We start from the raw sequence: 57,671 nt of genomic DNA, 5'->3' as shown, positions 1-57,671 counted from the left end.
GCGGGCCGCCGCCACCTCCGACGACAACTGATGGGGCGCCGACCATGACCACACTCCTCGCCCGGCCTGCCACCGCGGCCGCCGCCCGGCCACCCGCGCAGTGCCCGGCCGCCCGCCGCGCACGGCTCGTCCGGCTCAGCTTCTGGGTCCCCGCCGTGCTCTACCTGGCCGTCTTCTTCGGCTACCCGATCGCCGCCAACGTCGTCATGTCCTTCCAGGACTACACGGTCACGTCCTTCTACCGGGGCGGGGCGCCCTTCAACGGTGTCGCGAACTATGCGCACGTCCTCGGCGACGACCTGTTCTCCGGCACGCTGTGGAACACGGTCGTCTTCACCGTCGCCTCGCTCGTCTTCCAGTTCGCCATCGGCCTGGGCCTGGCGCTGTTCTTCCGCCGGAACTTCCCGCTGAGCGGTGTCCTGCGCGCCCTGCTCCTGCTGCCGTGGCTGCTGCCGCTGCTGGTTTCCGGCACCGTCTTCCGCTGGCTGCTCGACCAGGACTACGGCGTCGTCAACCAGGTCCTGATGAATCTGCACCTGATCTCCGACCCGGTGCCCTGGCTGGTCAGCCCCGACTACGCGATGACGGCCGTCGTCCTCGCCAACGTCTGGATCGGCATCCCCTTCAACATGGTGATCCTGTACGGCGGACTACAGTCCATCCCGCCCCAGCTGTACGAGGCCGCGTCCCTCGACGGCGCCGGTGCCTGGCACAAGTTCCGGCACGTCACCTGGCCGCTGCTGCGCCCCACCACCTCGGTGGTGCTGATGCTGGGCCTCATCTACACCATCAAGGCGTTCGACGTCGTCATGGTGCTCACCCAGGGCGGGCCCGCGGGCGCCACGCAGCTGCTGTCGACGTGGTCGTACCAACTGTCGTTCACCGAGCTGCACTTCGGTCAGGGCGCCGCCGTCGGCAACGTCCTCATCGTCATCGCCACCCTCTGCGCCCTCGTGTACCTGCGGGCCGTGCGCGCCGAGCAGTCCGAGAACGAGAGGTAGACGACCACCATGTCCGCTCCCGCCCCTTCCTCGGGCGCCCCCACCGTGCGCAAGTGGGCCACCACCGTGCTCGCGCTGGTCATCGTCGCGGTCTTCCTCTTCCCGCTGTACTGGATGCTCAACGCCTCGCTCCAGCCCGCGCAGGCACTGCTGTCCATCCCGCCGAAGTGGATCCCGACCGACCCCACCCTCGACGGCTACCGCGCCGCCTTCGACACCCAGGGCCGGCACCTGCTGATCAGCCTGTTCGTCGCCTGCGGCGTCGTCGTGCTGACGCTGCTCCTGGCGACGCCCCTGGCCTGGGCGCTCGCCAGGTTCCGCCTGCGGTACGCCGCCACGCTGATGTTCGTGCTCCTGATCGTGCAGATGCTGCCGGGCATCGTGAAGGCCAACTCGCTGTTCACCCTGTACAGCCACCTCGGGCTCCTGAACAACACCATCGGCCTCATGCTCGCCCAATCCACCCTCGCCGTCCCGTTCGCCGCGGTACTGCTCCGCTCCCAACTGCGCGACGTCCCGGCCGAGATCATCGAGGCGGCCGCGCTCGACGGCGCCGGAACGTGGCGCACCTTCCTGCGCATCGTCGTCCCGCTGTCCCGCAACGGGCTCATCACCGCGGGCCTGTTCGCGTTCCTGTTCTCCTGGGCCGACTTCCTCTTCGCCATCAGCCTCACCTCCCGCGACGCCGTCACGCCCGTCACCGTCGGCATCTACCGCTTCATCGGCGCCAACGCCACCGACTGGAACGCCCTGATGGCCTCCGCCGTCCTCGCGTCGGTACCCGCCGCGATCCTCCTGATCGTCGCCCAGCGCTATATCGCCGTCGGCATCACGGGCGGCTCGGTCAAGGACTGAGCCTTACCTCCCGTCTCCCCCTTTCCACCCCGTACTGGAGCAATGAACGTGACCACCTTCCGGGAACACGACGGCGGCCTCGAATGGCGCGGCGAGCACGAAGTGCTGCGCATCGAACCCTGGGGAACCGACTCCCTGCGCGTCCGCGCGGCCCTCGGCCGGCTGCGCGACGACATCCCCGGCGCCCTCCTCGACCGCGACGACACCATCGGGCCGGCCGCCACGATCACGGTCCCGGACCTCACTGGCCTCCGGGTCTTCAAGAACGGCCTAGGCTCGCCCACCGACCCGGTGCCCCCGGCCCGCATCACCCAGGGCAACGTCACCGCCGAACTCACCCTCGACGGCCTGATCCGCTTCGTGCGCACCGCCGACGGCACCGAACTCCTCGCCGAACGCCCGGCCCACTTCTGGTGGCCCGGCAGCCGGGTGCACACCCCGGTGGGCCATGGCTACCAGCGTCTGGAGCAGAACTTCCAGGCGTACGAAGGCGAACGCCTCTACGGGCTCGGCCAGCGCCAGCACGGCCTCCTTGACCAGAAGGGCACGGTGACCGACCTCGTCCAGCGCAACACCGAGATCACCATCCCGTTCGCGCTCTCCAACCGCGGCTACGGCCTGCTGTGGAACAGCCCCGCCGTCGGCCGCGTCGAACTCGCCGTCACCGGCACCCGCTGGGTCGCCGACAGCGCCCGCCAGATCGACTACTGGATCACCGCGGGCGACCGCCCCGCCGACATCCTGCGCTCCTACGCCGACGCCACCGGACACGCCCCCGAACTCCCGTCCTGGGCCAGCGGGTTCTGGCAGTGCAAGCTGCGCTACCGCACCCAGGAGGAACTCCTCACCGTCGCCCGCGAACACCGGCGGCGCGGCCTGCCGCTCTCCGTGATCGTCGCGGACTTCTTCCACTGGACCCGGCTCGGCGACTGGCGCTTCGACCCCGCCGAGTGGCCCGACCCGGCCGCCATGGTCGAGGAGCTGGACGAGATGGGCGTCAAGCTGATGGTCTCCGTCTGGCCCTCCGTCAACCGCTCCTCCGAGCACTACGACGCACTCGAGCGCGGCGGCATGCTCGCCGCCAACGAGTACGGCACCGCGGCCCACGCCACCTGGGTCGACAAGGGCGCCGACCACCGCGTGATGGTGTCCTTCTACGACCCGACCAACCCCGACACCCGCGCCTTCGTCTGGGACAAGGTCCGCGAGAACTACCAGTCCCTCGGCATCAACCTGTGGTGGCTGGACGCCTGCGAACCCGAGATGAAGCCCGGCCACCCGGCCAACCTGCGCCTGCATGCGGGCCACGGCGCCGAGGTCGCCAACCTGTACCCGCGAGAGAACGCCCGCATCTTCCACGAGGGCATGGCGGCCTCCGGCAACACCGACGGCATGTCATTCTCCCGCTCCGCGTGGGCGGGCAGCCAGCGCTACGGCACCGCCGTCTGGTCCGGCGACATCGGCACCGACTTCACCGCGCTGCGGCAGCAGATCGCCGCCGGCCTCAACATCGGCATCTCCGGCATCCCCTGGTGGACCACCGACATCGGCGGCTTCCATGGCGGCGACCCCGACGACCCGGCCTTCCGCGAGGTGCTGATCCGCTGGTTCCAGTTCGGGGCGCTCTGCCCGATCTTCCGCCTCCACGGCTTCCGCCTGCCCTGGCTGCCGCTGGGCGGCGAGATGACCGGCGGCCCCAACGAGGTCTGGTCGTACGGCGATCAGGCCTACCGTATCCTCGGCGACTACCTCGCCCTACGCGAACGCATCCGCCCCTACATCGACGAGCAGATGCGCACCGCGTCGCGCGAGGGCCTGCCGCCGATGCGAGCTCTGTTCCTGGAGTTCCCTGACGACGACGCCTGCTGGACGGTGGCCGACTCGTACCTGCTCGGGCCCGACCTGCTGGTCGCCCCGGTCACCACCGCGGGCGCAACGACGCGCGAGGTGTACCTCCCGGCGGGCGCGCGCTGGACGTGCGCCTGGACCGGCGCCGACTTCGAGGGCGGGGCCCGGGTGACGGTGGACGCGCCGCTGGAGCGGATACCGCTGTTCCTGCGGGAGGGGACGCGGCTACCGGTCTCGGCCTGAACATCCCCGGCCCGCGCCCGCGGTGACCGTCAGCCCGTAGGGCTTCAAATTGGCTTCACCAACTGTGACCTGGCATTTCGTCCGATAGCCAGCTGGCTCGGTGGTATGCGTTGATGAGGTCCGCGACGGCTTTTCGGCGCTCGGTCCGGGCTGCGGGCAGGGGGATGATGTTCGGGCCGTCGTTGGGCGCGAGTTGGTCTCGGCCTCGGTGGGGTCGGTGGCTGTTGAAGTGGTCGACGTAGTTGTGGAGGATCTTCTCCGCGTGGCCGCGGCATAACAGCAGGGTCCGGTCGGTGCACTCCTCCCGCGCTGAGCATATGAATCGTCACCGCTCCGCATCTCGGGCCGGCCGCCCAAGGCGACGGGAGCCGGCCTGCATGCGTTCACGGGGCCGCGGTGACCTCGTCGGCTTCCGTCGAGTGCTCCGCGCGGGACGAGGTGACCACCTCCGAGACTCGGGTACCCCGGTCCATGAGGCCTCCCGTGAAGGCGAGGCCCAGGCCGGCCAGGGCGAGAGCCGCCCCGACCAGATTGGGCGAGGCCCAGCCCCAGCCCGCCGAGATGGCCAGGCCGCCGAGCCAGGCACCGCCCGCGTTGGCAAGGTTGAATGCGGAGTGGTTGGAGGCGGCCGCCATCGTCGGAGCGTTCTGCGCCTTGGCCATGAGCAACATCTGGACGGGCGTGGTGATGAGAGAACCCATGGCACCGATGAAGGCGATCGTCACCAGCGCGGGCACGGTGCTGTTGACGGTGAAATAGAACGTCACCAGCGCCGCGGCCAGCAGAGCGAGCCCCGCGTACAGCGTCGGCCTCAGAGCACGGTCCGTGAGCGGGCCTGCGATCACCGTGCCGAGCGTCATGCCGACGCCGTAGAGCGCGAGGACCAGCGTGGTGGAAGAGTCGGAGATGCCCGTCACGTTCGTGAGCATGGGCACCAGGTAGCTGTAGACGGCGAAGAACCCGCCGAACCCGACGACCGCCGTGGCCAGGCCGATCGCGACCTGCCTGTTGCCCATCGCCCGCAGCTCGTGCCGGATACCGGATTGCCGGCCACGTGGCTGGTGGGGAACGAAGAGGGCCAGGGAGGCGAGGGCGATGATGCCGATGACGGCGACTGCCCAGTAGGCGGACCGCCAGCCCAGGTGCTGCCCGAGGGCCGTACTCGCCGGCACTCCGACGATGTTCGCAATCGTGAGCCCGAGGAACATCTTCGACACGGCGCGTGCGGCCCGTTCGGGGGCGACCAGCCGGGAAGCGACGACGGCGCCCACACCGAACAGCGCTCCGTGCGGCAGACCTGCCAGAAAGCGCGCGGCGAAGAGCAGTCCGAAGCTGGGAGCGAGCGCGGACGCGATGTTGCCGACCACGAACAGTCCGGACAGGAGCAGCAGCAGCCGCTTGTGGGGAACGCGCGCGCCGATGCCCGTCAGCACGGGGGCGCCGACGACGACACCGAGCGCGTAGGCCGAGACGAGGTTGCCGGCATGCGGCACGGATACGTCGATGCCGGCAGCGATCTGGGGCAGCAGCCCCATCGTGGCGAATTCGGTCGTGCCGATGCCGAACGCGACAACAGCAAGGGCCAGCAGAGCCAGCGGCATGGTGCAGGAGACCTTTCGAAGACAGTGGTCTATGAGCGGACGGGTGTGGATGGGACCGGGAAGGTCTCCGGTCAGGTGGTCTGTCGCGCTGAGCGCCCTGGCCCGGCGCCACCTTGGAGCAGGGATGGACAGGGGTAAGCCCACAAGGCTCAGCAGTGCGGGGGACCCGCGCATTCCAAGATCGACCGGAACGTGTCGGTGACCTCCGTCACCCGTTGTCGCCCGTCCTGTTGTGTACTGCTGCCGCCCGTCACCCACCCTTTGGTCTGCACACGCACTCCCTCCCGCGAGGGAGTGCGTGTGCAGGGAGCTGTCGTTCGGGGTCGGGCCGGCGGTGGCACTCGCCGTTGCTCGGGACGGTCCGCTCGGGCCGACGCCGGATGTCACTCCGGCGTGCACCCGCGCAGGGTGGATGCGATGACGGCGTCCAGTCCGTGCTCGGAGAGGTGCGGGGGCGACGGGGCACTGCTCCTGATCCCTGGCCCCCCTCGTAGGCAGCCGCGTCTCAAGATCCCTTGAGACGCGGCTTTTACATGCCAACCGCAAGGTGCACGGTTGGTGCGCTTCTCCGTAGGCAGGTCGGCGAGTAACTGGGGCGGCTCGCAGCCGCCTGTCTAGGTGGCGCTTGCTGCGGCCCGGGCCGGGCGGTCCCCGTACCGTGTTGTGCGCGGGTGGCGCCGAGGACGACGAGTTCGCCGTGCACTCGGCGATCCCCCCGAGGGATTTTCGCGGACCAGGCGCAGGACGAGAAGGCGGATGGAGCGCACGGTGCGGGGGCGCCCCACCTTCTTCGGCTGGCAGGTCTGGGCGTGTCGCCGGTGCATCAGGTTGCGGTGCCAACGCAGCACGGTGTCCGGTTGGACGAACAGCGGCAGCTGGTGGGGGCTGGCCGGGGGAGTGGGGTCAGCAGCGCGGCGAGGAAGGTCCGCTCCTCGAGCCGAAACGTCGGTTTGTCGGTGCCGAGATGGCGTTCCAGGACGGTGATCTGGTGGCGTAGCGCTAGGATCTCGATGTCTTTGTCACGGTCGCTCATGGGCAGCAGGCGCAGCGCGGCGACGGCGTGGGTGACGGCCGGGTAGGCGAAGCGGATCACCGTGGGCAGGGAGCGCTGCAAGAAGTGGATCAGCGACTCCGTCTCCTGGGGGCTGTTCTGAGTTCGGATCGCCGATTGCCAGGTTCGACCGCGTGTCAACATTGCGCGGCGAGGTGATCCGAATGCCGATCGGCAAGGGGATTCGCACGTTGGCTCGCCGCCTCGCGCATGATCGCCTGCCGCTCCCTCCCTGCCTCACCCGAAGCGGTCAACCGGAGTGGGAGGCGGGGGAAAATTCGAAGATGCCGTAGGAGAACGGAGCGGCCTGCAACGTAATCCCGCCGGCGACGCTGACGCCGTGTGTCACCAGTGCTCGCGTTCGACCCAACTCTCCGTCAGGGAGGGTGAATTGTGTGTCGGCGGCGCTCGGATTCACGACGACCAGGTGGGTTTCGCCGCAGGTATGGACGAGCGGGTAGTCGGCATTGAGCACGGTCACTGTCGCGCCGGTGCCAAGGGCCGGGTACTCGGCGCGCAGCGCGATCAGGGCCCGTACGTGCTGGAGCAGTGAGGTGGGGTCGTCTCGTTGGGCCGCCACCGTGGGGCGCTCGGGGTCCGGGTCGATCGGCAGGTACAGGTCGTCGGCGTGGGCGGTGGAGAAGCCTGCGTTCGCCGTACTGTCCCACTGCATCGGTGTACGTGAGCCCTGCCGGGCCTCGCTGCCCAGTTGGCTGCCCTCCTTCGTGGGCAGGCCCGGCAGGTAGCGCATGCCGATTTCGTCGCCGTAGTAGATGACGGGCAGAGCCGGCCATGTCAGCTGGAAGGCGAAGGCCGGCGCGACCATATCGCGCGTGCGGGTACCGCACACGAGCCGGGAGAAGTCATGGTTCGCGGTGGGTAGGGCCACGTAGCCGCTCCCGGCGATGGCAGCGTCGGCCTCCTGCCAGGCGTGCAGGAACTCCTGCATTGAGCCCTCGCCCTCGGGGGCGAAGTAGCACGGTTGGGTGCCCCAAGCGTCGCTGTGACTGCCCATGGAGAGGTGGGTACAGACCTGCCGACGCGAGCTCCTCGACCACACCTTGGTCAGGGACAGCGCCATCTCCTGCATGCCTTGCGAGAGTTGGAGCAGTTCTACAACAGCCACCGGCCCCATCAGGCCATAAGCCAAGCGGCACCCCTGCGCGCCGTCCTCGACTCTCGAACCCGGACAGACCGCCCACCTCGACATGTGTCGACACGACCGCCTCGGCGGGGTCATCCACGAGTATCGGCATGCCGCCTGAACTGCACGGACGCGGTTTCCGGCAGCCGCACCGTCGGTCAGCCGTGGCGCCCGTGCCACGGCAGCCGCCGCCGGTGTACGCCTGGTGGCATCACCGTGTACCGATGGGGCCGGGAAGCGGCACAGACCAGCCCCTTGATCGATGCCAGCGTCGACGGCATGCTCCTACCGGAGATGGGGCGGGCCCTTCACAAGCCGGGCGCTGCGGACTGCCCGGTGAAGTATCCGGTCACCGTAGCCATGGCGGCGGTACTCTCGCCCGTCAGCCGGATCCGCAGTTCTCGCACGGCAACCGGATCGAAGGCGTGAATACGGCGGACACCGACTGTCTGGCCTACGGCGATCAACTGCCCGTCGGCGACGACCTCGTGGCGCGTGATGTGTTGTCCGGCGGTGAGATCTTCGCGCAGCTCCAGATGGTCGATGCGTACCGGCTCGGCGAAGGACACCTGGATGCCGCCGTCGATGGTGGTGAGTGTGGCAGGAATGGGTTCGGCGAATCGGCGGGCCGTCGAATCGGTGAAATCGAGCAGCCGGGTGCGGTCGGCGTCGTCGATTCTGCCGCGCCGGTCCGGTGGCACATTGAGCAGCAGACCCGCGCCGAGGCCGACCGAGCGGTACCAGATGCCCAGCAGGTGATCGGCGCTTTTGAGGGTATGGAGATCGTCGGGCTGCCAGAACCAGTTGGCGCGGATCGGGACATCGCATTCGGGTGGCAGATAGCGAGCGGAGTCGAGGGCAGCCTGCCCGTCGTCGTACACGCTGATCCCGGTGGACTCGGTCACGTACCAGCAGGGGTCCTCGGCCAGACCGTCCTCGTTGCCCACCCAACGGATCGTCGGGCGCCCCATGTTGAAGACCATGGCGTCGGGCTGGTGCTTGTCGATGACGGCCATGACGGCGTCCCAGTCGTACGTGCGGCCCTCGGAACCGGCACCGTCGAACCACAGCTCGTACAGCGGGCCGTAGCGCGTGCACAGCTCGGTGAGCTGGCGAAGATAGAAGGCGTCGTACGCCGCTGGATCGTCGTAGCAGTCGGCGTTGCGGTCCCAGGGGGAGAGGTAGAGGCCCAGGCCGAGCCCCGCGGTGCGGCAGGCCCGGGACAGCTCGGCGACGACATCCCCCTTGCCGTCCTGCCAGGGGGAGGAGGCGACTGAGTAGTCGGTGGTGGAAGTCGGCCAGAGGCAGAAGCCGTCGTGGTGCTTGGCGGTGAGGACGACGTATTTGGCGCCGGCAGCGACCGCTGTCTCCGCCCATTGGTCGGCATCCAGCTCGGTCGGGTCGAACGTGGCCGGGTCGAGGGAGCCGTCGCTCCACTCCTCGCCGTTGAAGGTGTTGATGCCGAAGTGCAGGAAGAGGCCGAACCCGTCCTGTTGCCAGGCGAGTTGCCATGGAGTCGGGATTGCGGTCATGGGTGCATTTCCTCGAGTCGTAGTTCGATCACCGGCAGCAGTACGTCGGGCGCCGAGTGGGCAGGTGGAAGCGCGCCCGGGTGAACCAGTCGGTCCCTGGGGGAGGTCATGAATGCGATCTCTCGGATGGCACAGACAGGAGTCAGGCCGAGCGGGCCAGGACCGCACGGTGGACGGCGTGCTGGAAGGGCAGTCCGCGGGCGTAGCGCTCCAGCTCATCGATGGCGGCGTCGGCGAGACGGGCCAGTTCGTTGCCGAGGGACCCGGCGATGTGCGGGGTGAGCAGCACGTTCGGCAGGTCGTACAGCGGTGAGTCGGGCGGCAGGACGGTGGGGTCCGTGACGTCGAGTACGGCATGCAGCCGGCCGGAGACGAGCTCGGCGGCAAGCGCCTCGGTGTCGACGAGGGAGCCGCGAGCGGTGTTGATCAGGGTGGCGCCGTCACGCATTGCGGCGAGATGCGTCGCGTTCAGCAGGTGCTGGGTTTCAGGGATCTCGGGCGCATGGATGCTCACCACATCGCTGCGGCGTACCAGGTCATCCAGTGTCGTCTGTTCCACGTTCAGGTCTGCGGCGTCCTGCGGATCCAGGTACGGGTCGTAGACCAGCGCCTCGAAGTCGTACGAGCGCAGAAGCTCGATGACGTGCCGGCCGGTGCGCGAGGCCCCCACGATGCCGATGGTCCTGCGGTAGTTGCCGACCTCCGGGTAGAGGCGAAGGGGGTCGAGCTGGGCGCGGGCAGCCCGGTAGGTCTGAGCCGCCGAAAGGACACGTTTGTTGGCGAAGACGATCGCGGCGACCGTGTACTCGGCGACGGGTCGCGCATTGGCCTCGGCCGCACTTGTCACCTTCAGGCCGCGCTCCCACGCGGCCTCCGTCATCAGCCCCTTGACCGAGCCGGCTGTGTGCACGACGGCACGCAGGCCAGGCATCTGTGCGAGCGCTTCCTCGGTGAGCTGAGGGCAGCCCCAGCCGGTGAGCAGCACCTCTACGTCGCGGAGTGCGGCTGTTGCCGCGGGGCCGGGAGCGGTGAATTCGGTGATGAGCGGTGCGGGGAGCAGGTGTGCGGTGGACTGCAGGCGGAGCAGTGCGTCGTCGCCCAGCACGGCGGTCATGGCGTCTTGGCTCATGGCGAGGACGGTGCGGGGACGGTGGGTCACTTGAGTGCTCCTGCGGTGAGTCCGGAGCGCCAGAAGCGCTGCAGGCCGATGAAGGCGAGGATGAGTGGCAGAACGGCGACCAGGGAGCCGGTGATGGCGAGCCGGTAGATCTCCGGATTCTGGGCGACCATGTTGTTCCAGCCGTAGATTCCGAGTCCGACCGGGTAGAGGTTCTGGTCGTTGAGCATGACCAGCGGGCCGAAGAAGTTGTTCCAGCTGGCGGTGAACGAGAACAGGAAGAGGGTCATGAAGCCGGGCATCAGGATGGGCAGGGCGATGGATCCGAAGATCCTCACCTCGCTCGCTCCGTCGACGCGCGCGGACTCCAGGATCTCGCCCGGGACATAGCCCTCGGAGAAGACCCGGGCCAGATACACGCCGAAGGGGCTGGCCAGGGAGGGGAGGAGGACCGCCCAGTAGGTGTTGACGAGGCCGGCCTCGGAGGCGAGGAGATACTGAGGCAGGGTGATGACGATGCCGGGAACGAGCGTGCCTGCCAGGACGACACCGAAGAGCTTCTGCTTGCCACGGAACTCGTACTTGTCGAAGCAGTATCCGGCGGCGACGCAGACCAGCGATGAGGCAAGCGCGCCGACGACCGAGTAGATCAGGGTGTTCAGCAGCCAGCGTACGAAGATCCCGCCGTCGTAGGTGAAGACGGCATGCAGGTTGTCGAAGAGGTGGAACTCCCCGAAGCTGAACCCGGATGTTCCGAAGAGGTCGGCGTGGTTCTTGGTGGCTGCGATGAACAGCCAGGTCAGCGGCATCACTGCGTACAGAACCGTCAGGAGGAGCACGGCGTTCACCACGAGAGTGGAAGCGAACCTGCCGGCCGTGGGCCGACGGCCCCGCCCGGTGCTCTTCTTCGGCGGTGTGCTGCGCTCCGGCTCGTTCACCGGATCGTCGCTCGAGGCGACTGTGGGAAGCGTAGGAGTGGTCATGCTGCCTTCCACCGGTTTCCGATCGTGGTGACGATGTAGGAGAGGACGCCCGCTACAAGGGCGAGCACGAGTGAACCCGCGGCGGCGAGGCCGTAGTCGTGCTTCTCGAAGGCAGCCTTGAAGATGTACATGATCGGTGACCAGTTGGAGCCCATGGAGTCTGCTCGTGCGGACAGGAGCTTCGGCTCGTTGAAGATCTGAACGACCCCGATGCAGGTGAACAGCAGAGTGAGGATCACCGCGGAACGAATCATCGGCAGCTTGATCTGGACGGCGGTACGAAATCCGCCCGCACCGTCCACGGTGGCCGCTTCGATGACCTCTCGGGGAACGGCCTGCAGGGCGGCGAAGAAGATGATCGCGTTGTAGCCGATCCACTGCCAGGCGGCCATGTTGACCATCGAGGAGATGGCGTGGCCGGAGGAGAAAAAGTCCCAACTGCCGCCCACGGCCTGGATCCAGTCGAGCACCGGGCTCAGACCGGGCGTGTACAGATAGAGCCAGATGATCCCGGCGATCATTCCCGGAACCGCGTGCGGCAGGAAGACCACGAGCTGCACGAAGCGTTTGGCGCGGGCCACCGTCGAGTCCACGAGCAGGGCCAGGGCCAGTGCGCTGCCGATCATCACCGGGATGTAGAAGGCGCAGTAGGCAGCCACATGCACGAAGGAGCTGACGAAGCCGGGCTCGCTCAGCGCCTTCGTGAAGTTGCCGAAGCTGGCGAAGGTGCGCTCGGTCACGCCACCGAAGCCGAGGCCGGAGGAGCGCTCCTGAAAGAGGCTCATCCAGACGGCGTAACAGATGGGGGCCACCGTCACGGCAGCGAAGATCGCGAAGAAGGGGGTGAGGAACAAGGCCACCGCACTGCGCTGGCCGGGCCTGAGCGTGGCCCTGCGTGCGGACCGGGTGAGTGGTGCTGCCACCGGGGACTCCTTGGTGGGGGCGTGAGAGGCGTCGGGAGGGAGCCGCCGGGCGCGTTGGACAGCGCGCCCGGCGGCGGGAGGGACCCGGGGATCAGAGCCCCGGTCCGCACCGGCTCACTTGGCGAGGTTGAGACCGCGCTCCTTGATGGCCTTCTGGGCCGCTTCCTGGCCCGCGTCGAGGGCGTCGACGAGGGTGCCCTTCCCCGCTGCGTCCTGGATGGCGGTGTTGGCGCCGACCTGGACCGGGCCCCATGTCCAGCCCGGAACGATGGTGTCGACCTGCGCGCCGGCGATCTTGTATACGTCGTCGCCGCCGAAGTACCTCTTGTCGTCGAAGAGGCTCGCGGCCACGTCACGCATCTCCACGTCGGCGGGCAGGGCGCTGCTCGGCGCGTCCAGGCTGCTCAGGCGGGCCTTCACGGCGTCGGCGTCGGTGGCGACCCACCGCGCGAACACTGCCGCTTCCTTGACGTGCTTGCTTCCCTTGGGAACGGCGTAGGTGGTGCCGCCGTACATGCCGGAGGCCGCGGTGCCCCAGTTCGGCAGCGGGGCGATGCCCCACTTGCCGCTCTGCTTGGGGAAGGCCACCGTGTGACCGCCCGCGCTCCACGAGGCTCCGATGAAGCTGGCGATCTTGCCGTCGGTCTTGTACTTGTTGAAGTCGTCGCCGGCGAAGCTCGTCTTCAGGACGAGATCGTCCTTGACCAGCCCCTGCCAGTAGTCGGCCACCTTCTTCGAGGCAGCGTCATTGATGCCGACCTTCCACGCGTCTCCCTCGACGCTGTACCACTTGGCTCCCGCCTGCCACGAGAGGGCGGCGAGGAGCATCGGGTCATCGGAACCCCAGCCGCCGATGCGTACGTTCTTGTCGGCCTTCTTGATCTTCTCGCCGGCCTTCTTGTACTCGCCCCAGGTCTTGGGGACCTCTACGCCGGCCTTCTTGAAGAGATCCTTGCGGTAGTAGAGCAGCTGAGGGCTTGCGTCGAACGGCACCGCCCACGTCTTGCCGCCCAGGGTCACCAGGTCCTGGATGGCCTGGGGGAACTTCGCCTTGACAGTGGCGCCGGCCTCGCCGCTCAGGTCCTCCAGCAGGCCCTGAGAGGCGAATTCGGGAAGCTGCGCGTACTCGATGCCCGCGAGGTCGGGGGCATTGCCCGCCTTGATCGCGTTGGTGATCTTTGCGTAACCGTCCGGGCCGCCAGTGATCTGCGAGAACTTGACCTGGATGTCCTTGTGGGTCTTGTTGAACTCGTCGGCCGTCTGCTGGGCACCGGCGGTCCAGCCCCAGTAGGTGAGCGTGACCGGCTTGGCGGGCGAGCCTGCCTTCGATCCGACGTCCTGTCCACCGCAGGCAGTGGCGGTCATCGCCAGCGAGACGGTGACGGCTGCAAGGGCGAGGCGAGATGTGCGGGATATGAGCTTCAAGGCTCTGCTCCTCATGGACGGGCCGACGATGCGGCGGCTGCTCGCACATCATTCGACCCAGCCAATACGGAGTCAATAGAAAAACAAGAAGTTCGAAAGGAAAGCCAAGTTTCGGGTTAGGAAACGTTGGATGAGGAGCGCACCCGAAGCTCAGGGAGGATGGCGATCCGGCGCCTGGGCCGACCCGGCTCGGTGAGTCTCAGAACCATCAACTCGACTGCAGAGAAGCCGACTTCGTGCTTCGAAGGAGCCACTGCGCTCAGCGGCAGATCGGCGAGTTCGGCCACCTCGTCGTCGTACGAGACGAGCGCGACGTCGCCCGGAACCGAGAGCGAGGCGGCTCGCAGTCGCTGCAGCAGGACCAGTGCATCGTTTTCCGGATGAACCAGCGCGGCGTCGATCCGGCCGGACCGGACACCTTCGAGGAACTCCTCCATGGGCCGCTCGTAGTCCGGATCGCCGGGGCCGTCCGTGCCGAGATCGATGTAGGTGGTGTCGTCGGGACCGGCGAGGCCGGCCGCGCGCATGCCGGCGAAGTAGCCCTCCTTCACCCAGGGCGAAGTGGGAGTTCCGCCGCGCATGAACAGGGCGATCCGCTGACACCCGCCGTCGAGGAAGTGCTGTACGGCCAGCCTGGCCCCGTAGGCGTGGTCCGTGCCCACGTGCTCGGTGGCGGCTGCGTCCTGCGCGGGGCGGCGCTCGATCAGCACCACGGGAACGTCCAAATCCTCGTACCACTGCCGCCCTTGGCCGCCACCGGTGTCGGAAGGCGCCAGCAGCAGCCCGGCAGCTCCGTCCTCGATCAGCCGGGCCGCCTGAGACTTCTCCACTTCGGGGTCGTACCCGGAGACAGCCAGCGCGAGCCGCACTCCCCTCGCCTCCGCCGCTTCGCGGGCGCCCTTGATCACCTCGGGGTAGTAGTAAGCGGAGGACGGCACGATCATGCCCAGAGTCCGCACTGTTGTCGGGCTCGGCTTCGTGCGTGCAGCGGCACCCTCGGGAGCGGTCTCCGCCCAGTCCTCGGGCAGCATCGCGCCGCCGTGAACCCTGGCCACGAGGCCACGCTCGGCGAGGACTTCGACGTCCTTGCGAACCGTCACCGGGGAGACCCCCAGCTCCGCCGCGAAGTCCGTGACCCGCATCGACCCTTCCTCGCGCACCCGGCGCAGGATCGCCTGATGCCTCTCCTCCGCATGCACGATGCGGCTCCCCTCTGCTCGTGTCCCGGTCGGAGCCACACTAGCTCTGACCTCTAACTTTAACGTTTAGTTTCGAGCGAAGAAAATGCAAGAGCACTTCGTGCGGGGCTGTTGTCGCCAGGGCTGAACCTGTGGGTTCATGCCGCTGCCCTCATCTCGCGCGAGGGGAGACCAGGTTCAGGACCGGTCCCTGTCGTGCCGCACATGGTTCCGGTCCCCAGCGGCGACGGCGCCGTCGCCGTCCGGGAAGGTCACCGGCGACGATCACCTTCGAACGAAGCAAATGCAAAATATTCGCGCACAAAGCATTGTCCTCCTGTGGTGCAGGGGTATTACATACCCCTGCACTCGCAGGCCCTCAGCGGTCTGCCCGGCGTTGCCCGTCATCCGGAGGTCTCTTCCCATGCCATCCACCTGGTCCCGCCGCCGCCTCCTGCAGGCATCCGCCGCTTCCGCCCTCGCACTGAGCATCATGGGAACCACCACCGGGCAGGTCTTCGCAGCCGACGACGAGTACGCCGCTCTGCGCGGCACATGGCGCGACCTGATCCTCGGCACGGGCTTCGCTCCCACGGTGGAGCCCTACCGGACTCTGCTCGCCAACATCGGTACGTCCGCGCGGAGTTACCTGTCCACCATGGCTCCGGTCGGCGGTTCCCTGTGGCCCGACCGGAGCTACGCCGATCCCGATCCGGACACCGACGCGGAGTCCTACACCTTCTCGGCGAACATGAACGACAGCTACTCCCGGCTGAACACCATGGCCCAGGCGTATGTGCAGCCCGGCACGGGGCTGACCGGCGACACCGCGCTCAGGGACGCCGTCCTCACCGGCCTCGACCACCTGTACGCCGAGGTCTTCAACGAGAACGCCACGCAGTACGGCAACTGGTGGAACTTCCAGATCGGTGCCCCTCAGTCGCTGATGGACACCAGTGTGCTGCTGTACGACGCCCTCTCCGAGACGCAGATCGCCAACTACTGCAAGGCCGTTGACAAGTTCGTCCCCGACTCGGTCTTCGCCTCGTACAGCGGCACAAGCACCGGCGCCAACCGCGTCGATCTGTGCCGCGGCGTCATCCTGCGCGGCATCGTCGGCAAGAACCCGGACAAGATCGCCCTTGCCTCCAAGGCGCTGGCTCCGGTGTTCCCGTACGTCACCTCCGGCGACGGCTTCTACACCGACGGTTCATTCATCCAGCACACCACCATCCCCTACATCGGCGGCTACGGTTCGGTGCTCCACGACGGTGTAGGACGCCTGCTGGCGCTGCTGCGTGGATCGAGCTGGGAGCTGAAGGACCCCAATACACAGCTCTTCCTCGACACCGTCGAGAAGGCCGTTGCACCGTTCGTCTACAACGGCCTGATGATGGACAACGTCTCCGCGCGTGGCATCAGCCGCAGCGGGAGCAACGACCACCTGCGCGCCCACGGCATGATGGCGAGCATCCTGCTGGTCGGCCAGGGTGCCAGTGCCGAGGAGAACGCCCGCTGGCGGGCCATGGTCAAGGGCTGGATGCAGCGCGACTACTACAGCACGGCCCTGAAGGACCCCGGCCTCAGCCTGATCAGGGCATCGTTGCTGCAGTCACTGCAGGACGACACCACGGTCAAGGCCGCCCCCGAGCCGGTCGAGCACCGGCTCTTCCACAACATGGACCGCGCCACCCATCGCCGCCGCGACTGGGCCGCCTCGATCTCCATGGCCTCCAAGCGGATCTCACACTATGAGTTCGGCAACGGCGAGCACGCCCGCGGCTACCACACCGGCGCCGGGTGGCTGTCCTGGTGGGGCAGCGACTTCGGTCTCGAGCAGTACTCCGACGCCTACTGGCCCACCGTCGACCCCTACCGTCTGCCCGGCATCACCGCATCCCGCAAGCCTCTCGCCGACGGCGAGGGCGGCAACTGGGGTGGCCCGAGGCCCGATTCGGCCTGGGTCGGCGGCACTACCGACGGCGAGTACGGTGCCACGGGCCAGCACCTCAAGGGCCTGTCCAGCACCATGAACGCCAAGAAGTCCTGGTTCTGGCTCGAGGACTCCATCGTCTGCCTCGGCGCCGGCATCACCTCCACCGACGGCTACGCCGTCGAGACCACCGTCGACAACCGCCACCTCGGCACCACCGGCACCCCCGCCCTGACGGTCGACGGCAAGTCCCAGCCCACCACTCAGGGGTGGACCGCCACTTTCACGCGAGCCGAGTGGGCGCACGTAGCCGGACAGGCCGGCTACGTCTTTCCCGTCAGAGCCAAGATCAGCGCGGTCCGCGAGGAACGCACCGGCGCCTGGAAGGACATCAACACCGGCGGGCCCGCCGACCGGATCACCCGCCGCTATCTCACCCTGTTCACCGACCACGGCACCGACCCCACCGACGGCGACTACGCCTACATCCTCATGCCGGGCGCCAGCGCCAAGGCCACCGCCCAACGCGCCTGTGACAAGGGCTGGCTGAAGATCCTGTCCAACACCGGCGACCACCAGGGCATCCGGGTCCCGAAGCTCGGCTTCACCGCGGTCAACTTCTGGGTGCCCGGAACCGTCGACAAGCTCACCACGAGCGCCCCCGCCTCCGTCCTGATCCGGGAAAACCGCAACGGCACGGCGACGATCGTCGTCTCCGACCCGGCACGTCAGGCCATCTCACTGGACATCACCTGGAACCGGCGCGTCTCCAAGGTGCTCACCAAGCCGTCCACACTCACCGGTGCCACCACCGGCTCCTCGCTGAAGCTCACCTTCGGTGACCTGACCGGCGCCGCCGGCGCCCCCCAGAAGATCACCGTCCGCCTGGCCTGACCCCCCTTGAACGGCGGGCCCGTCGTCGGCGGCGGGCCCGCTTCTCCCTCCCCCCCCCGCACTGTAGGAGGATGCATGCCCCGCACGATGCTTAATGTCATGAGCACGATCATCACTCCCCTACTCCGTAGAACCGCACTCGTCGCGACGGCCATGGCGCTGGCCCTCACCCCGTTCCTCGTCACCCCCGCCTCGGCCGCCGGCTTCACCGTCTACACCAACGAGCGCGGGACCAACCCGCCCGGTCTGCAGCAGTTCGGCGCGGTGAAGTCGACGGTGGTCTACGACTTCTTCAAGTTCACCTGCGACAGCGCCGGCTGCTACTCCAACGGCGGTGCGCTTCCGTCCCAGGCCACCTACCAGGCCAAGGTCCAGGAGTACATGGGCACGGGACAGTTCGGCGGTGCAGCGGGCTCACCGGTCGTGCTCGATTTCGAGAACATCGTGGTCACCGCACTGTCCGGCCAGGCGGCCACGAACGCGTTCAACCTCTGGAAGAACCAGCTGATCCCCTGGACCAAGAGCGCCGCCTCCGGCCACCCGGTCGGCATGTACGGGTACGACTGGTCGACCACCAACAACAGCCTGACTCAACAGCTCCACCAGAACGGGCTGTTCGACTTCTTCGCGCCCCGCATGTACTGGGACAGCGGTGAGACCGAGTCCAGCTGGTCCACCCAGCTCGACCAGGCCATCGCCAACGACCACGGGCTCGCCGCGGGCCAGCCGATCTACCCGTACATCCAGCCCGGCTCGCTCGCTGATGGCTATCTGTCCGGCAGTACCTGGAGCTTCATACTCAGCCAGCTCAAGGCGAAGACCGAGGGCGCCGTCGTCTGGGAGCCCACGGCCTCGGACGCCGGCGCCTGCAACTGGGTCTCGCAGAACTCGTACGAGATGGGCGTCATCACCGGCACCGGCAGCAGCGGTCCGCTGACCGCCACCGCGGCCGCGCCGAGCGGCAACTGCACAGTGACCCGCGGCGCCACGACCTCGGTCCCGGTCGTCATCAAGAACACTTCGAGCACCACCACCGCGGCCACCACGATGCAGAGCTTCACCGGAGCCCCGCAGGGCATCTCCGGCACCTGGCAGTACTGGGACGTCCCCGCCCTGGCGCCCGGCGCAACCTGGAACACGGCCCTGAACCTGACCGTCCCCTCGACCGAGACGTGGAGCACGGCCCTGTTCCACTTGCGCACCGGCCTCAGCGACACCCGATGGGCCGTCATTGTCCAGTGAGCTGACCGGCAGAAACACCCCGCCGCCCGGCCCCCGCTGACCCCACGTCGACCGAGACCGTCCCTCCCGTCCCGGAGCTCGACGACCGGACCGTCAGAGCTGACCCGATCGCCCTGCGCAGTGTGGCCGTCCGGACGGCCACACTGCGCAGGAGCCGACCGACCCACCTACCCGCTCACCCACCGACTGCCAATCGCTGAGGAAGGATCAGTCATGCCTGGTGGCGCCCGCCGCGTCCTTGTCGTCGGCATCGACGGCGTACGTCTCGACACACTCCACACCGCGGACACCCCGCACCTCGATGAGGTGGCGGCGGCCGGTTTCCTCGCGCCGCTGACCATCGACGCGGGCACCCCGACCATGTCGGGACCCTGCTGGGCCACGATCGTCACCGGCGTACGTGTCGACAAGCACGCCGTATGGGGCAACGACTTCAGCGGAAACCGCCTCGGTGTCTTCTCCGACTTCGCCACTCGCCTGACCCGCCAGGACCGTCGGCGCACCTATGTCGCCGCGGGCTGGCAACCACTGGTGACCGTGGCCGACGGCGGTCCCCTTTTCCACGGCCCGAGCCGTCTGACGCACATCGCGCCGGCCGCCGAGACCTGCGAGGACTGGGACGACACCGACGAGCTCATCACCACCGAGGCGGTTCGTGTACTGGCCTGCGAAGACCCCGAGGCTTCCTTCGTCTACCTCGGCGCCGTGGACGAGACGGGTCACATCCAGGGTTGCGGTCCGGCCTACTCGGCGGCGATCGTCCGGGCCGACGAGCGCCTCGGCCGGCTCCTGACCGCCATCCGCTCACGCCCTTCGTACGCGGACGAAGCCTGGACCGTCATCGTCGTCACTGACCACGGCCACCGCGACGAAGGCGGCCACGGTGGCCCCTCGGACCTCGAACGAACCGCGTGGATCGCCTGCGCCGGCCCCGACATACCGGTCGGCGCACAGGTCGGCACACTGCACCACGAGGACGTCGCCGCCCAGGTGTTCGCCGCCCTGGACCGCCCCGCAGACTCGCACTGGACCCTGGACGGCAGGCCTTTCATCACCGCCCCACAGGCGGTGCTGTGCGACATGGACGGCACCCTCGTCGACAGCGAGTCGCTCTGGCTGCGCACGGTCGGCGAGGTCGCGGCCGAGCTCGGGCACACGCTCACCGAGGCGGACACCCCGGCGGTCCTCGGCCGCGCGGTCGAAGACACCGCCGCGTATCTGCGGCACGTCTCGGCCACCGCGCGTCCGCTCAGCGACATCGCGGCGGACCTCGACGCCCGCTTCCTGGCTGCGGTCGAGGCGGACACGGCGCTGCTGCCGGGAGCCCGCCGACTCCTGGACACCCTCCTCGACTCAGGCATCCCGACCGCACTGGTGTCGGCCTCCCCGAGGCCGGTCGTCGACGCGGTACTGAAGGTGCTCGGCACGGAGTCGTTCGCGACCACCGTCGCCGCGGGCGAGACCGTCCGCACCAAGCCGCACCCCGACCCCTACCTCGCCGCGGCCCGCGCGCTGGGGATCGACCCGGCAGCCTGCCTCGCGGTCGAGGACAGTCCCACGGGCGTCGCTGCGGCAGAGGCGGCGGGCTGCAGAGTCGCCGTCGTCCCGTCGTTCGTATCCATCGGGCGAGCACCGGGCCGACAGCTTCTGACCGGCCTGGACGAGCTCGCACGGTCCCTCACGTGCGCACTGTCGCCCACCTCGTGACGAACACAGGGCGCGCGGCCGGCCCTGTAGCACCCGTTCCACTTCCCTGCCCTTTGGCACCGGCCACAGGCCGGCGCCGTGCGCCGTAGTTGCACCTGGCCACAAAACCGTGCCACCAGGCGGGTTTCCCACCCCTCAAGAGATGTCCCATCGGCGCTGTGGCTGCCGAATATTGCATCCGTCCAGGTCAGGCGGCGTTCCGGCACTCGTGGATCACTCCGCCGAGCCGGTCGCGGCGGCAGGGGTCCTCGCGCCGTGGTGGCATGGCTGGCCGTGGGAAGCGCACGGTGATCTAGGGTTCCGTTTTTTCGTACGCCCTCGCCGGTCGCGATGTTCGGCCGGCCAGGTCACGCACGTGTTGCTTCCGGAGGCGATCTGGCCCCGCCGGGCGGATGCGGCCGAGGTGATCAGCGCCGGACTGTCTCTCAGAACGAGCTTCACCCATCGGCGTTCGGATGCGGCCCGGAGCTCGCTCAGCCGCGGACTTGCACATGGGCGGAGGCCCAGGAGGTGTGGTCGTACGAGCCGTCGTTGTTGGCGTCCCGCACCACAAGACGCAACAGCTGTACGCCCGTTACGTCCACATCGACCGGGTGCGGGCCACCCGCCGCCGTGAGCGGGCCGCTGTCGAACAGCCTGGTGCCGTCGCCCCACACCTCGGCGACGACCCCTCCCCGGGCGTTCTGCAGCGCCGAGAAGTCGTCGATGCCGACGACCGAGGTGAAGCGGGCGGCCTTGGCGCCGAGGAAGTAGATGATCTCCGAAGGGGCATGGACGCCCAGGCCCTTGGCGTACGTCGTGCCGCCGAAGGCGATCGGAGTCCCGTCGCCGGCCGGCTTCTTGCCGTTGCTGGTGTCGAGCTCGACCGGGCCCCAGCCGTTGGTGGCCGAGAGCCAGGTCAGATCGCTGAGGTAGGCGTCCTGGGCCGGTGCGGGCGGAGGAGTGGCGATCGTACGGGCGGACGCGTAGCGGACCGTGTCGCGGCCGTACCGGGCCGTACCTTCGGCGCGCAGTGCCCAGGTGCCGGCGGAGGTGAGGCCGGCGGGCACGGTCACTTCCCAACGGGTTTCCAGCGCCGAACCGGGCGTGAGGTGGTGGGCGTCGCGCGCCGTGAGGGGGCGCAGCCGCCAGCCCTCCGGCGCGCCGAGTCGCACGGCGGCGTTGCTCCATGCCCGGTCGGAGGCGTTGCCCAGGGTTGCTGTGACCGTGAACTTCTGCCCGGGGAACACGAGTTCCGGCGCCTCGACGCGTACGCCGAAGCTCTCGCGCTCGTACGTGTCCGCCCACGACGCCCGCAGCAGTGTGGTCAGTTCCGCCACCACCTTCGGGTGAGCGGCGGCCAGGTCGGTGGTCTCGCCCGGGTCGGCGGCCAGGTCGTACAGCTCGAACTGCCACTGGTCGTCCGGGACTTCCCGGTCACGACCCGGGGCGAAGCGGATGCCCTTCCAGTCATCGCGGCGAACCGCCTCGGCCAGTTTGAGGATCCGGCCCTTGTCGACCGCGTTGGCCCGGGAGGTCGAGCCGGGGTCGTTGCGGTACCAGTAGAGGTGTCCGTGCAGCGGGGCGCTGCGCGGGCGGGCGGTGAGCAGCGAGGCGGCGGACAGGCCGTCGATGTCGCGTGGTGCGGGGGCGCCGCCGAGGTCGGCGAAGGTGGGAAGCAGGTCGATCAGCGGGGTCGGCCGGTCGGTGGTGTCCGGGCTGATGGTGCCGGGCTGCCAGGCGATCAGCGGGACCCGCACTCCGCCCTCGAAGAGGTTGCGCTTGTAGCCCGTGAGCGGGCCGTTGGCGTCGAAGAGGTCGGGGTTGACGCCGCCCTCTTCGTGCGGGCCGTTGTCGCTCGCGGCCAGAACCAGCGTGTCCTTGTCGATGCCGAGCGCGCGCAGGGTGTCCACGACCGAGCCGACGAGGGTGTCGAGCCGGGTGACCTGGGCGGCGTGGCCCTTGTTCGCGGCATTCCACGGCTGGTCGTCGTACTCGCTGACGTCCGGGATGTCGCTGGGCCCGTGCGGCACGTTCGGCGTGAGGTACAGGAGGAACGGCTCGTGTGCGTGCTCGGTGATGAACGCGTTGGCACGCTCCTGGATCACGTCGATCGCGTACGTGCCTCTCTTGCCGTCGGCGTTCTCGGGGAACTGGACCCGCTCGCCGTTGTGCCAGAGGTATGTCGGGAAGTACTCATGGGCGTGACCGTGCGTGATGTACCCGTAGAACTCCTCGAAACCACGGGAGTTGGGATGACTCGGCTGGTCGGCCTCCTCCGGGCCGTAACCCCACTTGCCGATGCACGCGGTGCGGTAGCCGCGCGCCCGCAGTACCTCGGCGAAGGTCGTGTCGCCGTCACCGATCGGGTCCTGCGGGCCGTCGAAGGGGTTCTCGCACACGGGCGCATGCCCGCCGTGCAGGCCGGTCAGCAGCGAGGCACGGGACGGCGCGCAGACGGCGGCCGCCGAGTAGGCCTGGGTGAAGCGCAGGCCCTCGGCGGCGAGTGTGTCGAGCCGGGGCGTGTGGATGAGCTGCTGTCCGTACGCGCCGAGGTCGCCGTAGCCGAGATCGTCGGCCAGGACCACCACGATGTTCGGCCGGCGCGGGCGCGTGCGACCGTCTGCCGACGCGGGGGCGGCCGGGAGTGCACTCAGACCGAGTGCGGCGGCTGATCCGGCAAGAAACTGACGGCGACTTGGCACCAGGGACTCCTTCGGACGGCTATGTCGAAGATCCTGGGGGAAGTGTGGAGGGCAAGACCATTGCGAGAGCATGAAGACCTCATGGCGTGACCGAGCGTGGCCAGTTGGGGCACCGTGGCCTGCTGCACCGCACCCCGTGGGTGGGTGGCCCGGCCGCCGTCGGCGTCACCGGCGCGGTTCAGCTCGCCTGGCACTTCGCGGCGGTCGAGGGCAACCGGGCCGCTACGAGCTGCACCGCTCGACCCCCGCGGACTTCACGCCGAGCCGGCAGACCCTGCTCCGTGAGGTTCCCGCCGCATGGATCGCCGAGGACGGTTCGGCCGACCCCGGGCCGGACCTACACCCACAAGGTCGTGGCGCTGGCCGCGGACGGCACCAAGCCGGCCACCACCGGCCCCGAGACCGTCACCAGGCCCTCGCGTTTCTTGGACGGGCAGCACACGGATGGGCGGCCGGTGGATCAGGGGGAGTCCCTCCTGAGGGTCCATGGCCCGTAGAGCTCAGGTGTAGCGGTCCAGAATGTCGTTGATCCGAGTGCCCGCTTCGGCGATGTCACTGAAGTGGGCCAGTGTGGCCAGGAGTTCACGGAGGTGGAGGATCGGCAGGCGCTCCCGCCAGCCCGCGTCGAGGGGGCGGACTTCCTCGTACGCGGCTGCGAACGTCGTCGGTACGGGGCCGCAGCCGTAGAGCATGCTGAGCTCTGCCTCCGGTCAGCCGTAGTACACGGCGGGGTCGCACAGCGCGGGTGTGCTGGATTCCGCATGCAGAATGTTGGCGTGCCAGAGATCGCCGTGCAGCAGAGAGGCGGGTTGGGGCGGGATCAGGTTCGGGAGTCGGCCGGTGAGGTGGAGCAGCCGTCCCCGGTTCCGCTCACCGAGGGCATCGGCGCATGACGGGACGTCGAGCCGGCACAGCAGTCGGTGCTCGGCGAAGAACTCGTGCCCGTCGTACGACCACGGGTTGCGTTGGACGAGGCGGCCCAGGTAGTTGTCGTGGCTGTAGCCGAAGAGTCTGCTGGTGATGAGATGTTGTTGGGCAAGTCCGCGACCGAGTGCCGCCCAAGAGGTAGATGTGGGGGAGTGGTTTCCCCGGTCCTCGAAGAGGAGGAACCGCTCGCCGAGCAGAAGCGGGGCGGGGGTCGGCAGACAATCGGCCGTTGCCAACTGCTCCAGCCCCCGTGCCTCAAGACGGTAGAGGTCTCTGGGCACGTTCGCGGACTGCTTGAGCACGCAGGTGGCCCCGGATGTCGTCCATATGCGGGAGGTGATGCTGATCGTGCCACCCTCCAGCCGTTCGGTTGCGGCTACGGATCCGTAGCCGCGGATCCGGAGCCGGCGGGCCACCTCAGGGTGCCGGTGGAGTGTCGGACGGCCGGTCACGAGATCCCTCCGGTTCCTGTTCCGTGAGCTGTGCTGGGCACAGTCGGCTTCTCCTTGACTGGTAGGTATTCACTTTGAGCGCAGGCGCCGTAGTCGGAACACATGTACAGATCGGCCTTGATACGCCCCCTCGTGTGGCGAGCCTTGGGGTGGGGGTCCACGGGACCGCGAGTCGACGAGATGTCTTCCGGCTGCCGGACCTCTGGCAGCTGCACTTGTATCGGTACGCGGCCGAACTGACCGTCGATGGTGTGGTCCACGAAGTCAGGCCCGGCCATGTCAGCCTGGTGCCGCCCGATGCGCTGGTGCACTACCACTACCGCGGACGCTCGGAGCATCTGTACGCCCACCTTGAACTGCCGCCCACCGGTGAGCTGTTGACAGTGCCCGTCATGCAGGACGCAGGTGCTCATACCCCCGTACTGACCGACTTGTTGCAGCAGGCCATCGCGGCGGCGCCGCGCAGTTCCGCCCGAGCCGCCGCGGAGATATGGGCTGCCCTGTGGCGCGTGGCAGAGCTGGCCGCACCGGCTACCGGAGGAACGGCCAAGCCGCATCCCTCGGTCGCCCTGGCCATCGCGTACATCGAGTCCAATTTGGCGGGCCCATTGACCGTTCCCGAGGTGGCGCGTGTGGCCGGGATTTCGCACAACCACCTCATCCGGTTGTTCAAGGGCGAGAACGGCGAGACTGTTGTCGCCTACATCCGCCGACGTCGGCTGGAACGTGCCCGACATCTGCTGCGGGAGTCGACACTGTCCATTCCCGCCATCGCGGCCGCCGTCGGAATCAGCGATCTGCAGGCCTTCAACAAGGCGTGCCGACGCGAACTGGGTGCGTCGCCGAGGGCCGTTCGCGCCGGTACCGGCTGATCAGTCGCGGCCCGTGCCGCGGTAGAGGTCCAATTCGCCGTCGAGCTCGACGGCCAGCACCGTGGCCTGCTCGTCGACGTCGGCCGCGTCCGGGGCGTCGATCCAGGTCACGCCCGGGACTTCACCGAGGCCACCGGTGACGCGGTGGCCGAGCTCGCGGTCCGTGCCGAGGACGGTGACGCGCTTGACGGTGTTGCGCAGCCCTCTGACGGAGACGGCCTCGCGGGGGGCGTCGAAGCAGACCAGGTAGAGCGTGCGCCGGTCGGCGGACAGCGTGCTGGGGCCGTAGTGGTGCCCGGCCGGGAGGCCGGCGACCGTCCCGTACACGGCGTCGACGTGCTTGGCGATCCATGCTCCGAGGCTCTCCAGGCGTTCGACCTGCTCCTCGGGGATCGTCCCGTCCTCCCGGGGGCCGACGTCGAGCAGGAGGTTGCCGCCCATGCCGATCGTCTCGGTGAAGTAGCGCACCAGCTGACGCACGGTCTTGTGGTTGTGGTCTTGGTGCTGGTAGCCCCACGAGTCGTTGACGGTCAGGCACAACTCCCATGGCCCATCGGGTGCTTGGAGTGGAACCCCCTGCTCGGGTGTGGCGTAGTCGCCGTAGCTGAGCATGCGGGCGTTGAGCACGGTGTCCGGGTTGCCCGCGAGGATCTGCTCGGACAGCTCCCGCATCCCCCACTGCTCCTCGCTGCGTTCCCACTCGCCGTCGAACCAGAGCAGGTCGGGGTGGAAACGCTCGACGAGTTCGCCCACTTGGCCGTCGCGGTACGCGACGTAGCGCGCCCAGGCCTGTGGGTCCTCCTTGCCGGGCTCGGCATGGGAGTACGGGTTGGTGGACACCTCGCCGTTCGGTGGCTCGGGGTGTCTGATGCTCGCGTAGTCGGGGTGGTTCCAGTCCGAGTGCGAGTAGTAGAGACCGACCTTGAGGTCCTGCTCGCGCAGCGCGTCGACATATCCGGCGATCAGATCGCGGCCGGCCGGAGTGTGCCGGACGGCATTGAGATCACCCTCAGCGGTGTCCCACAGGGCCACGCCGTCGTGATGACGGGCGGTGAGCACCGCGTACTTCGCGCCCGCGCGGGCGAACAGATCGGCCCAGGCGCTCGGGTCGTACTTCGAGGCGGTGAAGCCGTCGAGCTGCTTCATGTACTGCTCGTGTGTGACCTTCCCGGAGTAGAAGGACCAGGACTCCGGCACTCCGTCCACGGCGTAGATGCCGTAGTGGATGAAGATGCCCAACTTGGCGTCGGCAAACCAGGGCTGCATTGGCATGTGTCCACGCTAGGCAGCGGTGGTGTGTCGGCGCGTGGGCAGTGATCACCATTTCTGGTTGATTTTCACCTCGTCCGTGAACCCGGTCGGGGGGCTGCCGATCTTGCCCGTGGCGTGGACGTCGTCGAAGCCGAGGCCGCACGGTATGGACCGCCGGGTCCTCGGCCGGTCCGCCGCCATGCCATTCCATTTGGGACATTCTGACCGCAAGGCTGGTTCGGTCCTAGCTCCGGGTGAACACATGTTGAGCGTGTGAGAGGCAGTCACTCATGGTGATCCAGGTTCTGGTCGCCGACGACAGTGAGATCGTCCGTCGTGGACTGAGCAACATCCTCGCCTCGGCGGAGGACATCCACGTGGTTGCCGAGGCGTGGGACGGCCGTAGCGCTGTGGACGCGGCACGCCGGCTCAATTCCGATGTGGCACTGCTCGACATTCGCATGCCCGGTATGGACGGCTTGGCTGCCACCCGTGAGCTCCAGGCCCTACCCGTACCCCCGCGTGTGCTGATTCTGACCACGTTCGCGGCAGACGAGTGCGTGGATGAGGCGGTTCAGTCCGGAGCGAGCGGCTTCCTCCTCAAGGAGGCCCCGCCGGAGGAGTTGCTGCGCTCGGTCCGGTTGATCGCGGCCGGCGGGGCGACGCTCGATCCCTCGGTGACGGGATCACCAACGACATGCTCGGCGAGGGAACCGACGCCAGGCAGTCCCTGCGACGGCCCGGCTTCGTTCACGGCACCGATCACAACCAAGGACGCGGCCACATGCTCGCACAGGCCCTCGGCGGCTCCGGCGACACTTTGGACAACCTGTTCACCGCCACCCAAAACCCTACAAACTCGCCACACATGCGCGATCTGGAACTGCAGATCCGGGACGCGGCTCGCACCACCGTCGGCCACCCTGGAGAGATCGTCCAGTACAACGTCCATCTTGAATACACCGACGACAAGAAGACCTCTGTGCCCAAGTGGATCACTATGGAAGCCGATGGTGACGGCGGCTTCCAGCTCAGAGCCGACTTCGAGAACCCTGACCATGCCGCGCAGCAGATCCGACGCAGGAGCGGAATCGAATGAGCCCCCTCGAGCGCCTCACGGATCTCTGTTCCCCTCCCACTCCCCACCAACAGCCGGTGGACTGGGCACACGTCGAGTCCACTCTGGGTACCCCTCTCCCCCGACGACTACAAAAAACTCACCGCCACGTACGACCCTGGCTGCTTTGCCGGCTACCTCTGGGTCTACGACCCCCGGCATACCTCGGTCCACGTCAACGTGGTAGGTCCCGCGAGCAACCAGCTCCGGGAGCAGATGAGGTCCGATCACGCTCAGGGCATCTACCCGGCTCCCGTGGATCCCGCACTCCTGCTTCCCTGCGGCGGCACAGACAACGGTGAGCGGCTGTTCTGGGTGACCGATCCTCAGAGCCAACCGGATGCCTGGACGATTGCCGCCAACGAAGCACGTGGGCCCCGCTGGTTCACCTTTGCCGGAAACCTGACGCAGTTCCTGGTTTCGGTGTTGAGCGGAGAAACGCTGGTTCCGCAGTTCCCGAAGGATCTCCTGGAAGGCGGCATCGGCTTCGAACCGTCAGACCTCGACCAGTGGTATCCACCGATGCCGTCGGTACAGCCGCCCTCCGATCCGGAGAGAATCCGCGAGTGGGGCCGTGCGAACGGCTTCAACGTCCCCCTGCGTGGACGCATCCCGGCGGAGGTGCGGCAGGCCTGGGAGCAGGCCACCGAGAACGACTGACCCCGTCGCCGCGAGGCGGCTGACCTTCCTCAGCGAGCGCACCCACGTCGCAGGACCGGTCGTGCGGCCCTCCGACGGTTCTGGCATCGCCGCCGGCTGGGTGAGCGTGGACTGCGGCGCCCTGTCCGTTTGGTCGTCGACGTGCGGAGCGCACCTCGTACAGCTACTTGTCGCCCACCTGGCCAGGGACGAGCTGTGTCACTTCGGGCCGTAGTCGGCCCTGGCATTGATCCGGTACAGGCCCGTGTCCGGAAGGCTGATGCGGGCACTGAGGCGGCTCGCATGCGCGACGGCAGCCGCTGCCCAGCTACCGCCACCGACATCGACCACATCGGCGACCGCCACGATCACCGCGACGAGAACCCGCAATCCCGGCGTCGAAGGCCGGGATGTGACGAGCCGAATGAGAGCTGTGACCATGTGAAGTTGGATCGGCGGTGGACAGGTGTGGGGCGTGGCGACAGGCGCAGTCAGGAACACCAGGTCACTGCGCTGCCGGTTCCGTCGTCCGGCCTGACCAAGTACCACTGGAGGTCATAGTCGCTGTGACGTTGAGATGGCACTTACGGGCTGACCCGCGATTGGTCTTGGCGCGTGCTGGCCTGGGGGTTCGGCTGGCTGGTGTTCACTCGCAGCTCGGCCTGCTACTCGTACCGGTACTTCAGCGAGTCCGCCTCCGCCTGCTCGATGTCGGCGATCGTCAGCTCCGGCATCCGCAGCTGGGCCAGCGTCACCTCGGCCGAGGTCGGCTGGGCGTCCGCCGGCAGCCACTGCTCCGGCTTCCAGGCCCCGCTGCGCAGGAGCGCCTTGGGGCAGTGTGGGTAGACCTCCTCAATCCCCAGCACCAGCGCACTGGCCGGTGGCTTGCCCACGGCGGTCAGCTGCGACAGCAGCTCGGGGCGTGTGGAGACGACAGCCCGGCCATTCACCCGCAGGGTGGTGGTCCGCCCGGGGATGACGAACAGTAGTCCGGCCCGTCCGGTGGCGATGACGTTCTGCAGGGTGTCCAGACGCTTGTTGCCGGTCGCGTCCGGTATCGCTACCGTCCGTGCGTCCAGGACGGCGACGAATCCGGCGGGGCCGCCGCGCGGGGAAACGTCGCAGTTGCCCTGGGCGTCCGCGCTGGCGACCAGGACAAGCGATGAGCAGCCGATCAACCGCCGGGTGTGCTCGGTGAGTTCGGTCATCTGCTTGCGAACGGCCGCGTCGCAGGGGAGTTCGTACGCCCGGCGCAATGCCTCCTGGTCGGGCACGGCGTCGTGGCGGAGCGAGTCGAAGGCGCTGCCGGCAAGGGGTGTCGTCATGCCTCCGACCCTAACGAGCCGACTTGCGATTGATCTTGGCCGGTTAGGGCGGGGTCATAGAGACGGCCAAGCAAGTTGTCCGGTGTGCGACGGTCAAGCAAGCCCGCGCGGCAATGTCCCATCCTGCGCTGGGTGGCACGCTGCGAGTCCGGGCGTCACGGGCGACGTGAGGGCGACCGTCGGCGGGAGGCGGGGGCCGGGCCGAAATACGAACTGGTCTTCATCGACCGGCTCCTGGTGACACGGGTCCATCGGCGGATCGGGCTCACCCATGAGGCGTTGGGCGTGCTCTACGAGGTGGGATGCTCCACGATCGGCCGGGCCGTCCGGGAGGTCCGCTCGCTGCTGGCAGACCGTGGGTTCGCCGTCCCCGAAGGGGCAGGCATCCGGCTGCGGACCCTGGAGGACGTGTTCGCTTATGCCGCGGCCGAGGATGTCACCTTGCGGATCGACGGGACAGAGACCCAGGTTCGCCGTCCACGGCGAGTCGTCCCGGCCCGGCGGGCCTTCGTCTCCGACAAGCGCAGGCAGAACACCGTCAAGACCACCACGATCAGCGACGGCCAGGGCCGCACCCTGCGGTCCGGGGCCCAGCGTTCCGGCCGGATGTACGACCAGACCTCCGTGCGCACGGAGGGTATCGCCGAGCAGCTCCACCAACACCCCGGCGTGAGAGCCGGGCTCGACGACGGCTACCGCGGCCTGGCCAACGAGTTGCCCGACCAGGTCAACGCCCCACCCAGGAACCCGAAGGACACGAGAAGACGCGACCCCCGCCGAGGCGGTATCAGACACGGGTTCCGCGGACGAAAGCGATTCGACCACGGCAACGCTGAAGGGACTCGACTACTGCAGCCTGTTGGATCCGGCAGCCCTGGCCGCGGCCGGAATCCAGGATTCGAAGGGGCAGCTCCCGGCCGACTCCCCGAACGTCCTCGGCTGCTGGTGGATGCAGGACAAGACCCTCGTCAGCCTCAGCGTCAGCGTGGGCGTTCAGGTCAACGACCTGGACAAGGGCGAGAAGCAGGACTTCTCGGGCTTCGAGGGCGCGTCGCAGTACAACGAGATCACGTCCGAGTGCTTCGTCGACGTCAACGTCGGCCTCGACCAGTTCCGGGTCGACATCGCCGACCCCGGCGGGGAGAACAAGGCGCTCACCGGCAAGAAGTGCGACGTGGGGGTCCAGTTGGCACGCCAGGTGGTGTCCAAGATCAAGAAGTAGGACGGCGCCCGTTCCCGACACGGCAACCTTGCGGATCTTGAAGCGTAGAGAACTCCATGATCCATAGGAACCGTGCTCGTTCTACGTCAGCCTCCTCACCAGCTCGAACCCGGATGAGTCCGGAGAACTCCAGGGCCCTGCCTGCCCACCACCGTGCGCCGCCGCCGGCGCCAGCGCCCCGCAGGCAGTCCGGACACCCCGCACGTAGCTGACGATGATTGATCCATGAGCCTGGACAGAGAACCCGCCGACATCGCGCGGGACGCAGCCGAAGCCATCCGTGCACTCCAGCAGCGCACCCTCGACGTCTGCTTCGACGAGCCAACAGCCATCCACCGCACCTGCGACGAACTCAGGCAGGCAGTGCAGAGCACGCCTCAAGCTCTCATACACATCTGGATGGATCTGCAGACGATGGAGGTCCGTCTGGACAACGGCACCGACGGCCGAGACGCGAAGGAACAGGTTCGGCAAGCCCTCAACACCGCACACGACTCCCTCACGCAGGCCGGCGAGGCCATGGAACGCGCCACGCAACTCCTCTCCCACATGCGCGGACTTGGCAACGGGTGACGGCGTGATGACTGCGACCGCACAGAGCACTGCAGCCGGCGCCTCTTGAGTCGCATTCACGATGTCCGTCGCCCGAGTATCTGCGGGTGGCGTACGAGGATTTCAACCGCGCGATGCCGGCCCTGCGCGACGACGCGTGCATCGACAACTGGACCGCTGCCGAGAACAACCAGAACTTCATGCTGAGGCACGGTGGCCAGGAGGTCTCGCGCGCCGATGTGAAGCCGGGTGACATCCTCTACTACGAGCAGGCCGGCCCCAACGACTCCATCAAGAAGGGCACCACGCATCACGCGGCGATCGTCACGGCGGTCATGCCGGACGGTGAGATCAAGTACACCCAGCACACCGACTCGTACGAGAATGTCAGTCTCGAAGGCCGGATCAACGCCACAGAGAAGCACGAAGGTGCGCAGAACGTCCGCGTTGTTCGACCCGACCCCGACTGGTACTGATGTCAACGATGAACCCCACCACGACTCCGTCCCGCAGCCGCAACGGCCTCCTCGTCGCCGCCGCCGTGCTGGCCGTCATATCGGCCGGGCTGCTCGCCGCTCACATCTCCTTCGACGGGGACACGTTCCAGAACTGCAAGTATCTGGGGCCTTCGACGAGGATGTACGTCACCGCGTGGGCGGGGCCCGTGTGCAGCGGCGCCGCGCTGGTGCTCACCTGCCGCCGCACCCACCGCTTCACCGGCGCCCAGGTCACCCTCGTCTGCGTGGTGGCGCTGCTGCTGTTCGTCCAGCTCTTCGCTCTGTACTGGGTGTACGCGCCGGACCCGAGCGGTGGCACGGGCTGCTCGGGCCTCAGTCCCCTCATGCCGTAACTGAGGGACTACGTCGAGGTCCCGGTACTTATTGACAACTGTCGTCCGTCCAATCAAATCATCCTGTGCACTGCGGTTGGGGTTGAACGCAGGCCGGCTCCCTGTGCCGCTCGGAAATACGATTCGGTCTCGCAGAACTGGCAGTCCGAGCTCCTGGCAGTGGCAGCCATGACCATCCTCTCGGTATACCTGCGCCGGCGAGGCTTCCCGAAATCCGAGCCCGTCGGAACCCCACACACGTCAACGGGAGTCGAGGGCTGAACCCCGGCAGCACGTCGGCGGCTCTTTGTGCAGTGTGGTGCTGCCGGGTCAGGGTGTCTTGCCCGGCCGCCCCTCCACGGGGTCGTATGGCGGGCCGGTTCATCCGGGACGGCGTGCAGCAGCACCTCCCGAACCCCGCAAAATGGGATGCCGACGCGGTCCGCGACGACGTACGGGCGCGGGCTACGGTGCTGAAGTCGGTGATCCGTCCGCAACCGGGTGTCCGGAACCGCTGGGTACCGTCTTGACGTGCTTGATCGCATGGACGTCGAAGAGGAAGAGCCGGTGGCCGTGCAGAAACGTGGCGGCAGACGCCGGTGGGTGATCGCGGGAGGTGCGGCCGTCGTCGGGGTCGTTGTCGCGGTCGGAGGGGTTCTGGCTCAGTCCGGGCCCCAGGGCATCGCCGCACCCCGCGCCTGCCACACGGCGGTTCACGGCACCGCGCCCTCCGGCGCTCCGGCGAAGGGCGCCCAGGCACCGGCCGGTACCGCGCCCGCCGCGGACTTCGACGATGACGGCCACCCCGACCTGGCCATGGGAGCACTGGGCGACGTGGAGAACGGCAGCGGCGGCGGCAGCATCGCGGTGGCGTACGGATCCGGCAACGGGACCGGTCTCGCACGCTGCCAGTACCTCACGCAGAACGACGCCGGGATACCGGGGGAGGCCCGGGACGAGGCGTTCTTCGGGACCGATGTGGTGGCCCGCGACTTCGACGGGGACGGGTACACCGACCTCGCCACCGCCGTCTTCGACTGGAAACCGAGCGTGATCATCATGTGGGGCTCCCCGGACGGGCTGAAGAGTGCCGTCCGGGTACCGGGGACGGACGGCAGCCACGTCTCCTGGGCGCTGGAGCCGATCCTGGAGGAGCAAGTCGTCGCTGGTGACTTCGACGGGGACGGGCATGCCGATCTGGTCTTCGGGCTCGGTTCCGACAAGGGCCTGCTCAAGGGGCCTTTCAAACGCGACGGAACCCCGGCGGGCACCGGCCCGGTGTCCGCACCGCGCCAGCCTGCAAAAGACATCGACACCGCGAACTACCGCGGCCTGGTCGCCGGGGACCTGGACGGTGACGGTGCCGACGAGTTGATGGCCTTCCACCACGACAAACCCCTCGGTACAGCCCGGTTCGAGGAGCGCTGGCCGGTCAGCTACTTCCACGCCCGCGGCGGCGGCCTCGCCCAGCCAGATGACATCGACCTCCCCGACGCGGCGGCAGGGGCGGTCAGCGACGTGGACGGCGACGGCGTCGCGGACCTCGTGCTCAGTCCCCGGCGCGGCAAGGTGAGCCATAGCTCGGTGACCGTCGTGTACGGCTCCAAGGCCGGGCCGGGGAAGGGGAAACGGTCGACGACCATCGACCGCGACACCCCGGGCGTACCCGGCGAGGAACCCCAGGACGAGGACGCCGCGTTCACCTCCCTGGACACCGGTGACGTCAACGGTGACGGCTACGCGGACGTGGTGGCCGGCTCACCCCGGAGCGAGGAGTACGCGAAGACGGGCCCGGAACAGGTGCTGCTCCTGCTGGGCGGTCCAAACGGCCTGACCGGTAAGGGAACCCGAGTCATCGATGCGGGCGACATCGGCGGCAAGAAGAGCGCGCGGGCCACATTCGGTATGTCGGTGCGCCTCGTCGACATGGACGGCGACCAGCGGGCCGACCTGACGGTGGCCGCGCCGGGCGACGACAAGATTCGCAGCTCCGCATGGCTGCTGCCCGGCACGGGCCAGGGGCTGTCGACCGGCGGCGTCACTCGGCTGTACGGCGACAGTTTCGAGCGCACCGGGAAGCTGGACCTGTATATGGGAGGCGGCGGGATCGCCCGCTAGGGCCTCTCGTTTGATCATGCCGGGCTCGCGGGGTCTGGTGCCGCACCTCGCGGCGTTGTCGTCACTCGCCGACTCCCCCAAGCTCTCGGCTTCGCTCGAGCAGGGGGGACCCCCATCGCGTCGACTCCCTCCTCCGCCTTGCGATGCACGCTCCCCCAAGCTCTCGACTGCGCTCGAGCAGGGGGCACCCCCATGCCCCCGCTCCCTGACCCGGCCTGATCCAAACGAAAGCCCCTAGGCGCGCAGCAGATGGGTGGAGACTGCCCAGAGGCGCTCGGCGATGGCGGGATCGAGCGCCCGGGCGACGATCCCATCCGGTGCCCACAGATGGGTGTGCCCCGACGGCGAACAGGGAGGTAGCCGTCTTCGACTGAGCGTAGGCGGTCTGCGGGTCGGACGCTCCCGGGGTCATGGCGCCGTGTAGGCCTGTCCCGCTCGGAAATACGATTCGCGGCTGTGGCCTGCACGTTTGCTGATCCTGGCGAAGCGGGCTCGACTGCTCCGGGACGATCTGCGGATGCCGCTGCCGGTTGTCACCGCGCTGGTCCGGAATCTGATCACGGTGCCTGCTGCGGTGCTGCGCAGCCGCATGGCCAAGGACGCGGAAGTGCTGGCACTGCGGCACGAGAACGCGGTGCTGCGCCGTCAGATCGTCGGGGTCCGCTACGAGCCCGCGCCGACCGGATCTGGCCGGCGGTCCTGTCCGGGCGGGTCCCGCGGGGGCGCTGGCGCCAGGTCTTCGCGGTCACCCCGACCACGTTGCCGGCCTGGCACCGCCAACTCGTCGCCCGGAAGTGGACGTTCACCTCTCGTCGCCGTCCGGGCCGACCTCGCACCGCGCCCACCATCAGGCAATTGATGACCGAGTACATCCGGCACTACAACCGGCACCGCCCCCACCAATCCCGGCAGCAACTGCCCCCGGACAGTCCCGAATCACCCGCCCCGGCCACCGTGACCGACCTCCAGACCCACGGGATCCGGCGACCGGCCTGGCGCGGCCAGGAGTTCCGTTCGGTCAAGTCGAGTCGCGTCCGGACAGGTCAAGTGCCGTGCGGGCGCGGCGCATTGCCTCCTCGGCCGTCAGTACGGCGCCGCGCTCGTACGCCTCCGTGAACGCGGAAGTTCCCAGGGCTGTCCGGGCCGCAGCGGTGATGCGGTCGACGTCACCGCGTTCCGCGGGCGGCAGCGGGGCTCCGGCCCGGGAGCGGGCGGCTGCCGCCGCGCCCAGGAGTTCGGCCGCGCAGGTAGCGGTGGGGTCCTGTCCGGACAGGGTCGCCGCACCGGCGAGACCCTCCAGGGAGAGTGCCAGGGCGCGGGGTTCGGCGAGGAGGCGGGCGATCTCCAGCCCTTCCAGGTGGTGCGTCGCCGCCCCCTTCGCGTCACCGCGGAGCTCGGCGACGAAACCGAGTTCGGCGAGGAGCAGGTGGTCACCCGCCTGGGACGACACGTCGGCGTAGCCGTCGCGGATCTGCAGGAGGTGCGTCTCGGCCTCGTCGAGGTCACCGGAGCGGCGTGCGCCGAGGGCGAGGCCCATCACGGAGTGGATCTCACCGTACTTGTAGCCCTGCTCGGCGGCGATCCGACGCGCCTGTTCATGCAGGTCGCGAGCACGGTCCCAGTCGCGGGCGAGCAACGCGAGGCGCCCGAGCCCGGAGAGCCGCGCCGACACCTCCGCCTCCAGGCCCAACTCCCTTGCCATCCTGAGCCCTTCGTGCTGACGGCCTTCCGCGTCCGCGTACGCGCCCTTGATCTCGGCGAGTGCGGCGAGCGGGGACACGGTCTGCAACTCGCCCCAACGGTCGCCCAGTTGGCGAAAGAGCTGAGCGCTTCGCAGACCGTCACGGCCGAGTCCGGTGAGGTCGCCGCAGATCAGCGCGAGGGTCGCGCGCAGGCCAAGCGCAGCAGCGGTGACCCACTGGTCCCCGGCTGCGGTGGCCAGAGTGAGGGCACGGGTGTTCAGCTCGTTGCCTTCGGCCGTTTCGCCCGCGCTGAACAGCCCGTACGCGCAGAGCCACAGCGCGCGGGCGCGCCGGACGGGGTCGGGGATCGCCTCCGCACCGGTGTCGAGGCCGCTCGTGGTGTCGAGACCGTCTCCCGTGGCCGTGCAACTTCTTGCCGAGAGAGCGGCGACTGCTGTGAGGTCTCCGGTGAGCAAGGCGAACGCGGTGTGCAGCAGGGCGAGTTCGGCCGGTACGGAGGAGCCGGACGGGGTGGCCAGCGCCGAACCGAGGCTGCGGCGGGCCTCGTTGAGGCGGCCACGCAACAGCCACCACCAGGCCAGAGCGGTGGTCAGCCGGACCGCTTCCTGCGGTTCCCCGGCGCCCGCGCGGCGCAGCGCTTCGTCGAGTGCCGTACGGAGGTTGCCGGCCTCGGCGTCCAGCCGGGCCAGCCAGGACTGCTGCGCGTCGCCTCGCAGGTGTGGCTCGGCGTGTTCGGCGAGGGCCCGGTAGTGGCGCAGCTGACGGTCCCGTACGGCGGTGAAGTCCTCCATCTCGTGGAGCTGTTCGGTCGCGTACGCGGCGACGGACTCCAGCAGGCGGTAGCGGGGGCCGGTGGGTCCCTCCACCACGACGACCAGGGACCGGTCGACCAGCCGGGTGACGAGGTCGAGCACCTCGTCGCGGGTGACGCCGTCACCCGCGCAGACCGCTTCGGCGGCGTCCAGGTCGCAGCCGTCGCTGTGCGCGCCGAGGCGTCGCAGAACGATGCGTTCGGGCGCGCTGAGCAGTTCCCAGCTCCAGTCGATGACCGCCCGCAGGGTCTGCTGGCGGGCCGGCGCCCCGCGCTGTCCGAAAGTCAGCACCCGGAAGCGGTCGTTGAGCCGGGCGGCCAGCCCCTTCACTCCGAGGGCCCGTACGCGGGTGGCGGCGAGTTCCAGGGCGAGCGGGATGCCGTCGAGGCGGCCGCAGATCTCGGCGACGGCCTGCTGCTCGGTCTCGTCAGGTGCTTGCGGGTCGCGCGGGAATCCGGGGGTCGCGGCGGCCGCGCGTTCCATGAACATGCGGACGGCGTCGGCGGGCGGCAGGGGTTCGACGAGGAACACCGCCTCGCCCGCCAGGCCCAGCGGCTGCTGCCCGGTGGCCAGGACGCGCAGGCCGGGAGCGGTACTCAGAAGCAGCTCGGTGAGTTCGGCGGCCGCGTCGACGACGTGCTCGCAGTTGTCCAGGACGAGCAGGGTGCGCCGGTCGCGCAGGGCGGCGGCGAGCCGGTGCGGCAGGGAAGCGGCCGAGGTACCGGTGCCCGGCAGTGGGCGAGGGGTGTCGTCCCGGATGCCGAGGGTGGCGGCGAGTACTTGGGCCAGGTCCGCCGCGGTGCCGGTGCGGATGCCGGAGAACTCCACGAGCCATACTCCGTCGGCCGGTTCACCGGCCTCGGCGCTCTCGTGCTCGGCCTTGGCCGCTGCCACGGCCAGCCGGGTCTTGCCGACGCCACCCGGCCCGGTGAGGGTCACCAGCCGCTGTTCCGCCAGGAGTTGGGACAGCCGGGCGAGAGCCTGGTGACGGCCGACGAGAGGGGTGAGGGGGACGGGAAGATTCGACTGGGCGCCCGGTCCGGGAGTGCGCGTGGCGGCGACGGTGCCCGTGCCGGAGGCCGCGGCCGTGCTACTCGTCGCGCCGGCGCCCACCTCGGATGCGTGGCCCGGCGCCTCCCTCTGGGGCGTCCCCGCACTCAGCTCGGGGTCCTGCCGGAGCAACGCCCCGTGCAGCACGGCCAGTTCGGGGCTCGGATCGACCCCCAACTCCTCCACGAGCCGGCACCTCAGGTCGTCGTACGACGCGAGAGCCTCGCTCTGCCGCCCCGCCGCGTACAGCGCCCTCATCTGGACGGCGCGCAGGCGCTCCCGAAGGGGGTGACGTGTCACGAGTTCGGCGAGCTCCCCGGCGAGAAGCGCGTGGTCCTGTGCCTCCAGACGCGCCTCCGCCTGATCCTCCAGCACGGACAGCCGCTGCTCCGCGAGGCGTTGCGAGGCCCCCTGCACGAACCCGTCGTCCGCGAAGTCCGCGTACGCCGGCCCCCGCCACAGGTTCAGCGCCTCGGTGAGCAGGGTGGCCCGGGCGCGCGGGTCCGGCACGGGGCGGGCGTCGGTCACCAGAGCACGGAACCGTACGGCGTCCACCTCGTCGTCGCCGTCGAGTCGCAGCCCGTAGCCCGGCGGCTGCCGCACCACCCGGTCGCGGCCGACGACCCGGCGCAGCTGGGAGATCTTGGCCTGAAGGGCGGCGCGGGGATTGCCCGGAGGCGTGTCGCCCCACAGGTCCTCGATGAGCCGGTCGGCGGACACCGGCCCTTCGTCGTTCGCGAGAAGGTCCGCCAGCAGTGCCCGCACCTTGGCCTCGGGGACCTTGACCTCCCGGCCCTCGCCGTCCCACACCACCAGTGGCCCGAGCACCCCAAACCGCATGGTCACCACCGTACATGTCCGGGGAACCGGCCCCCGCAGGCTCTCGACGGCACCGCCCCGGCGTCACCGTCCGCCCCGCGGCGGTCGGCCCGAAGGTTTCCGGAAGGTTCCCCGAAGCGCCTGGGCGCAGAGTCGTCGTCGGGGAGGCACCACGCACCGGCGAGGAACGGGCACCCCCGGAGGGAGCGGCACTCATGACCAGGTACGCGGGCAGGAAAGCCCTCGTCGTCGGCGAGGTCACCGGCATCGGCCTGGCCATCGCGAAGCGTCTCGTGGAGGGCGGGGCCACGGTCCTGCTGACCGTCCGCACCGCATCCGAGCGCGCCCACGCGGTCGCCGAACTCGGCTCCGCCGCCCGCGTCGTCACCCCGTCCACCCTCGAAGCAGCCCTCGTCGCACCGGCAGGAACCGGTCCCGAGGCCGCCACGGAAGGCGGCCTCGATCTCCTGTTCTCCGACGTCGTGGCCACCGCGCGGCCCTTGCTGCCCCATCTCAGGGTCGGCAGCGCGATCGTGCTCACCGCCCCGACCCCCTGCCCCGACGTCGTACGGGCGCTCGCCACCGAACTCGTCGCCCGGGGCATCCGCGTCAACGCCGTGGCCCCGGGCTGTATCGAGGCGCCGGGCGCCAGCGCCGTCCCCCTGCCTCCGCTGGGCCGTCTCGGTGCCGCCGAGGAGGTGGCCCGCGCCGCGCTCTTCCTGGCCACTGAGGCGACGTTCTCCACGGGGGTGCGGCTGCCTGTCGACGGCGGCCTCACCTTCCCGTGAAGCGGCCGCCGTCCAGTACGTGCGCCCTACTGCGTCCATCACCGTCCCCACGCCCCTCGACGTCCCACACCTCCTTCCGGAACACCTGGAGCACATCCCATGAGCACCGCACCCGACACGGCGCCCGTCGCCGCGGCATCGGACCCGAAGAGCGAAGGCGAGGAACAGCGGAAGCTTCCGTTGTTCGCCCTGTTGGCCCTCGCCACGGCCGTCTTCATCACCAGCCTGACCGAGACCCTCCCCGCCGGTCTGTTGCCCGCGATGAGCCAGGACCTCCATGTGAGCGAGTCCGCGACCGGCCAGACCGTCACCGTCTACGCGATCGGCACCGCCCTGACCGCGATCCCGCTCACCGCGGCCACCGCGGGCTGGCGGCGCAAGAGGCTGCTGCTCACCGCCATGGGAGGCTTCGCCCTCGCCAACACGGTGACCGCCGTGTCGTCCGTCTACGAACTGACGATGGCGGCGCGGTTCGTCGCCGGTGTCGCGGCCGGTCTCGCCTGGGCCCTGCTCGCCGGTTACGCGCGGCGCATGGCCCCCGCCCACCTCCAGGGCAAGGCGATGGCCGTCGCGATGGCGGGCATCCCCGTCGCGCTCGCCCTCGGTGTGCCCGCCGGTACGTTCCTCGGCGACTGGCTCGGCTGGCGCGTGGCGTTCCTCGCGATGACGGCGCTCACGCTGCTGCTCCTGGCATGGATCACCGCGGCCGTCCCGGACTTCCCCGGACAGGAGCGCGGTGAGCGGCCCAGGATGCTGCCCACCCTGCGTATCCCGGGAGTGACTCCGGTCCTCTTCGTCACCCTCGTCTTCGTCCTCGCCCACACCATCCTGTACGCGTACATTGCCACCTACCTCGACCATCTGGGCCTGGGCGGCAGCACCGGCCTGGTGCTCCTCGTCTTCGGCGCCGCGTCGCTCGCGAGCATCTGGATCGTCGGCGCCCAGATCAACCGACGGCTCCGCGGACTCACCATCGACGGCGCCCTGCTGGTCGCCCTCGCCGCCGCGCTCCTGGCGGTCCTCTCCGACACCACCGCCCTCGTCTACGTCGCCGCGGTGCTGTGGGGTCTGGGCTGGGGTGGAGTGCCCACGCTGCTCCAGACCGCCGTCGGTGACGCGGGCGGCGAGTCGGCCGACTCGGCCCAGGCCATGCTCGTCACGTTGTGGAACGTGGCGATGGCGGGCGGAGGCATCGTCGGAGGCATCCTGCTCGACGTGGTCGGCAGCGAGTCCTTCCCCTGGACGGTCCTGCTGCTCCTGCTGCCGGTGATCGCGGTCGTCCTGTACGCCCGTCAGGCGGGTTTCCCCGCCCGACGGCCCGTCGCTCCTGCGGAGGCGGCGGTGACGGACCCGGCGGCCTGACGCGCTGAGGCGCGACGACCCGCCGTCGGAGGCCGTCAGCACTCCGGCGGCGGAAGTCGCCCCGTGGTCACCCGCGCCCGGCGGGTCGTCGCACCCTGCCGGTCACGGGGCGCGGTCGCCGAAAGCCGCGTCTCCGTACGGCACTTGAGGCAAGTTCATGACTTGTTAATATTTCACCTGACATGTCCGTCGCGCCGCTTCACCCCTGGTAGAGCCTGTTTCCCGGCCCGCGCGTGTCACTCGCTCGGAGTCCCACGGGAGGCGTTTACGCAGGTCAGCCCGCGACCTCGCAAAGTAGACGGCGGACCCGGGTAAACCCTGGCCGGAACGGTACTTTCACCTCGTACGTATGTGCCATGCATCCACTCGGGTGCGGGCGGTGACCGGTATCGAGGGGGCGTGGCGTCGGATGTCGTCGAGTGAGATACGCGCGGGGGCGCCGGGCGACGGCGCACGCATGCGGAGGTTCATGGACGAGGTCTTCGGGGTGAACCAGCGCCCCGAGCAACGGCGTTGGGCCCAGGCGTATCTGTGGGCCCTGATCCACGTGTCCGGCAAGAAGACACTGCGGCGCATCGCACGGGCCGGCCCCCTACCTACGGCTGCGGCGCGGGGCCTGCACCAGTTCATCAACGCCAGTCCGTGGAACTGGGTTCGGGTGCGCCGACGGCTCGCCCGACTGGTGGCCGCGCGGACGACTCCGCACGCCTGGACCGTCGCCGAACTCGTCATCCCCAAGCGGGGCGAGCACTCGGCGGGCGTGCACCGACGCATCGACGCGGCGACCGGACGCACCGTCAACTGCCAGAGGGCACTGGGCCTGTTCCTCACCTCGGGCACCCAGTCCTACCCGGTGGACTGGAGTCTCGTGCTCGGGGGAGAGTGGGACTCGGACCGCGAGCGCAGGCGCCGTGCGCGCATCCCCGGTGCCGAGGTGGGACGCACCGCCGCCGATCACGTGGTCCGGTACGCCACCGAGATGGCCGATCAGCCTCAACTCCCGCGCCTGCCGTGGGTGCTGGACCTCACCCGGTGCGACGACGTGGCCGGGGTCCTCGCGGGTCTCGCCCGGCTGCGGGCCGACGTCGTGTGCGAGGTCTCCCCGGACCAGCAGGTGGTCACAGGACGGCACGCCTCCGTGGTGACCACGGTGAGCGCGCTCATGGAGGTGCGGCACGGCCGCCAGACGCACGTGCTCCTGCGGCAGGCCCCCGACGGCCCCGTCAGGGGCGTGCCGGTCCATACCCACGCGGACACGGTGGGGCTGCCCGCACCCGGAGGCGCTGACGGGGCCGGCTCCCGTCGGTACCGCACCCTGGAACGGCCCGACCCGGAAGGCCGGCAGCCCGCCCGGTACTGGCTCACGACACTCACGGACCGCCGGGTGGAGGAGAACTTCCGTCTGGCCCGGAGCCACTCCGCGGCGCTCTCCGCCGTGGCCACGCTCGGGCAGCGGTTCGGCGCCCTCGACTTCGAGGGTCGCTCCTTCCCCGGCTGGCACCATCACATGACCATGGCCTCGGCCGCCTACATCTACCAGCGCTTGTCCGCCGCCGACGGCGGACAGGCCGTACCACCCGACCCACCTCGCGCACCCGCCGGCGCACTCGCCGGCGCCTCGAACTGACGTGAAGCCGAGGAACAGGGGTGGGCACGTGCGACAAGTACTCGTGGTGGAGCAGAACGCCGAGGACGCCGCGACCATGGTGAGCGATCTCCGGCGCCAGGGATTCACAGCTCGCAGCGTCGGCACCGGAGAGCGGGCCCTGCGCGCGTCCGGTGACGCCGATCTGCTGCTGTTCTCCCTGGAGTTGCCCGACATCGACGGACTGGAATTGTGCAGAGAACTGCGGAACAGCGGTGAGACCGCGCTCATAGCCGTCACCGATGCCGACGACGCACTGGGCCGTGTTCTCGCCCTGAACGCGGGCGCGGACGACTGCGTGGTGAAAACCTGGGGATTCCGTGAGATCGGAGCCCGCATCGAGGCGGTGCTGCGCCGTTCCCAGCCCCGGCAGGTACTTCCCGGCGCCATCTCCCTTCGCCATCTGCATATCGATCCCCGCCTGCGTGAAGTGCGTCTGCACAACCGGCTCGTCGGCGTCACGTCGAAGGAATTCGAGCTGCTCTACACCTTGGCCGCCACCCCCGAAACGGTCGTGACGCGAAAGGAGCTCATGGCCCGGGTCTGGGGAAGCAACTGGGGCCACAGCAGCCGTACGATCGACACGCACGTGAGCAGCCTCCGGGCGAAACTCGGCTCCAGCGGCTGGATCATCACGGTCCGGGGTGTCGGCTACCGCATGGGGTACGCATGGCGCATGGCCGAGACGTCTGCCGGGTGAGAGCCGGTCGAGCCAGGGCCCGGGGACGCGTGGTCGCGTTCCCGGGCCCTCCTGTCACGCCGTGCGGACCGACGTGCGCTCCAGCCTTCGCAACAACGGGTGGTGTGCCTCTTCGGTGATTCCCGCCGCCCGCCGCGCCCACCAGGCCGATGCGAGGTTCGAGGACAGCAGGGTGCGCCCCGGGTCGTGTCGGGCCAGCTCGTCGAGCGCGGCGAGGGTACCCATGCCCGTGCCTGTGAACAACAGGGCGGTGTCGGCGGGCAGTTCCCCCTCCCGTATGTGCGTCAGGAGCGTCCTGGTGGTGACCTCGTACGGGTCGTAGTGCGCACCGCCGTCCGCAGCCGCACCCGCAGGAACGAGCACCATCCCGTCGACCGTGAGACCGGCTCGCTCCCAGAAGGTGCGCGAGGTGTCGGTGAGCCATGGCTGGTAGGGGGAGACGAGCGTCAGACGGGTCACCCCGAGCGCCTCGCAGGCCGTGAGGATCGCCTGCGTCGAGGATCGCACGGGGGAGCCGGCGCGTCGGGACAGCTCGTCGCAGAAGTCCCGGTCACCCTCGGGGTCCAGCAGGTAGTGCGACGCGCTGCACGCCACCACGGTGGCGTCCAGCCGCAGTTCGCCGAAGCTGCCGAGCAGGGCGGGCAGAACCTCGTTGTACGTCTCCAGCATGGCTCTGAGCCCGGCTCCCGGCGTCACCGGGAACCTGGAGGTGTACACGTTCATCGCGGTGCCGAGCAGATGATTGAACTCGGGTTCCGCCGTGGGGTTTTCCGGTGGAACGACGACCCCCAGCCGGGGCAGCGAGAAGAGATCCATGACCGCACACTAGGACGCGAGTGCTGTGAACGGCCCTTGCTCAACCGATATTTGGCAGGCAGCACACACCCGCCCAGGAGTCCCTTTCCTTCTTGACATTCCTTGACACTCCACCACACAGGCCTGACGCGGACGATATTGCTCTTTCGGGCCCGGCGGCGAAGGATGTTGATCGGCGATCAGGCCGGTGCCCCCCCCGAATTCCGATTCACAGACCCTTTCGGGAATGCAGACCTTTCGGGAACAAGGAGTGAAGGAAATGGCAGAAGCAGAGAGCCTCGAAGAACTGGAGAGGCCGCCCCGGATATCCGACGCGACGCTGCGGGACTCCGCCCACATGGCGGGCGTCGAGTTCGGCCCCGATGACGCCGCCGCCATCGCGGACCTGCTGGTGCGTACGGGCGTCGAGCTCGTCGAGGTGGGCATGGTCTCCGGGCCGGACTCCAAGGACGCCGATCTCGTCCTCGCCACCCACGAGGCCGTCGGCCCCGAGCGCAGCATGACGCTCCTTGTCGTACGTGACCGCCGTCAGGTCGCGCGGGCTCTCGACGAGGCCGAGCGCCTGGGCGTACGCCACATCATGTACTCCATCCCCACCTCCGAGGAGCACGCACGGCTGAAGCTCGACTCGGCCAGCCCCAAGTTCCTCCAGACCCTGGCACGTTCGGCGATCACCCAGGCCAAGGAGCGCGGCTTCCATGTCACGTTCAGCGGCGAGGACGGCGCCCGCACCCCCAAGGAGCGCCTCGTCCCCTACGTCGCGGCGGGGTTCGCGGCGGGGGCCGACCGGTTCCGGCTCGCCGAGACCGTCGCCTATCTGTCCCCCTGGCAGATGGAAGGTGTGATCGCGGACATCGTCGCGATCGACGGCTCCGAGATCGAGATCCACTCCCACAACATGCTGGGCATGGCCGTCGCCAACTCCCTTGCCGCGGTCCGGGCCGGCGCCCGGTGGATCTCCGCCACCGTCGGTGGCATCGGTGAGCGCGGGGGCAACGCCCCGCTGGCCGAGCTGCTCACCTCGCTGCGCGTGATCCACGGCGACACCCGCTTCGAACTGAGCCATCTCACCGAACTGTCGAGGATCGCCCTCGGCGGAGCCGGCCTGGGGGACGCCTTCCAGTCCGGGCCGACCACCCCGCACGCCTTCGCCTACGAACTCCCCGGGCAGCTGAACCACCCCGAGGCGTACGAGACGCTGCCCGCCGAACTCGTGGGCAACAGACGTGAGTTGCGGGTCCGTAGCCGACTCACCACCGCTCTGGTCGCCTGGGCGCTGACCGACTCGGGCCTGGAGGTCGACATCGACGCCTTCACCCCGTGGCTGGCCCAGCGGCAGGAGCGCAACGGGCGCCCGACGCTCGACCGGGACGCGATCCGCAAGGCCGCGATCGACTTCCGCCCCGCGCACGCCTGAACTCCGCGCGCACGCAGGATCACGCCGCACGTCCGAACATCCCGCACGCAGGAACACCGCACCCGTATGTCCCGTCCATCCAAACGGAGTTGACTGATGTCCACCGCCACTCTGACCGGTGTATGCCCCGAGTGCGAGACCGACCTGACCGTGCCCCCGGTCACCAAGGGCGAGACCCTCTCCTGCCCCGAGTGCATCCTGACCCTCCGCGTCGAGGCCGTCGAGGACGGTCGTCTGACGCTGGAGATGATCGAGGTGCAGCTCCGCGACTGGGGCCAGTGACATGGGCAGTCAGCGCGCTGTCGCGGTCGTCGCCGATCGGATCGCCTGGGAGGAACGCCTGCTGATCGAGGCGGCCCCGGCCTTCGGACTCCGTCTGGACTGGATCAACGACGAATCCCTCTCCCTCGGCCACCCGGACGCCCCGGCCGTCAAGGGCTACGAAACCCTCCTGATCCGCAGCCGCAGCTACACCCGCGGCGGACTGATCGCCACCCTCGCCGAGGCGGCCGGCGTCCCCACCCTGAACACGGCCCGCGCCATCCACGCCTGCGAGAACAAGGCCGCCCTGCGCGCCCTGCTGCACACGGCGGGCGTGCCGGTGCCGGACCACCGGCTCGTGCTCTCCCGCAAGGACTTCGACAAGGCGCTCGGCGAGCTGCCGCTGCCCCTCGTCCTCAAGCCCGTCTTCGGAGGCATGGGCAAGCGGGTCACGCTCATCCGCCATGCCGACACCGCCCACTCGGTCTACGACTACATCGAGGACCTGGCGCACGCCTTCGAGCAGGCCAGTGTGGTCGAGCCGTACCTGGGCGGCCGTTCGGTGCGCTGCTTCGTCGTCGGGCGGGAACTGATCGGCGCCGCGGAGTTCGAGAGTGGCGGGAGCGACTGGCGCAACAACGCCGCTCTCGGCAACAAGAACCGCGCGGTCGCCCACGACCCCGACGTACTCAAGATCATCGACGGAGTGGTGGATGTGCTCGGACCCGGGATCTACGGGGTCGACCTCTTCAGCACCCCCGACGGCTACGTCGTCAACGAGGTCAACCACGCGCCCGGCTTCCGGGCGGTGGCCTCCGCCACCGGCGCGGACATCCCCTCGGCCGTCGGCCGTTACGTGCAGGAGCTGCTCGCATGATCCGTGCAGGAGTCGTCGGTGCCTCCGGGCTCGCCGGCGGCGAACTCATCCGACTCATCACCCAGCACCCCGACCTGGAACTGACCTTCCTCGGCGGCGCCTCCAGCATCGGCAGGCGCCCCTCCGAGCTCCACCCCGGTCTGCGCATCCACCAGGGACTGACCGTCGAGCCCGTCACCGAGGAGGTCGCGGACAAGGTCGACGTCCTCTTTCTGGCCACCCCGGCGCCGGTCTCGGCCGAGCTGGCCTCCCTCTTCGCCGACCGGATCCCGGCCGTCGTCGACCTCAGCGGTGCCTTTCGCATCCGTACGCCGCACCTGCACGACCGCTGGTACCCGAAGGTCGCGCGACGCACCGACCTGGCCGACCGCTTCGTCTACGGCGTACCCGAGCTGGTCGGCGACCAGTTGAAGGACGCCGCGCTCATCTCGCTGCCCGGCTGCTACGCCACCGCGATCACCCTGGGACTGGCGCCGCTCACGCTCGGCCTCGGCCTCGACCTCAAGACGGTCGTGGTGGACGGCAAGAGCGGCTCCAGCGGCGGCGGACTCCAACTGCGCACCTCCGACCTGCACCCGTTCCGGGCCGGGGCCATCGCCCCGTACTCGCCGACCGGGCACCGGCACGCCGCCGAGGTCGCCGACTTCCTGGAGCGGAGCAAGCCCGGCGCCGTCGGCAACCTGTCCATGTCGGCGTACGGCGTCTCCAACGTGCGCGGTCTGCTGACCTCCTCGTACGTCTTCACCGACGACAAGGTGGACCAGCGCGAGCTGTCGCGGGCGTACCTGCGCTTCTACAAGGGTCGCCCGTTCGTGCGCGTGCGACGGCACGACGAGACGCTGATCCCGGTGCCCGACCCCCAGGTCGTCCTCGGGTCCAACTTCGCCGACGTGACGGTCCTGCACGACGAGGAAGGCGGCCGGATCGTCGTGCTCGCCGCGCTCGACAACCTCGTCAAGGGCGCCGCCGGACAGGCGGTGCAGGCTGTGAACCTGCGGTTCGGCCTGCCGGAGGAGACAGGACTGACGCAGCAGCCGGTGATGCCGGCATGAGCGCACAGCACCTTGCCCCTACGGTCGTGAAGCTCGGCGGCAGCTGCCTGGACGACCTCGACGGCAGCTGGTGGGACGACCTGGCCCGCCACGGCCGGGACCGCCCCCTGGTCCTCGTGCACGGTTGGTCCAAGCCGCTCAAGCGTCTCGGCGCGCGCTACAGCGAACCGTCGGCGATCCTGCGCGACCGCTACGGCAACCAGAGCCGCTGGACCACGCCCGAGGTCATCGACGACATCAAGGCCGTCAGCGCCGAACTGGCCGCGGACGTCCTGGGGAGGCTCGAGGACCGCGGCATCACCGCGGAACGGCTGCTCGGCAGCGACGGTCTGGTCAGCGCCGGCGAGGGCGAGCGCTGGTGGTGGCGGGAGAAGCAACTCGTCGAGCTGGAGAACCTCGTCGGCCCGATCACCGGTGTCGACGTGACCCCGCTGAAGAGTCTCCGGCCCGGCCACGCCCACCTCGTCACCCCGCTCGCACGGAACGCGGCCGGCCAGGAGGTCAACACCGACGCCGACCGGGCCGCCGCCGCCATCGCCGGGGCCACCGGTGCCACCGACCTGGTCCTCGTCACCGACGTCGGCCACCTCCTGATCGACGGCGAACCGGTGAGGCTCATCAGCGGCCCGGCCGCGGCCGCCTTCCGCGACAAGGGAGCGAAGGGCGGCATGCGCAAGAAGCTGCGAGCCGCGGGGGAGGCCCTGGACCACGGAGTGCGTCGCGTCGTCATCGGCAGTGCCGCCGTCACCGAGCTGCTGGACGGCCGAACCGGCACGGTCATCACCGACGAGCGGCCCTCCACTCACACATCAGGAGCGAGCGCATGACGCGGCCCCGTGTACTCGTCGTCAACAACGGAACCTTGTCCCTCAAGCAACTCCGGTCCCGGTTCGAGGCGTTGGGGTCGGACACCGAGACGTCCGACGCCCTGTCCGTACCCGCCCGTGTGGACGGCCGCTACCAGGCGATCGTGCTGAGCGGCACCAAGGTACGCGCGTACGACACCGAGTACTACAAGCCACTGATCGACCTCGTCACCGCCACGGACGTGCCGGTCTTCGGCATCTGTGGCGGTATGCAGATCCTCTCCGTCGCGGCCGGCGGCCGCCTGGAGGAAGGACCGCAGCGGGTCGGTGGCTACGAGGCACAGGTCGACACGCAGGAACCGCTCTTCACCTACGTGAAGCCGACGGTCACCGTCTTCCACCGGCACACCCTCTACCTCCAGGAGGCCCCGGCGGGCTATCGCACCATCGGCCGCTCCGAGCACGCGCCCGTCGAGTTCCTCCGCTCCGACGACGGCCGAGTCTTCGGCTCCCAGGCCCATCTGGAGTTCCGCAAGGACGGCCTGGAGATCCTGCGCGGCTTCGCGCAGCTCTACCAGTGACCCTGACCCCGCCCGATTCCCCTCACCTCTCAGTTCCTGAGATCCCTCACACACCAGACGCAAGGAATTCGCCATGAGTGCTCTGGAAGAGCCGCAGGACCCCGCCCTCACCGTCCACCTCAACGGCAGCGGCGGCGCCATCAAGGGATGGGTGGTCGTCGACACGCTCGTCGACGGCCTGGCCATGGGCGGCACCCGCATGACCACGGGGGTGACCGAGGAGGAGGTCGCCGGCCTGGCCCGCGACATGACCGAGAAGTTCACCCTGGCAGGGCTGCGCATCGGCGGGGCCAAGGCCGGAATCGTCTCCGACGGCACCGACCGCGAGGAGACGTTCCGCACCTTCGGCCGCACGGTGAAGCCGCTCCTGCACGGCGGCATCCACCTCGGCATCGACATGGGCGTCACCCCCGCCGACCGCGCCGTCTTCTTCGCCGAGGCGAACTACGACCCCCGCTACCGCCTCGGCGCCCCCGACATGCCGATCGACTGGCGTACGTACTACGAGCCCCTGATCGACGCCACCGGCCACGGGGTCGGCGTCGCCGCGATCACCGCTCTGGAGGCGAGCGGCCGTACCGAGCCCGCCCGGGTCGTGGTGCAGGGCTTCGGCGCGGTGGGCCGGGCGGTGGCGCGGTTCCTCGAGGACCGTGGGCACGTCGTCGTCGGCATCGCGGACGTCCAAGGCACGATCAGCGCCGACCGGCTTCCGGTCGCCGAACTCGTCGCCGTCACCGACCAGTTCGGCCGCATCGACCGCACCCGTCTCCCGGAGGGCGTCCAGCTCTCCGGCGAGCCCGACGCCTGGCTGGACGTCGACGCGGACATCCTGATCCTCGCGGCGCAGAAGTACGCGCTCACCGCCGAGAACACCCACCGCCTGCGGGCCGGCCTGGTGGTGGAGGGCGCCAACCTGGCCTCCAGCGCGGCCGCGAAGGAGAAGGTGGCCGCCTCGGGGGCGGCGCTGGTCCCCGGAGTCATCGCCAACATCGGGGGCGCCGCCTCCGCGGCCCTCGCCGTCACCCGGGTCGTCCCCTTCGACCTGCCCGCCGAGGCGCGCAAGGCATGGGTCTTCGACTGGGTCGGTGACCGGGTACGGCAGAACACCCGCGACCTGCTGGAGATCGCCGCCGCCCGCGCCGGCAACCCGCTGCCCGAGCTGCTGGCCGCCCGCAGGAAGGACCGCTGATGAGCACGACGGCCACGGCGCGTGCAGGGACGACGGCGGGGGAGCGGTCCACCCCGGTGGCCGCGGTCGTCCCGGAGGAGCGCGCCGCCGAGTACCGCCGCCGTGGCTGGTGGCGTGAGGAGACCTTCCTCGACGACCTCCACCGCCAGGCCGCCCTGCGTCCGCGCAGGCTGGCCGTCGCGGGCCGCCGCGTCGCGGAATCCCGCACCGACACCCTGGACTACGCCGAACTGAACCGGCTGACCGACCGGTTCGCCCTGGGCCTGCTCGAACTCGGCGTGCGGCCCGGCGACTTCGTGGCCGTACAGCTCCCCAACCGATGGGAGATGGTGCCGCTGATCTTCGCTTCCATCCGCGTCGGCGCCGTCATCATCCCCATCTCGCCCATCTGCACGGAGGAGGAGCTGCGCCACCGCCTCGGCCTCACCGGGGCCCGGGTGTGCGTCACCCTTCCCCGATGGGCGGGTACACCACTGGCGGAGATCGTCACTCGGCTCCAGGGTGAACTGCCCTCCCTCGAACACGTGTCGGTGGTCGACGGCCCGGTCCCCGAGGGCGCGCTCTCCTTCCACGAGCACTTCGTGGCAGAGGAACGGGAGGAGCGTGAGGACGCCGCCGCCCGCCTGGACGGCTTGGCCCTCGGCGCGGACGACCCGTTCGTGGTGCTGTTCACCTCCGGCACCACGGGCCTGTCCAAGGGCGTGCTGCACAGCCCGAACACGGTCCACTCGGCCGTACGCGGTTACGTCGACGCGTTCGGGGCGGGCGACGACTGGGTGGCGGCGGTGTCCACACCCCTGGTCCACTACTCGGGGTTCGCGCAGGGCGTCCTCGCGGGCGTCATGCTGGGCGGCACGGTCGCCTTCCAGGACGTACGCCGCAACGAGGCGCTGCTCGACCTGGTGGAGCGGTACGGGGCGACCCTCCTTTACGGGCCTCCCGCCACTCTCGCCGACGTCGCCGCGTCCCAGCGGGCCGAGCGGCGCGACACGAGCACGCTGCGGCACGTGGTGATCGGCTCGGCCCCGGTCCTGCAGGAGTTGGCCGACGAGGTCCACGAGACGCTCGGGGCCCGCGCCCACTCCCTGTGGGGCATGTCCGAGAACGGTCCCGTGACCACCACCCGGCCCGAGGACCCGGCGGGCTGGTCGGCGCGGAGCAACGGCAGCGCCATCGAGGCCATGGAGATTCGCATCGAGACGTCCGCGGAGTTCGGAGGCGCGCAGGCCTCCGGCACGCCGGGCTCCGTAGGCAGGCTCAAGGTGCGGGGTGCGTCCCTCGCGCTCGGTTATCACCGGCGTCCGGAGGCGTTCGCGGCCGAGCTCGGGGCGGACGGCTGGTTCGACACCGGGGACCTCGCCCGCGACGACGGCAGGGGCGGTATCCGCATCATCGGCCGGGCCCGCGACGCGATCCTGCGGGACGGGCAGGTGGCGCCGATGACGGAGCTGGAGGCGGTGATCGGCAGCCATCCCCAGGCCGTCGAGGCCGCGCTGGTCGGCCTGGAGCCGCCGGCTGACCACACGGGAGCCGGGCCCGGGGACGTGATCGTCGCCGTCGTCGTCCCGCGAGAGGGCCGGGGCCCGACACTCCAGGAGGTACGGGACCGGGTCGCGCAGGCGGGCCACGACGCCCGCTTCCTGCCGGACCGGCTGGAACTGGTCCCCGCCCTCCCGAAGACGCTGACCGGCAAGGTCCGCAAGGCCGAGCTGCGCGAGCGGTACACCCTGACGTCGACGTCGGCGTCCGCCTCGTCATCCTCATCACGGGTGCTCTGAAAGGCACTTCATCCCCGTCACCCGTCCCCCCGATCGCTGGAGCTGTCATGCCCCACCCCGCACCGGTTCCCATGTCGGCGACCCTCGCCGCCGATGAGGCCCTGGCCCGACGCCGCCGGGCCGGGGAACGGGTCCTGTCGATGGCCAGCGGGGAGATCGGCCTGCCCGTCCTGCCCGCGCTCAGGGACCGGCTCGCCGCCGCGGCAGCCGAGAACGCGTACGGCTCCGTCGCCGGAAGTCCCGCCCTGCGTCACGCCGTTGCGGGGTACTGGGAGCGGCGCGGCCTGGGCGTCGACCCGGGACTCGTCGTCGCGGGTCCCGGCAGCAAGTCCTTGCTGTTCGCGCTGCTGCTCGCCATCGGCGGAGACGTGATCGTCCCGGTTCCGAGCTGGGTCAGCTACACGGCGCAGGCCCGGCTGGCCGGGTCCCGGCCCATCCCCGTCCCGATCCTGCCTGGGCAGGGCGGGGTGCCCGAGCCGGACCGGCTGCGCGAGGCGGTCGCCGACGCCCGATCCGCGGGTCAGGACCCGCGGGCCGTGGTCGTGACCACGCCGGACAACCCGACCGGCACGGTCGCCTCGGCCGACACCGTACGACGGCTTGCCGATGCGGCACACGAACTGGACCTCCTCGTCGTCTCCGACGAGATCTACGGCGATCTGGTGTACGACACCTCCACGCCGGCCGTCTCCCCGGCCCTGTACGCGCCGGAGCGGACGGTGGTCACCACCGGCCTGACCAAGAACCTGGCGCTCGGCGGCTGGCGCACGGGAGTGGCCCGGCTGCCCGACAGCGAACCGGGGCGCGCCCTGCACACCCGGCTCGTCGCGATCGCCAGCCAGATCTGGTCGAGCCCGCCCGCCCCGGTGCAGACGGCGGCCGCGTACGCGTTCGGGGAGCCGGTCGAGGTAGTCGAGCGCATCACGGCGAGCAGACGGCTCCACGAGAAGGTCGTGCGCGCGGTCGCCGCCCGTTTCACCGCCGCAGGCGCGGAGTTGGCCCCCGTCGCGGCGACCTGCTACCTGTACCCGGACTTCGAGCCCCTGCGGGAGCACCTCGCCCAGGCACACGGAGTGCGCGACGGGGACGCGCTGGCCGGCCTCCTCTCGGAGCGCCACGGGGTCGGAGTCCTGCCCGCGAGCGCTTTCGGGGAGACCGGCAGCCCCCTGCGCATCCGGGCGGCGACAAGCCATTTCTACGGCGACACCCACGAGCGGCGCACGGCCGCGCTGGACGTCGTGGAACCACTCGACCTGCCCTGGATACGGGAGTCGGTCGACCGGGTCGGCGAGGTGCTCGCCGACCTCACGGGCGCGCAGGCACCCGCCCTCCTCCCTCACCCCTGATCCGCCTCAACTCACCCACGCGCAAGAGGAGTCATCCGTGTCCCACCCTCACCTGCCCGTCCTCTTCGAGGCGTTGTACAAGGGCGCACGCCACGTCGGCTTCGGCCGCCCCGAGAACGGCGCCCAGCAGACCCTGTACCGAGTGGAAGACGGCGATACGGCCGCCGCGTTCATCGCCACGGACGGTTCGGAGGAAGCCCTGCGAGCCACCCTCACCGAGGGCGCGGAGACCGTCACCGTCACTGCCGGGGACCCGGAGGTGCAGCTGCTGCCACCTCTACTGCCGGCGGCCACGGGCAACGCCCTGCTGAGCGGCTTCATGGGCACCCACAAGAAGAAGTGGGGCGGCGAAACAGCGTCCGAGGACGGGGAGTTCACCCCGCCCAAGTGGTTCTTCAAGGGGTTCGGCGACTGGGTGCGCCTGCCGGGCGAGGCGCTGAACGTGCCCGCGCACCCGGTCGCCCTCATCGAGGAGCCCGAGGTCGCCCTGGTCTACGTGAACGACGCCGACGGCACACCGCACTACGCGGGCTACACCTTCGGCAACGACCTGTGCGACATCGGCCTGCACCGGCAGGACCCGGGCTACAACCCGTACTGCAAGCTGTGCGACACCGCTCTCACCCCCTGGCTGTTCCTCGGTCCGCCGCCCCGCACGGTGACGGGGCGGGTCACCATCGTCCGGGACGGCGCGACCGCCTGGGAGGGCCTCTTCGACTGCGGCGACGACGCCCTCTACTACCGGGTGCAGGACATGGCCGACCACCTGTTCACGTTCCCGGCGGTGCGACGGCCCGGGCTGGTCAACTACGTCCTCCTGGGAGCGGACGAGGCGAGCTTCCACGACGGGTTCCGCATCGCCGACGGCGACCGCATCGCCATCGACGTGAAGAGCCACGGCGTGGCCTTCGAGAACCAGGTGCGGTACGTCTCGCCGCCCCCGTCCACCACCCCGGCCGCAGCCCCGGCGCCCCTCGCCGCAGAGACGCCGGAGCGTGTCACCACGGCATGAAAACCTCGTGAAGCGGGGCCGGTCGAGCTGTGCAGACGCCGACCGGCCCGTGCACGCTCTGAGAGCGACCACCCCGTCCCGCCGTCAGACCTCGCAGGAGGAGACCGAGTCGTGCCCGCCACCCGCAGGAAACAGGTGCACCTCGCAGCCCAGCTGCCCGGCATCCACAACGTCACCGTCTGGTCGGACCCGCGCTCCCAGAGCCAGATCTCCATCGACTCCTTCATCCGGCTCGCGCAGACCGTCGAACGCGGCAAGTTCGACTTCTTCTTCCTGGCCGAAGGCCTGCGGCTGCGCGAGCACAAAGGCCACGTCTACGACCTGGACATCGCGGGACGCCCGGAGAACCTGACCGTGCTCAGCGCCCTGGCCGCCGTCACCACGCATCTCGGCCTCGCCGCCACGGTCAACGCCACCTTCAACGAGCCGTACGAGGTGGCGCGCAGGTTCGCCACCCTGGACCGGCTCAGCGCCGGGCGGGCCGCGTGGAACGTGGTGACCAGCTACGACGCCTTCACCGGCGAGAACTTCCGCCGGGGCGGCTTCCTCCCGGAGACCGACCGCTACACCCGGGCCGCCGAATTCCTCGGCACGGCAAGGCAGTTGTGGGACAGCTGGGCCGAGGGCGATCTGCGAGCCGACGCGGCGACGGGGGAGTACGCCACCGCCGGGGCCGGCCGCTTCGACCACCGGGGCCAGCACTTCGACATATCCGGCCGGTTCACGACCCCGCCCGGGCCGCAGGGGCACCCGGTGATCATCCAGTCCGGGGAGTCCGACGCGGGCCGTGAGTTCGCCGCGTCCGACGCCGAGGTCATCTTCAGCAAACACAGCAAGATCGACGCGGCACGGGACTTCTACCGGGACGTGAAGCGCCGCCTCGCCAAGTACGGCCGTGGCCGCGACGATCTGCTGATCCTGCCCACCGCCAACGCGGTCGTCGCCGATACCGACGAGGAGGCCGCCGCCTATGCCGAGGAGATCAGCCGTGAACTGGTGAGCCCGCAGACCGCGATCGCCCACCTGGAGGCCGTCTGGGGCTGCGACCTGTCCGCTTACGACCCCGACGGACCGCTCCCCGACATCGAGCCGGAGGATGACGCCCACCTTCTGAAGGGGCACTCCGTGTTCCGCAAGGGCAGGGGGGAGACGGCCCGGCAGTGGCGCAAGCTCGCCGAGGAGCGGAACCTGTCGATCCGGGAGCTGGTCATCGAGGTCGGTGGCCGGCAGACCTTCGTCGGCAGCCCGCGTACGGTCGCCGACGCCATCGACCACTACGTCCAGACCGAGGGCGCCGACGGCTTCGTCCTCGTCCCCCACCTCACCCCCGGCGGCCTGGACGACTTCGTGGACCGGGTGGTGCCGCTGCTCCAGGAGAAGGGCGTCCACCGGGACGACTACACCGGCAGCACGCTCCGCGACCACCTGGGCCTGTCCGGCGCGCCCCGCCCGGCAGGCTGGGGCGGACCGACCCCGCGCGACGACAAGGAGACCTCCGCATGACGGGTACGACCGCCGCCGACGACCCGACGGGCACCCCCGGCGCCCTGCTGCACCTGGCCGTCGCGCTCGACGGCGCCGGCTGGCACCCGGCCGCCTGGCGCGAGGAAGGCGCCCGGCCCGGCGAGCTGCTCACCGCCGCGTACTGGGCCGACCTCGTCGCGGAGGCCGAGCGCGGCCTGCTCGACTTCGTCACCTTCGAGGACGCCCTCGGGCTCCAGTCCGCCGCCTTCCACCGGCCGGACGACCGCACCGACCAGGTCAGGGGCAGCATGGACGCGGTGCTGCTCGCCTCCCACCTCGCCCCGCTCACCACCCACATCGGCCTCGCCCCGACCACGAACGTCACCCACACCGAGCCGTTTCACCTGGCCATCGGCATCGCCACGCTCGACCACGCCGCCAAGGGCCGCGCCGGCTGGCGCCCGCAGATCTCGTCGCGCGCCGCCGACGCCGCCCACTTCGGCCGCCGCACCACCCCCCAGCTCACCGACGAGGACGTGACCGACTCGGAGCTGATCGCCGCGCGGCTGCGCGACCTGTTCACGGAGGCCGCGGAAGTGGTCGAAGCGGCACGGCGACTCTGGGACAGCTGGGAGGACGACGCGGAGATACGGGACGCGCCGACCGGCCGTTTCATCGACCGCGACAAGGTCCACCACATCGACTTCCAAGGCGCGAACTTCAGCGTGAAGGGACCCTCGATCACCCCGCGCACTCCCCAGGGACAGCCGTTGGTGGCAAGCCTCGCGCACGCCTCCACCCCGTACGAGTTCGCAGCGCTCAGCTCCGACGTCGTCCACGTCACCCCGCACGACAGAGCCGGCGTCGCGGCGATCCTCGCCCAGATCGACGAGGCGGTGCTCCGCACGGGCAGAGACGTGACGGAACGGCCGCTACGAACCTTCGCGGACCTACTTGTCCTCCTGGACGACGAACCCGGCGCCGCCGCCCGCCGCAAGGCCCGCCTCGACGAGGTGGCCGGCACCGAACTCGCCTCCGACGCCGAGATCTTCACCGGCACCCCCGCCGAACTCGCCGACCTGCTCCTCGACTGGCGCTCAGCCGGCCTCGACGGCTTCCGCCTACGCCCGGCCACCCTGCCCCACGACCTGACAGCGATCACCCGCGGCCTGGTCCCGGAACTGCAACACCGCGGCGCATTCCGCACGCAGTACGAATCCACCACCCTGCGCGGCCACTTGAACCTCCCCCGACCTGCGAGCCGCTACGCGACGGCGGGTTGAGGAGTCCCGGTGTGACCGAGGGAGCTTGATCCCGGGACGAGGACAGCACGAAGCTGGTTCCGGAATCAGGCTTCTGCCATGCCATGCCATGCCATGCCATGCGGTCCGGGCCACGGTCGCGCTCGCTCGACGGCCTCCGCAGGCGGATCTGGCGCTAGCTGTATTGAGCATGAGCGTTGTTGACACGCGCGGGCCTTGAAGAGGGCGAAGGCCTCCGTGTGTGGTGGAGGTGTCGAATCTTCACC

General features: G+C 69.5%; 46 protein-coding genes and 6 pseudogenes (1 of these 52 running past the window's edge). 35 read left to right on the top strand and 17 right to left on the bottom strand.

Translation table 11 applies throughout. From position 1 onward, the window contains the following. The 4 genes in view from AC07EJ_RS43300 to AC07EJ_RS43285 are tightly spaced (at most 42 nt apart) and all read left to right on the top strand, a layout consistent with a single transcriptional unit that may run on beyond the window. Nucleotides 1-31, top strand: partial view of a sugar ABC transporter substrate-binding protein gene (locus tag AC07EJ_RS43300; protein ID WP_478886308.1) — the 3' portion only. It extends 1,193 nt beyond the left edge of the window; the window shows 31 of its 1,224 coding nt (coding positions 1,194-1,224); its start codon lies beyond the left edge, outside the window; it ends in the stop codon at nt 29-31. 13 nt (nt 32-44) lie between these two features. Then, nucleotides 45-1,001 (top strand): carbohydrate ABC transporter permease, encoded by a 957-nt coding sequence (locus AC07EJ_RS43295; protein ID WP_389484225.1) that lies wholly within the window; start codon nt 45-47, stop codon nt 999-1,001. 9 nt (nt 1,002-1,010) lie between these two features. Next, nucleotides 1,011-1,856 (top strand): carbohydrate ABC transporter permease, encoded by an 846-nt coding sequence (locus tag AC07EJ_RS43290; RefSeq protein WP_389484223.1) that lies wholly within the window; start codon nt 1,011-1,013, stop codon nt 1,854-1,856. Nucleotides 1,857-1,898: 42 nt separating this feature from the next. Continuing rightward, nucleotides 1,899-3,947 (top strand): glycoside hydrolase family 31 protein, encoded by a 2,049-nt coding sequence (locus AC07EJ_RS43285; protein ID WP_389484221.1) that lies wholly within the window; start codon nt 1,899-1,901, stop codon nt 3,945-3,947. A gap of 55 nt (nt 3,948-4,002) precedes the next feature. Here the strand turns inward: AC07EJ_RS43285 and AC07EJ_RS43280 are convergent, their stop codons facing one another. The 4 genes from AC07EJ_RS43280 to AC07EJ_RS43265 form a co-directional block, all read right to left on the bottom strand. Next, nucleotides 4,003-4,266 carry an integrase core domain-containing protein gene (locus AC07EJ_RS43280; protein WP_389484243.1) on the bottom strand — a complete coding sequence of 88 codons (264 nt, stop codon included), beginning with the start codon at nt 4,264-4,266 and terminating at the stop codon, nt 4,003-4,005. Between the two features lie 64 nt (nt 4,267-4,330). After that, a complete protein-coding gene (locus AC07EJ_RS43275) occupies nt 4,331-5,548 on the bottom strand; it encodes an MFS transporter (RefSeq protein WP_478886307.1) in 1,218 nt (405 codons plus the stop codon). 823 nt (nt 5,549-6,371) lie between these two features. Next, on the bottom strand, nt 6,372-6,641 hold the full coding sequence (locus AC07EJ_RS43270) for a hypothetical protein (protein WP_389484215.1): 270 nt from the start codon (nt 6,639-6,641) through the stop codon (nt 6,372-6,374). A gap of 208 nt (nt 6,642-6,849) precedes the next feature. Further along, entirely contained in the window at nt 6,850-7,548 is a 699-nt protein-coding gene (locus tag AC07EJ_RS43265) for an alpha-amylase family glycosyl hydrolase (RefSeq protein ID WP_478886306.1), read from the bottom strand. Nucleotides 7,549-7,612: 64 nt separating this feature from the next. Between AC07EJ_RS43265 and AC07EJ_RS43260 the strand changes: the two are divergent. Continuing rightward, a pseudogene (locus AC07EJ_RS43260) lies at nt 7,613-7,864 on the top strand (integrase core domain-containing protein); the annotation flags it as partial. 187 nt (nt 7,865-8,051) lie between these two features. On the opposite strand, the gene AC07EJ_RS43255 reads toward AC07EJ_RS43260, so the two are convergent. From AC07EJ_RS43255 to AC07EJ_RS43230, 6 genes are all read right to left on the bottom strand, one after another. Next, nucleotides 8,052-9,275: an alpha-L-fucosidase gene (locus AC07EJ_RS43255; protein WP_389484210.1), complete on the bottom strand. Its 1,224-nt coding sequence runs from the start codon at nt 9,273-9,275 to the stop codon at nt 8,052-8,054. 142 nt (nt 9,276-9,417) lie between these two features. Continuing rightward, nucleotides 9,418-10,404, bottom strand: a complete 987-nt coding sequence (locus AC07EJ_RS43250; RefSeq protein WP_389484241.1) for a hydroxyacid dehydrogenase — start codon at nt 10,402-10,404, stop codon at nt 9,418-9,420. 26 nt (nt 10,405-10,430) lie between these two features. Next, on the bottom strand, nt 10,431-11,375 hold the full coding sequence (locus AC07EJ_RS43245; protein ID WP_389484207.1) for a carbohydrate ABC transporter permease: 945 nt from the start codon (nt 11,373-11,375) through the stop codon (nt 10,431-10,433). Next, nucleotides 11,372-12,235, bottom strand: a complete 864-nt coding sequence (locus tag AC07EJ_RS43240; protein WP_478886310.1) for a carbohydrate ABC transporter permease — start codon at nt 12,233-12,235, stop codon at nt 11,372-11,374. The genes AC07EJ_RS43245 and AC07EJ_RS43240 overlap by 4 nt, the downstream gene beginning before the upstream one ends. A gap of 177 nt (nt 12,236-12,412) precedes the next feature. After that, nucleotides 12,413-13,723, bottom strand: a complete 1,311-nt coding sequence (locus tag AC07EJ_RS43235; RefSeq protein ID WP_389484204.1) for an ABC transporter substrate-binding protein — start codon at nt 13,721-13,723, stop codon at nt 12,413-12,415. Between the two features lie 116 nt (nt 13,724-13,839). Beyond that, entirely contained in the window at nt 13,840-14,922 is a 1,083-nt protein-coding gene (locus tag AC07EJ_RS43230; RefSeq protein ID WP_478886305.1) for a LacI family DNA-binding transcriptional regulator, read from the bottom strand. A 403-nt stretch (nt 14,923-15,325) separates the two neighbouring features. Here AC07EJ_RS43230 and AC07EJ_RS43225 point away from each other — a divergent pair, with 403 nt between their 5' ends. From AC07EJ_RS43225 to AC07EJ_RS43215, 3 genes are all read left to right on the top strand, one after another. Beyond that, the gene (locus AC07EJ_RS43225) at nt 15,326-17,728 is read left to right on the top strand and encodes a polysaccharide lyase 8 family protein (protein WP_389484198.1); all 2,403 of its coding nucleotides are present in this window, start codon (nt 15,326-15,328) and stop codon (nt 17,726-17,728) included. A gap of 99 nt (nt 17,729-17,827) precedes the next feature. Further along, the gene (locus tag AC07EJ_RS43220) at nt 17,828-18,970 is read left to right on the top strand and encodes a hypothetical protein (protein WP_478886304.1); all 1,143 of its coding nucleotides are present in this window, start codon (nt 17,828-17,830) and stop codon (nt 18,968-18,970) included. A 213-nt stretch (nt 18,971-19,183) separates the two neighbouring features. Next, the gene (locus AC07EJ_RS43215; RefSeq protein WP_389484193.1) at nt 19,184-20,677 is read left to right on the top strand and encodes an HAD-IA family hydrolase; all 1,494 of its coding nucleotides are present in this window, start codon (nt 19,184-19,186) and stop codon (nt 20,675-20,677) included. 473 nt (nt 20,678-21,150) lie between these two features. Here AC07EJ_RS43215 and AC07EJ_RS43210 read toward each other — a convergent pair whose 3' ends face one another. Both AC07EJ_RS43210 and AC07EJ_RS43205 read right to left on the bottom strand, forming a co-directional pair. Further along, on the bottom strand, nt 21,151-23,361 hold the full coding sequence (locus AC07EJ_RS43210) for a sulfatase family protein (RefSeq protein ID WP_478886303.1): 2,211 nt from the start codon (nt 23,359-23,361) through the stop codon (nt 21,151-21,153). A gap of 500 nt (nt 23,362-23,861) precedes the next feature. Beyond that, a pseudogene (locus AC07EJ_RS43205) lies at nt 23,862-24,704 on the bottom strand (fructosamine kinase family protein). Nucleotides 24,705-24,874: 170 nt separating this feature from the next. On the opposite strand from AC07EJ_RS43205, the gene AC07EJ_RS43200 reads away from it, so the two are divergent. Further along, the gene (locus tag AC07EJ_RS43200) at nt 24,875-25,612 is read left to right on the top strand and encodes a helix-turn-helix domain-containing protein (RefSeq protein ID WP_389484189.1); all 738 of its coding nucleotides are present in this window, start codon (nt 24,875-24,877) and stop codon (nt 25,610-25,612) included. On the opposite strand, the gene AC07EJ_RS43195 is transcribed toward AC07EJ_RS43200, so the two are convergent. Then, nucleotides 25,613-26,884: an alpha-L-fucosidase gene (locus AC07EJ_RS43195; RefSeq protein WP_478886302.1), complete on the bottom strand. Its 1,272-nt coding sequence runs from the start codon at nt 26,882-26,884 to the stop codon at nt 25,613-25,615. 269 nt (nt 26,885-27,153) lie between these two features. Here AC07EJ_RS43195 and AC07EJ_RS43190 point away from each other — a divergent pair. The 3 genes and pseudogenes from AC07EJ_RS43190 to AC07EJ_RS43180 form a co-directional block, all read left to right on the top strand. Then, nucleotides 27,154-27,489: pseudogene (locus AC07EJ_RS43190) on the top strand (response regulator); the annotation flags it as partial. Nucleotides 27,490-27,560: 71 nt separating this feature from the next. Next, on the top strand, nt 27,561-27,962 hold the full coding sequence (locus AC07EJ_RS43185; RefSeq protein ID WP_478886301.1) for a DNA/RNA non-specific endonuclease: 402 nt from the start codon (nt 27,561-27,563) through the stop codon (nt 27,960-27,962). 273 nt (nt 27,963-28,235) lie between these two features. Then, nucleotides 28,236-28,640, top strand: coding sequence for an Lsr2 family DNA-binding protein (locus AC07EJ_RS43180; protein ID WP_478886300.1), 405 nt, complete (start codon nt 28,236-28,238; stop codon nt 28,638-28,640). A 198-nt stretch (nt 28,641-28,838) separates the two neighbouring features. Here the strand turns inward: AC07EJ_RS43180 and AC07EJ_RS43175 are convergent, their stop codons facing one another. Next, a complete protein-coding gene (locus AC07EJ_RS43175; RefSeq protein WP_478886299.1) occupies nt 28,839-29,060 on the bottom strand; it encodes a hypothetical protein in 222 nt (73 codons plus the stop codon). Nucleotides 29,061-29,284: 224 nt separating this feature from the next. Then, on the bottom strand, nt 29,285-29,944 hold the full coding sequence (locus AC07EJ_RS43170) for an MSMEG_1061 family FMN-dependent PPOX-type flavoprotein (protein WP_478886298.1): 660 nt from the start codon (nt 29,942-29,944) through the stop codon (nt 29,285-29,287). A gap of 84 nt (nt 29,945-30,028) precedes the next feature. Here AC07EJ_RS43170 and AC07EJ_RS43165 point away from each other — a divergent pair. From AC07EJ_RS43165 to AC07EJ_RS43135, 7 genes and pseudogenes are all read left to right on the top strand, one after another. After that, nucleotides 30,029-30,631 (top strand): annotated as a pseudogene (locus AC07EJ_RS43165) (transposase family protein); the annotation flags it as partial. 55 nt (nt 30,632-30,686) lie between these two features. Further along, nucleotides 30,687-31,166: pseudogene (locus AC07EJ_RS43160) on the top strand (DUF3558 family protein); the annotation flags it as partial. A 225-nt stretch (nt 31,167-31,391) separates the two neighbouring features. After that, a complete protein-coding gene (locus AC07EJ_RS43155) occupies nt 31,392-31,739 on the top strand; it encodes a hypothetical protein (RefSeq protein ID WP_389484174.1) in 348 nt (115 codons plus the stop codon). A gap of 86 nt (nt 31,740-31,825) precedes the next feature. Further along, on the top strand, nt 31,826-32,194 hold the full coding sequence (locus tag AC07EJ_RS43150; protein WP_478886297.1) for a hypothetical protein: 369 nt from the start codon (nt 31,826-31,828) through the stop codon (nt 32,192-32,194). An 8-nt stretch (nt 32,195-32,202) separates the two neighbouring features. Beyond that, on the top strand, nt 32,203-32,568 hold the full coding sequence (locus tag AC07EJ_RS43145) for a hypothetical protein (protein ID WP_478886296.1): 366 nt from the start codon (nt 32,203-32,205) through the stop codon (nt 32,566-32,568). A 132-nt stretch (nt 32,569-32,700) separates the two neighbouring features. Beyond that, a pseudogene (locus tag AC07EJ_RS43140) lies at nt 32,701-32,829 on the top strand (DUF6766 family protein); the annotation flags it as partial. A 249-nt stretch (nt 32,830-33,078) separates the two neighbouring features. After that, nucleotides 33,079-34,665, top strand: a complete 1,587-nt coding sequence (locus tag AC07EJ_RS43135) for an FG-GAP repeat domain-containing protein (RefSeq protein ID WP_478886295.1) — start codon at nt 33,079-33,081, stop codon at nt 34,663-34,665. A gap of 1,018 nt (nt 34,666-35,683) precedes the next feature. On the opposite strand, the gene AC07EJ_RS43130 is transcribed toward AC07EJ_RS43135, so the two are convergent. Then, nucleotides 35,684-39,070 carry an AfsR/SARP family transcriptional regulator gene (locus AC07EJ_RS43130; protein WP_478886294.1) on the bottom strand — a complete coding sequence of 1,129 codons (3,387 nt, stop codon included), beginning with the start codon at nt 39,068-39,070 and terminating at the stop codon, nt 35,684-35,686. Nucleotides 39,071-39,264: 194 nt separating this feature from the next. Here AC07EJ_RS43130 and AC07EJ_RS43125 point away from each other — a divergent pair, with 194 nt between their 5' ends. The 4 genes from AC07EJ_RS43125 (at nt 39,265) to AC07EJ_RS43110 (ending at nt 43,544) form a co-directional block, all read left to right on the top strand. Continuing rightward, nucleotides 39,265-39,837, top strand: a complete 573-nt coding sequence (locus AC07EJ_RS43125) for an SDR family NAD(P)-dependent oxidoreductase (RefSeq protein ID WP_478886293.1) — start codon at nt 39,265-39,267, stop codon at nt 39,835-39,837. A 99-nt stretch (nt 39,838-39,936) separates the two neighbouring features. Further along, on the top strand, nt 39,937-41,199 hold the full coding sequence (locus AC07EJ_RS43120; RefSeq protein ID WP_478886292.1) for an MFS transporter: 1,263 nt from the start codon (nt 39,937-39,939) through the stop codon (nt 41,197-41,199). A 409-nt stretch (nt 41,200-41,608) separates the two neighbouring features. Beyond that, complete coding sequence (locus AC07EJ_RS43115; RefSeq protein ID WP_478886291.1) at nt 41,609-42,826, top strand: IS701 family transposase; 1,218 nt, start codon at nt 41,609-41,611, stop codon at nt 42,824-42,826. A gap of 28 nt (nt 42,827-42,854) precedes the next feature. Next, nucleotides 42,855-43,544, top strand: a complete 690-nt coding sequence (locus tag AC07EJ_RS43110) for a response regulator transcription factor (protein WP_389484154.1) — start codon at nt 42,855-42,857, stop codon at nt 43,542-43,544. A gap of 54 nt (nt 43,545-43,598) precedes the next feature. On the opposite strand, the gene AC07EJ_RS43105 is transcribed toward AC07EJ_RS43110, so the two are convergent. Then, nucleotides 43,599-44,360 carry a maleate cis-trans isomerase family protein gene (locus tag AC07EJ_RS43105; RefSeq protein ID WP_389484152.1) on the bottom strand — a complete coding sequence of 254 codons (762 nt, stop codon included), beginning with the start codon at nt 44,358-44,360 and terminating at the stop codon, nt 43,599-43,601. A gap of 259 nt (nt 44,361-44,619) precedes the next feature. On the opposite strand from AC07EJ_RS43105, the gene AC07EJ_RS43100 reads away from it, so the two are divergent. The 12 genes from AC07EJ_RS43100 (at nt 44,620) to AC07EJ_RS43045 (ending at nt 57,426) form a co-directional block, all read left to right on the top strand. Then, nucleotides 44,620-45,777, top strand: a complete 1,158-nt coding sequence (locus AC07EJ_RS43100; protein ID WP_389484149.1) for an isopropylmalate synthase — start codon at nt 44,620-44,622, stop codon at nt 45,775-45,777. 96 nt (nt 45,778-45,873) lie between these two features. Next, nucleotides 45,874-46,059 (top strand): lysine biosynthesis protein LysW, encoded by a 186-nt coding sequence (locus AC07EJ_RS43095; RefSeq protein WP_081222306.1) that lies wholly within the window; start codon nt 45,874-45,876, stop codon nt 46,057-46,059. A 1-nt stretch (nt 46,060) separates the two neighbouring features. Further along, complete coding sequence (locus AC07EJ_RS43090; RefSeq protein WP_389484147.1) at nt 46,061-46,915, top strand: ATP-grasp domain-containing protein; 855 nt, start codon at nt 46,061-46,063, stop codon at nt 46,913-46,915. Beyond that, nucleotides 46,912-47,967, top strand: coding sequence for an N-acetyl-gamma-glutamyl-phosphate reductase (argC, locus tag AC07EJ_RS43085; RefSeq protein WP_389484145.1), 1,056 nt, complete (start codon nt 46,912-46,914; stop codon nt 47,965-47,967). The genes AC07EJ_RS43090 and argC overlap by 4 nt, the downstream gene beginning before the upstream one ends. Further along, nucleotides 47,964-48,794 carry an amino acid kinase family protein gene (locus tag AC07EJ_RS43080; RefSeq protein ID WP_389484142.1) on the top strand — a complete coding sequence of 277 codons (831 nt, stop codon included), beginning with the start codon at nt 47,964-47,966 and terminating at the stop codon, nt 48,792-48,794. The genes argC and AC07EJ_RS43080 overlap by 4 nt, the downstream gene beginning before the upstream one ends. Further along, entirely contained in the window at nt 48,791-49,354 is a 564-nt protein-coding gene (locus tag AC07EJ_RS43075) for a type 1 glutamine amidotransferase (RefSeq protein ID WP_389484139.1), read from the top strand. The genes AC07EJ_RS43080 and AC07EJ_RS43075 overlap by 4 nt, the downstream gene beginning before the upstream one ends. Nucleotides 49,355-49,427: 73 nt before the next feature. Beyond that, on the top strand, nt 49,428-50,543 hold the full coding sequence (locus AC07EJ_RS43070; protein WP_389484137.1) for a Glu/Leu/Phe/Val dehydrogenase dimerization domain-containing protein: 1,116 nt from the start codon (nt 49,428-49,430) through the stop codon (nt 50,541-50,543). Beyond that, nucleotides 50,543-52,321 carry an AMP-binding protein gene (locus AC07EJ_RS43065; RefSeq protein WP_478886290.1) on the top strand — a complete coding sequence of 593 codons (1,779 nt, stop codon included), beginning with the start codon at nt 50,543-50,545 and terminating at the stop codon, nt 52,319-52,321. Before AC07EJ_RS43070 ends, AC07EJ_RS43065 begins: the two co-directional genes overlap by 1 nt. Before the next feature lie 47 nt (nt 52,322-52,368). Beyond that, on the top strand, nt 52,369-53,667 hold the full coding sequence (locus AC07EJ_RS43060) for a pyridoxal phosphate-dependent aminotransferase (protein WP_478886289.1): 1,299 nt from the start codon (nt 52,369-52,371) through the stop codon (nt 53,665-53,667). A 37-nt stretch (nt 53,668-53,704) separates the two neighbouring features. Next, nucleotides 53,705-54,679 (top strand): fumarylacetoacetate (FAA) hydrolase, encoded by a 975-nt coding sequence (locus AC07EJ_RS43055; RefSeq protein WP_478886288.1) that lies wholly within the window; start codon nt 53,705-53,707, stop codon nt 54,677-54,679. 111 nt (nt 54,680-54,790) lie between these two features. Next, nucleotides 54,791-56,182 (top strand): NtaA/DmoA family FMN-dependent monooxygenase, encoded by a 1,392-nt coding sequence (locus AC07EJ_RS43050; protein ID WP_389484128.1) that lies wholly within the window; start codon nt 54,791-54,793, stop codon nt 56,180-56,182. Continuing rightward, on the top strand, nt 56,179-57,426 hold the full coding sequence (locus AC07EJ_RS43045; RefSeq protein WP_478886287.1) for an LLM class flavin-dependent oxidoreductase: 1,248 nt from the start codon (nt 56,179-56,181) through the stop codon (nt 57,424-57,426). The genes AC07EJ_RS43050 and AC07EJ_RS43045 overlap by 4 nt, the downstream gene beginning before the upstream one ends. Nucleotides 57,427-57,671: the final 245 nt, after the last annotated feature.

This window comes from Streptomyces sp. NPDC045026, assembly GCF_056432625.1.
Note: the sequence above shows the minus strand (reverse complement) of the source record. Positions and strands in the feature narration are given on the sequence as shown.

Coding starts and splice junctions, on each gene's coding strand:
- AC07EJ_RS43170 (WP_478886298.1), bottom strand. CDS start 29,944: ATGACGACACCCCTTGCCGGCAGCGCCTTCGACTCGCTCCGCCACGAC.
- AC07EJ_RS43185 (WP_478886301.1), top strand. CDS start 27,561: ATGCTCGGCGAGGGAACCGACGCCAGGCAGTCCCTGCGACGGCCCGGC.
- AC07EJ_RS43295 (WP_389484225.1), top strand. CDS start 45: ATGACCACACTCCTCGCCCGGCCTGCCACCGCGGCCGCCGCCCGGCCA.
- AC07EJ_RS43290 (WP_389484223.1), top strand. CDS start 1,011: ATGTCCGCTCCCGCCCCTTCCTCGGGCGCCCCCACCGTGCGCAAGTGG.
- AC07EJ_RS43175 (WP_478886299.1), bottom strand. CDS start 29,060: ATGGTCACAGCTCTCATTCGGCTCGTCACATCCCGGCCTTCGACGCCG.
- AC07EJ_RS43070 (WP_389484137.1), top strand. CDS start 49,428: ATGAGTGCTCTGGAAGAGCCGCAGGACCCCGCCCTCACCGTCCACCTC.
- AC07EJ_RS43255 (WP_389484210.1), bottom strand. CDS start 9,275: ATGACCGCAATCCCGACTCCATGGCAACTCGCCTGGCAACAGGACGGG.
- AC07EJ_RS43065 (WP_478886290.1), top strand. CDS start 50,543: ATGAGCACGACGGCCACGGCGCGTGCAGGGACGACGGCGGGGGAGCGG.
- AC07EJ_RS43090 (WP_389484147.1), top strand. CDS start 46,061: ATGGGCAGTCAGCGCGCTGTCGCGGTCGTCGCCGATCGGATCGCCTGG.
- AC07EJ_RS43245 (WP_389484207.1), bottom strand. CDS start 11,375: ATGACCACTCCTACGCTTCCCACAGTCGCCTCGAGCGACGATCCGGTG.
- AC07EJ_RS43120 (WP_478886292.1), top strand. CDS start 39,937: ATGAGCACCGCACCCGACACGGCGCCCGTCGCCGCGGCATCGGACCCG.
- AC07EJ_RS43125 (WP_478886293.1), top strand. CDS start 39,265: ATGACCAGGTACGCGGGCAGGAAAGCCCTCGTCGTCGGCGAGGTCACC.
- AC07EJ_RS43080 (WP_389484142.1), top strand. CDS start 47,964: ATGAGCGCACAGCACCTTGCCCCTACGGTCGTGAAGCTCGGCGGCAGC.
- AC07EJ_RS43285 (WP_389484221.1), top strand. CDS start 1,899: ATGAACGTGACCACCTTCCGGGAACACGACGGCGGCCTCGAATGGCGC.
- argC (WP_389484145.1), top strand. CDS start 46,912: ATGATCCGTGCAGGAGTCGTCGGTGCCTCCGGGCTCGCCGGCGGCGAA.
- AC07EJ_RS43130 (WP_478886294.1), bottom strand. CDS start 39,070: ATGCGGTTTGGGGTGCTCGGGCCACTGGTGGTGTGGGACGGCGAGGGC.
- AC07EJ_RS43100 (WP_389484149.1), top strand. CDS start 44,620: ATGGCAGAAGCAGAGAGCCTCGAAGAACTGGAGAGGCCGCCCCGGATA.
- AC07EJ_RS43155 (WP_389484174.1), top strand. CDS start 31,392: ATGAGCCTGGACAGAGAACCCGCCGACATCGCGCGGGACGCAGCCGAA.
- AC07EJ_RS43115 (WP_478886291.1), top strand. CDS start 41,609: ATGTCGTCGAGTGAGATACGCGCGGGGGCGCCGGGCGACGGCGCACGC.
- AC07EJ_RS43220 (WP_478886304.1), top strand. CDS start 17,828: ATGAGCACGATCATCACTCCCCTACTCCGTAGAACCGCACTCGTCGCG.
- AC07EJ_RS43195 (WP_478886302.1), bottom strand. CDS start 26,884: ATGCCAATGCAGCCCTGGTTTGCCGACGCCAAGTTGGGCATCTTCATC.
- AC07EJ_RS43275 (WP_478886307.1), bottom strand. CDS start 5,548: ATGCCGCTGGCTCTGCTGGCCCTTGCTGTTGTCGCGTTCGGCATCGGC.
- AC07EJ_RS43060 (WP_478886289.1), top strand. CDS start 52,369: ATGCCCCACCCCGCACCGGTTCCCATGTCGGCGACCCTCGCCGCCGAT.
- AC07EJ_RS43075 (WP_389484139.1), top strand. CDS start 48,791: ATGACGCGGCCCCGTGTACTCGTCGTCAACAACGGAACCTTGTCCCTC.
- AC07EJ_RS43250 (WP_389484241.1), bottom strand. CDS start 10,404: ATGAGCCAAGACGCCATGACCGCCGTGCTGGGCGACGACGCACTGCTC.
- AC07EJ_RS43265 (WP_478886306.1), bottom strand. CDS start 7,548: ATGCAGGAGTTCCTGCACGCCTGGCAGGAGGCCGACGCTGCCATCGCC.
- AC07EJ_RS43215 (WP_389484193.1), top strand. CDS start 19,184: ATGCCTGGTGGCGCCCGCCGCGTCCTTGTCGTCGGCATCGACGGCGTA.
- AC07EJ_RS43105 (WP_389484152.1), bottom strand. CDS start 44,360: ATGGATCTCTTCTCGCTGCCCCGGCTGGGGGTCGTCGTTCCACCGGAA.
- AC07EJ_RS43225 (WP_389484198.1), top strand. CDS start 15,326: ATGCCATCCACCTGGTCCCGCCGCCGCCTCCTGCAGGCATCCGCCGCT.
- AC07EJ_RS43045 (WP_478886287.1), top strand. CDS start 56,179: ATGACGGGTACGACCGCCGCCGACGACCCGACGGGCACCCCCGGCGCC.
- AC07EJ_RS43095 (WP_081222306.1), top strand. CDS start 45,874: ATGTCCACCGCCACTCTGACCGGTGTATGCCCCGAGTGCGAGACCGAC.
- AC07EJ_RS43145 (WP_478886296.1), top strand. CDS start 32,203: ATGAACCCCACCACGACTCCGTCCCGCAGCCGCAACGGCCTCCTCGTC.